Raw genomic sequence first — 49,341 nt, forward strand, 5'->3', positions numbered from 1 at the left:
AGCCGCGACATGGTTTCGCGGTCGTAGGTGAGCGCCATCTCCGCGCCGTTGTCCTGCTGATCGGAGTTCACGTCCGCCAGCTCCGGCAGGGCGGCCAGCGCCTTACGGATCTTCGGCTCCCACTCGCGCAGGGCGGCTAAATCATCTGAGAGCAACGTGTACTGATAGCTGGCGTTCGCCTGCCGCCCGCCGACGCGGATATCCTGAACGGCCATCAAAAACAGGTTTGCGCCCGGCTCTTTGGCGAGCTTCACACGCAGGCGGTCAATCACCTGCTGCGCCGTTTCGTTGCGCTCGCCGCGCGGCTTAAGGGTAATGAACATCATCCCGCTGTTAACGCGCGAGCCGCCGGTAAAGCCAGTGACGTTGTCTACAGCCGGATCCTCACGAATGATCTTCATAAAGTCCTGCAGCTTGCCGCGCATCGCCTGGAATGAAATGCTCTGGTCCGCCTGGATGCCGCCCATCAGCACGCCGGTGTCCTGCTCCGGGAAGAAGGTTTTCGGGATGGTGATGTACATCCAGACGTTGAGCCCAATGGTGGCAATCAGCACCAGGCCGACCAGCCGCGTGTGGTTCAGCACCCACTTCAGCGATTTGCCGTAGCCTTCCTGCATCGCCATCAGAAAACGACCAAAGCCTTTGCGACGCGGCTGCGAGTGAGGCTTGCTGCGCTTGAGCATCCAGCCGCACATCATCGGCGTCAGCGTCAGGGAAATCACCAGCGAAATCCCGATGGCGACCGAGAGCGTGACGGCAAACTCCCGCAGCAGCCTGCCCGGCAGCCCGCCCATCAGCAGCAGCGGCAGGAAGACCGCCACCAGCGACAGGCTCATGGAAAGTACCGTAAAGCCCACCTCGCGTGTGCCCTGCAGCGCGGCCTGCAGCGGTTTCACACCCGCTTCAAGGTGGCGGGAAATGTTCTCCAGCACCACGATGGCGTCATCCACCACGAAGCCCGTCGCAATCGTCAGCGCCATCAGCGACAGGTTGTTAAGGCTAAAGCCGCACAGGTACATGGCGGCAAAGGTCCCAATCAGCGACACCGGCACGGCCACCGCCGGGATCAGCGTCGCGCGGCCGGAGCGCAGGAACAGGAACACCACCAGGATCACCAGCGCGACGGAGATAATCAGCGTTTGCTCCACCTCTTCAAGCGAGGCGCGGATGGTCGGGGAGCGATCCTGGGCAATCTGCAGATCGATTGCTGCCGGGATGGTCTCCTGCAGCTCCGGGAGGCGGGCGCGAATGCTGTTCACCGTCTCAATAATGTTCGCCTCCGGCAGCTTGCGGATCATCAGCAGGATCGCCGGTTTAGCGTTGGTCATCCCGGCGTTGCGCACGTCCTGCACCGAGTCGGTGACGCTGGCGACGTCGCTCAGGCGTACCGCCGCGCCGTTGTTGTAGTGAATAATCAGCGGCTGGTATTCCGCGGCGGTTTCTAGCTCGTCGTTGGTCTGGATCTGCCAGCGGTGGCTGCCGTCCTCAATCGCCCCCTGCGGTTTACGCACGTTGGCGCTGCTGATGGCGGAGCGCACGTCGTCCAGCGACACGCCCTGGTTGAACAGCGCCTGCGGGTTCAGGCCCACGCGCACGGCGGGCAGAGAACTGCCGCCAACGCTCACGTCACCCACGCCGTTGATTTGTGAGATCGTCTGCGCCAGCTGGGTCGACGCAAAGTCGTAGAGCTGCCCCTGAGAATAGGTGTCAGAGGTCAGCGTCAGGATCATGATTGGCGCGTCGGACGGATTGGCCTTGCGGTAGGTCGGACGGCTCGGCATCCCGCTCGGCAGAAGGCTTTGCGCGGCGTTGATGGCCGCCTGCACGTCACGGGCGGCACCGTTAATATCCCGGTCGAAGCTGAATTCCAGAATGATGCGTGTGCTGCCCAGCGAGCTGCTGGAGGTCATCTCGTTGACCCCCGCAATCCGCCCAAGAGAACGCTCCAGCGGCGTGGCAACGGACGAGGCCATGGTCTCCGGTGACGCACCCGGCAGCGAGGCGCTGACCATGATCACCGGGAAATCCACCTGCGGCAGGGGGGCTACTGGCAGCAGCCGGAAGCCCAGCACGCCGCACAGGGTAATGGCGACGGAGAGTAAAATCGTCGCCACCGGACGGTAAATGAAGAGGGCGAAAAACTTCACTTACGCCTCCTCTTCACGTTTCGGGAAACGGCTTTTGGTCCACAGCGCCAGGCGGTCAAACAGCAGATAGATCACCGGCGTGGTGAAGAGCGTCAGCACCTGACTCACCAGCAGGCCCCCGACCATACCGATACCCAGCGGGCGGCGCAGCTCCGCGCCGACGCCGGTGCTGAGCATCAGCGGCAGCGCCCCCAGCAGGGCGGCCAGCGTGGTCATCAGGATCGGGCGGAAACGCAGCAGGCAGGCCTGGAAGATGGCATCGAGCGGCGACATGCCCTGCTCGCGCTCGGCGGCCAGCGCAAAGTCGATCATCATGATGGCGTTTTTCTTCACGATCCCGATAAGCAGGATGATGCCGATGATGGCAATAACGTCCAGCTCGCTGCCCGCCAGCATCAATGCCAGCAGCGCCCCCACGCCCGCCGTTGGCAGGGTAGAGAGGATGGTGATCGGGTGGATAAAGCTTTCGTACAGCACGCCAAGCACGATGTACATCGCCACGACCGCCGCGACGATCAGCCAGACGGTGTTGCCCAGCGCGGCCTGGAACGCCAGCGTGCTGCCCTGGAACTGGGTCTGAATGTCGGACGGGAAGCTGAGCGCTTTTTCAGCAGCCTGGATGGCTTCCACCGCCTCGCCCAGCGAGTAACCGTCCGGCACGTTGAAGGAAATGGTGGTGGACGGGAACTGGTCCAGGTGGTTAATCGACAGCGGGGTATAGCGCTCCTCCACCGTGGCGATGGCGCTCAGCGGCACAATGCCGCCGTCTTTGCTGATCAAGCGCACCGAGTCCAGCGCGGCCAGGCCGGGGGTGTGCTCGGTGTTGTGTTCCAGCACCACGCGGTACTGGTTCGCCTGGGTGTAGATGGTGGAGATCAGGCGCTGACCGAAGGCATTATACAGGGCGTTGTCCACGTCCGACATGGTGATGCCCAGACGGCTGGCGGTGTCGCGGTTAACGTTGACGTAGGCCGCCAGCCCCTTGTCCTGCCAGTCGCTGCTGACGTCGGCGAGCTGCGGCAGGGTGTTAAGTTTTTCAACCAGCTGCGGCACCCAGGTGCTGAGGGCGTCAAGCGACGTAGCCTGGAGCGTGAACTGATACTGTGTGCGGCTGACCTGGGTATCAATGGTCAAATCCTGAATCGGCTGCAGGTAAAGCTCAACGCCCGGCACGCGGGCCACGGCGCTTTGCAGGCGCTCGATGACGGCGTTCACGCGGTCGTCGCGCTCATCCAGCGGCTTGAGGTTGACCTGCAGACGCGCGCTGTTGAGCGACGGATTGGTGCCATCCACCCCCACGTAGGACGTCAGGCTCTCCACCGCCGGGTCTTTCATGATGATTTCAGACACCTGCTGCTGGCGCTGCGCCATGTTCGCGAAGGAGACCGACTGCGGAGCCTGAAGCGTGCCCTGAATAATGCCGTTATCCTGGATGGGGAAGAAACCTTTCGGAATAAAAATCCACAGCATTACGCTGAGCGCCAGCGTCCCCAGCGCCACGCCAAGCGTTGCCCACGGATGGTTCAGCACTTTCGCCAGCACGCGACCGTAGGCGGCAATAATTCGCTCGAACATCCGCTCGGAGGCGCGGGAGAAGCGGTTTTGCTTGCGCAGAGACTCGTGGCTCAGCATGCGGGCGCACATCATCGGCGTCAGGGTCAGCGACACCACGGCAGAGATCAGAATGGCGACCGCCAGCGTCACGGCAAACTCGCGGAACAGCCGCCCGACGATGTCGCCCATAAACAGTAGCGGGATCAGCACCGCAATCAGCGAGAAGGTCAACGAGATAATGGTAAAGCCGATTTCCCCTGCGCCCTTCAGCGCGGCGGCCAGCGGCTTTTCACCTTTCTCGATATAGCGCGAGATGTTCTCGATAACGACTATGGCGTCATCCACCACGAACCCGGTGGCGATGGTCAGCGCCATCAGTGTCAGGTTGTTAATCGAAAAGTCGAGGAACACCATCACCGCAAAGGTCCCGACCAGCGAGAGCGGCACGGCGACGGCGGGGATAATGGTTGCCGGAACGTTGCGCAGGAACAGGTAAATGATCATTACCACCAGCGCAATCGCCAGCATCAGCTCGAACTGGGTATCAGTGACCGACGCACGAATGTTGGTGGTGCGGTCGGAAAGGACTTTTACGCTGACCGATTTCGGCAGGCTTTCAATCAGCTGCGGCAGCATGGTGCGGATGCTGTCGGCGGTTTCGATGATGTTGGCGCCCGGCTGGCGCTGCACGTTCATCACGATCGCCTGCTGCTTGTTCGCCCACGCGCCGAGCCAGCTGTTTTCCGCGCCTTGTTCCACGGTGGCGACATCGCCCAGGCGGATCGGCGCGCCGTTCTGGTAGGCCACAATCAGCTGACGGTATTCGTCGGCGGACTGCATCTGGTCGTTTGCCGAGAGGGTGACCGCACGGGTCGGGCCGTCCAGCGAGCCTTTCGCCGAGTTGACGTTGGCACTGCTGATGGCGGTGCGGATGGTTTCGCTGGTCAGCCCCAGCGCGGCAATCGCCTGTGCGTTAAGCTTCACGCGCACGGCCGGGCGCTGGCCGCCCGCCAGCGTGACGAGGCCGACGCCGGAGACCTGAGAAATCTTCTGCGCCACGCGGGTTTCGACCATGTCTTCGACCTGGGTCATCGGCATGGCGGAGGAGGTGACGGCCAGCGTCATGATCGGCGGATCCGCCGGGTTCACCTTGCTGTAGACCGGCGGGTTAGGCAGGTCCGACGGCAGCAGGTTGGTGGCGGCGTTGATGGCGGCCTGCACTTCCTGCTCGGCGACGTCCAGCGACAGCGTTAGCTGGAACTGCAGCGTCACGACGGATGCCCCGCCGGAACTCTGGGAGGACATCTGTTTTAATCCGGACATCTGGCCAAACTGGCGCTCCAGCGGGGCGGTAATGGCGGACGTCACCACGTCCGGGCTGGCGCCAGGATAGAGAGTGACAACCTGAATCGTTGGATAATCCACCTCCGGCAGCGCCGACACGGGCAGGAAGCGGTAGCCAATGATCCCGGCCAGCAGGATCGCCACCATCAACAGCGTGGTGGCGACAGGGCGGAGGATAAACAGGCGTGACGGCCCACCTGTAGAGCTCGGGGGCATAACCTGCATCAGGAGGTCGCTCCCTGTTTTGCAGGTTCAACCACCTCAACTTTCGCGCCTTCGGTGAGACGGTCGATGCCGTCGGTGACCACGCGGTCGCCGGCGGAGAGCCCGGCGCTGATGACCACCGTCTGGCTGTCCTGAATCCCGGTTTTCACCAGATGCTTGCTCACTTTATTGTCGCTGTTCAGCACCCAGACAAAGCTTCCTTCGTTACCCATCTGCAGCGCTGCGGTAGGGATCACTACCGCGTTCTCTTCGGTAGCGACCAGCATTCGCGCGTTCACGAACTGGTTCGGGAAGAGGGCATCGTCCTGGTTGTTAAAGCGCGCCTTCAGCTTGATGGTGCCGGTGGTGGTATCGATCTGGTTGTCCAGACTGAGCAGGGAACCCTCGCTCAGCTTCTGCTTGTTGGTGCGGTCCCAGGCTTCCACCACCAGGCCTTTGCCGGCTTTTTGCGCCTGCATGACGGTTGCGATATCGCTTTCCGGCAGGGTAAAGACTAAATCAATCGGGTGGGTCTGGGTGATCACCACGATGCCCGTGGTGTCGCCGCTGGAGATCTGGTTACCGATATCGACCTGCTTCAGGCCCACGCGTCCGTCAATCGGCGCGGTGATGCGGCTCCAGTCCAGCTGCAGCTGCGCGCTGGCGACGGCGGCCTCGTCGGCTTTGATGGTGCCCTGCGTTTCGCTGACCAGCGACTGCTGGGTGTCCAGCTCCTGACGAGAAACGAGGTTGGTTTTCACCAGCTGCTGGTAGCGCGCCAGATCGCGACGGGCGTTGGCGAGGGTGGCTTTGTCTTTCGCGAGCTGCCCCTGCGCCTGAGCGAGGGCGACTTTAAACTGGCTCGGGTCGATTTCCGCCAGCAGATCGCCCGCTTTGACCTGCTGACCTTCCTGGAAGTGGATCGCGATGAGCTGACCGTCAACGCGGCTGCGCACCGTGGCGGTGTTGGCGGCGGTAATGGTTCCGAGTCCTGTCAGATAACGCGGAACGGCTTTGCTCACCGCCGTTGCCGCCTGAACCGGTGCCAGCGCGCCGCCGCGCATGCCGTGACGGCCGCCGCCAGCCGGGCGCTGGGCCTGGCTGCTGGCGCCAGCGGGAGCGGCGGAGTTCGCAGATTGACTGTGCCAGTACCAGGCGGCGGCAAGGACCACCACAATGATGCCAGTGGCGATTGCCCAGCGGGATTTGTTACTGCCTTTCATCGTTATACGTTCTCATCCTGAATACTTCGGGGAATGATACTAGTTTAGTCAGCTAACACAGCGGAAAAATGGAGGAAATATGGAAGACTGTCAGGAATGGTCTGAGTGTGGCGATCGTTTTAGCCGGGTAAGGCGAAGCCGCCACCCGGCACAACCGCATTAGCTAAACATCACCTGCGCCCAGCGCGCCAGCCCTGCGGTAACGGAGCCAAAGTCATCCCCACCGGCAATCGGAATGCCCGGCAGCTGTTCCGCCAGCGCTTTCTTGATCAGCGGCGAACGGGCGCTACCGCCGGTCAGGTAGATCATATCCGGCTTCTCTTTGCCGTTCTCCAGCGCCAGCTGGACCTGCTCCAGGATGCGCTGCAGCGGCTGAGCAAGCGCCGTTTCCAGCCCCTCCTGTGAAATCGCCGTGGCCAGATCGTCGCGGATAAACGGCAAGGAGACCGCATGTTCAGGACGGTCGGAAAGGGCGATTTTGCACTCCTCCGCAGTACGCACCACGCGGTAGCTCAGGCGCTGACGCCACACTTTATAGAGCAGGGCGACCTTCTCGGCATCCTGCGCGTCGCGCACCAGATCGTTGAGGAAGCGCCCGTTCGCGGTGCTGTAAAAATCACTCTGCGCCGGAACGTCGTTGATGGCAATCGCGTTCCACCACGGCAGGATCGGCAGGGCGATGCCTTTTTCCGTTTGACCGCCCATGCCCAGCAGCGGCATCAGGCTCTTAAAGGCCAGGGCGATATCCAGATCGTTGCCGCCTACGCGGCAGCCGCTGTGCCCGAGCAGGCTGTTTTCGCGGTCACGGCGGTGATGCCACTGCGGTCCCATTAGCAGAAGCGAGCAGTCCGTTGTACCGCCCCCGATGTCGACGACCAGCACGCGCTTCTCTTCCGTCAGCGTGGCTTCAAAATCCAGCCCCGCCGCAACCGGCTCGTACTGAAACACCACGTCGTGGAATCCCGCCCGGTGCGCCGCACGCTCAAGTATCCCCTGCGCCTGCTGGTTGGCTTCGTCACCGCCCAGCCCCTGGAAGTTGATCGGGCGGCCAATCACCGCCTGGGTGATAGTATCCGGCACCTGCGACTGCGCCTGATTGCGGATATGCAGCATCATGGCGCACACCAGATCTTCAAACATCGCCACCTGCTGCGGCTTCAGGCCGCTCGCGCCGAGGAAGGACTTTGGCGATTTAACGAAGTAGACCTCTTCCGGGTCTTCAATGTAATGCCCGAGCGAGGAAAGGCCAAACTGCACGCTGGAAGGGGTAACGTCGATGTCTTCCTCGCGGTTAAAGCTGACCGCCCGACGCAGCAACGCCTGGGTTTCCGCCGCGGTAGCCGGAACCTGATGGTGGCGGAACAGCCACTCGCTCACCGCTTCGCGCGTTGGCGCGCAGAGCATTGACGGCAGCAGCGTGCTCTCTTTTTCCATTTTCAGAAGCTGCGGTTGGCCGTTTTGCATGATCGCAACCGAGCAGTTTGCCGTACCGTAGTCAAATCCAATAAACACGATTAATCCCCATGCCGGTGAGAAGGGGCGAGACTTTAACGAAATGTCTGCATCGCGACAACAGGAATATGAAAGCAAGGCGAAACAAGGTCTTTCCGTTTATGCTGATAAAAATAAAAAAGGAGCAGCGATGTATACCCTGACGTGGCAACCCCCTTACGACTGGCAGTGGATGTTTGGCTTTCTCGGCGCGCGTGCGGTGACAGGCATTGAAACCGTCACGAGCGACTACTACGAGCGCAGCTTTGCCTGCGACGGCCATCAGGGGATATTTCGCGTGACGCCGGATATCGCTACCCATACGCTGATTGTGACGCTCAGCCCGAGGTTGGTTCCGGTTGCGCAGACGTGTCTTGAACGCATCGCGCGCCTGTTCGATCTCGCCTGTAACCCACAGCACATCGCAGATACGCTGGGGGATCTCGGCGCTGCCCGCCCCGGCTTGCGTCTGCCGGGGGCGATGGATGCGTACGAGCAGGGCGTCCGGGCCATTCTCGGGCAGTTGGTCAGCGTGGCGATGGCGGCGAAACTGGCTTCCCGCGTTGTCGCCCTGTGCGGTGAGCCGGTGAAGGATGCTCCGGGTTATGTCTGCTTTCCCTCCCCGCAAGCGCTGGCCGCTGCCGATCCGCTGGCGCTCAAGGCGCTCGGGATGCCGGTAAAACGCGCGGAGGCGCTGATTCATCTGGCGCAGTCGGTTGTTGACGGGACGTTTCCGCTGACGCCGCCCGAGGACGTTGAGGCGGGCATGAAGGCGCTACAGCAGCGGCCGGGCATCGGGCGCTGGACGGCAAATTACCTGGCCCTGAGAGGCTGGCAGGCGAAAGATGTGTTCCTGCCGGACGATTATCTGATTAAGCAACGCTTCGCCGGGATGACCCCCGCGCAGATCCGTCGTTACGCCGAGCGCTGGCAGCCGTGGCGCTCCTACGCGCTGCTGCACATCTGGTATACCGACGGCTGGACGCCGTCAGTTGATGGCGAAATAACTGGTGTTGAGCAGTAGATCCAGCGGCTGCGGCTCGGCGATGGTGTCGCCATAGATAAAATCAATGCCGATGCCGGAAAGCGTATCCATCATGATGGGCTGGTTGCAGGGGCCCGCGATGGTTTTCATCCCCAGACGCTGGGCGTGGCCCTGAACGATGGTCACCATCATCTCATCCATCAGATTACCATATACGTTGCTCACCACCTCGGCGTCGAGCATCAGATAATCGGCCATGTTCGGGCTCAGGTGGCTGAAGACGTTCATGTCGCGCCCTATCTGGCTGAAGATCACCCGGCAGCCCGCCTGGCGAAGCTTTTGCAGCCCTCGCTGCAGGTTCTCATCCGGATTACACACCACGTCGCTCGCGATAACCAGATGCAGCAGACGGCCCGGCATGGGGCTGTTATCGAGCAGGTCGAGGAGTTCATCGACCAGCGTTACGCTGGCTAAACCGGCGGCAGAAAGGGGCAGTGCTACCCCCATCCCTTTACGGGCGACCTGTGCGGCAGAGGTGCGGAAAAACTCACCAAAGATACGTCTGTCGAGGGCGTGCAGCAGTTCGGGCTCCGCCAGACCAGAACGGAAGGCGTGCTCCTCCTGGACTTCACCCTGGCTGGTCCACAGGCGTAGCGAAATCAGCCAGAAGTTACAGCTTTCCGGTATGCGCGGGGAGGCGACGCTGCGGGCTATCATCATCAGATGATTGTCTTTGATCATATGCCATTGTTCGTCCAGCGACATCATGCTGCGCGCGCTCCGATCCCGCTCCTGCTGCGGTTCGTACACCGTCACGATGCCGCGGCCGCTGTTTTTCGAGGCATAACAGGCAATATCCGCCTGCGACATCACTTCTGACGCCTGGTTATTATGCTCATCAATCAGCGTGATCCCTGCGCTGGCGCCAATCCGGTGCAGGCGACCTTCCCACATAAAGTGATAGTCATTGATGGTATGGATCAAACGCCCGGTGATATAGCGCGCGCTCTCAATATTGCAGTCCGGCAGCAGCAGCCCAAACTCGTCGCCGCCCAGGCGCGCCAGCACGTCGCTGGAGCGAAGCATGGTTAGCATCATGGAAGAGAGTTCCCGCAGCAGGGCATCTCCCGCCGCATGGCCTGCGCTATCATTGACGGCTTTGAAGCGGTCCAGATCGATAAAGACCAGCGCATGACGCTGACGCGTCTCGCGAACGGTTTGCAGAAGCCGTTTGAGATGGTTTTCGAAGCTGACCCGATTTGCCAGGTGGGTGAGGGCATCGTGCGACGCGCTGTAGCTTAGCTGACGCAGCATTTTGCGCGACTCGGTGACGTCCTGAATAACGATCACCGAGCCAATACTGTGCCCATCAAGGGTACTGAGTGGCGTAATGCTGTAGTGAATATCAAACGATCCGCCGGTGCGGCAGTTCAGCACTACGTCCTGGTCGATATCGGAGCGTGACATATCGCCGCTGTGAATATTCTCCATCAGCGGGCCCCGTTCCCCAAAGGTGATGTGTAACACCTTCAGGATCGGCTGGCCGATGGCCTCGGTCTGCAGCCAGCCGCTCATCTTCTCGGCGACCGGGTTCATAAAGGTGACGTTCATGTTGATATCGGTACAGAGCACCGCTTCGCCGATGGAGTCGAGCGTGATGTGCAGGCGCTCTTTTTCCTGAAACAGCGCTTCGTTAAGCTCCTTCACCTCGGTCATGTCCATATTGATGCCGAGCAAACGTTCGACTTCACCCTCTTTATTCAGCACCCGGTTGGCCAGGGAGCGTATATGGCGCACGCCTTCCTTCACGCGGATACGGAATTCAAGCTTAAACGGCAGACGAGAAACCAGTGAATCCCGCAGCACCTGCTCCGCATGGGCGCGATCCTCCGGCAATATTCTTTCGTGCCAGAGCTGCCAGGTGGGCTTGATGTGCGGCGGAATTTCATACAGCTCAAACATCCGCTTATCCCAGCTGATGATGTCTGGCTCCAGATCCCACTCCCAGATGCCGATGCCGCCCGCTTCGTTGGCCAGCGTAATGCGTTCCATCAGCCGTTTATTGACCCACTCGGTCTGCTTCAGATCGTTAATGTCTTCAATCTGGGCGATGAAATAGAGCGGCGAGCCATCGGCATGGCGCACGACGGAGACGGCCAGAAGCGCCCAGACGACCTCTCCGTTGCGCGTGTAATAGCGCTTTTCAAGGGTGTAGGTGTTGATCTCGCCGTTGACCAGCTGCTCCAGCTGTTCCAGGTCGGTATGCAAATCTTCCGGCCAGGTGAGCTGCTGGAAGGTGAGCGACTGTAGCTCGGTCTGGCTGTAACCGAGGAAATTGCACAGCGCCTTGTTAGCCTGAAGCCACTGGCCCTCCATGCTGACTAACGCCATACCGATGGCGGAATACTCCATTGCATTACGAAAGCGCTCTTCGCTCTCGGTGATGTGTTTGCGTTCGGCACGGAAGGCATACATCACCATGGTCATCACGTTAGCGGGGAGGAGGAGCATCAGGAACGGCAGCCACGGCGCGTTCATCATCGGCCCGGCATGTTGGGTGGTCAGCGCCGAAGGGTTATGGGCAATCATCAGTGAAACGACCATCACGGTAACCAGAAACACCATGAACGCTTCCATCCGCGGCAAGCGCACGGCGCTCCACATCAGCAGGACAATCACGCAGGTAAAGGGCCACGGCAGCCAGGTGATGGATGCCCAGCTGAGGGCCAGCGTTACGGCCATGGTAACCAGGGTTTCCAGCAGCAATCTCGGATCACGGTGGCGGAGCAGGTAATGGGATTTAAACAGCAGCCCCAGCGGCACCAGCGCCAGCGCGCCAATGGATTCAGATAGCACCCAGACGATGAAATTACGCAGCGGCTCAGGGCCGGGGATCAGAAGCGTCATCAGAATACCGCCCACCAGCGGCGGCACCAGCGCGCTGCCTATTGCCAGGCGGATCCAGTCGTTTAAATTTTGCAGCGGGTTGTACCACGGAAGCAGCTTGCGCAGTAACACGGCACCGATGATGGCCTCAATAACGTTTATTGCGGTGTAGGTGGGGTTTATCGACGCCCAGGAGAACAGCATCCACGAGGCCAGAATATTGCCAAATGAACAGGCCAGGGCTATCCCGGGCCACATTTTTCCTGCATGGCGGTAAAACGCCACCATCATAATGGCGGTAGGAAACCAGAGTGGCGCCAGCAGGGTACCGAAGCGGGTAAGCTCCAGCGAAAATAAGGTAAAGATAAAGGTGACCAGGCCCAGACAGACAAGTCGTAATAAAGGATGTGGGGTGGTAACCAAAACCCGCTGGTATTGTTTATTCATTACCGCTTTATCCAGAGACGCCATGCCGTCAGGAGAGAAGTGCGCACGAGTGAATTTGATAATTTGGTTTATGCTAGTACAAACAATTTACAATTCATATGGCGACTGCTCATAATTTGACATCATAGACTTATTAAATAGTTACTCGCTAAAAAATTCCTGTTAAACGCTGAAAAAACGGTCATTAAAATTTCTCTCAGGGAGCAATGCGCCACTTTTAAGCCTGTCTCGCAGAACCTGCGCATTCGACTGGTATCACGCCCGCGAAATCCCTATAATTGCCGCGTTTGACGCTCCGGCGTCGTCCTTCCTTAACATCCAGGTTATTCAGGTCGCTAAATTTATGACTGATAAGTCTCATCAGTGCGTCATTATAGGCATCGCCGGCGCATCGGCTTCAGGTAAAAGTCTAATTGCCAGTACGCTTTATCGCGAACTGCGTGAACAGGTAGGTGATGAGCATATCGGCGTCATTCCCGAAGACAGCTACTACAAAGATCAATCCCATCTGTCGATGGAAGAACGTGTAAAAACCAACTACGACCACCCGAATGCGATGGATCACAGTTTACTGTTCCAGCATTTAGAAGCGCTTAAGAGCGGCCAGGCGATCGAACTGCCCGTTTACAGTTACGTAGAACACACCCGTACCCAGGAAACGATCCGCATCGAGCCGAAGAAGGTCATTATCCTTGAAGGCATCCTGCTCCTGACCGATGCCCGCCTGCGTGAATCCATGAACTTCTCCATCTTCGTCGATACCCCGCTGGATATCTGCCTGATGCGCCGCATCAAGCGTGACGTTAACGAGCGCGGCCGTTCGATGGACTCCGTCATGGCGCAATACCAGAAAACGGTCCGTCCGATGTTCCTGCAGTTTATTGAACCATCCAAACAATACGCCGATATCATCGTGCCTCGCGGGGGCAAAAACCGCATTGCTATTGATATCTTAAAAGCGAAAATCAGCCAGTTTTTTGAATAAGCCGCGCGAATTGTGTACCGTTCAGAGATAACCTGGTTTTACCCTGAGCGTTCAACGGCTCAGGGTACGATGCATGAAAGGAGAAAGAACCATGCGTCTTTGCGATCGTGATATTGAAGCCTGGCTGGATGAAGGCCGCTTGTCTATTACCCCACGTCCCCCCGTGGAGCGCATCAATGGGGTGACCGTTGATGTACGGTTGGGGAATAAATTCCGCACCTTTAGCGGCCATACTGCGCCGTTCATCGACCTCAGCGGGCCGAAGGATGAAGTCAGCGCCGCGCTCGATCGCGTCATGAGTGATGAAATCATCATTGACGAAGGTGAAGCTTTTTATCTACACCCGGGTGAACTGGCGCTGGCGGTGACGTATGAATCCGTGACCCTGCCTGCGGATCTCGTCGGCTGGCTTGATGGCCGTTCTTCTCTGGCCCGCCTGGGGCTGATGGTTCACGTAACCGCGCACCGTATCGACCCAGGCTGGTCCGGCCGTATCGTGCTGGAGTTCTTCAACGCCGGTAAACTGCCGCTGGCGCTGCGCCCCGGAATGATGATCGGTGCATTAAGCTTTGAACCGCTCACAGGCCCGGCAGACAGGCCTTATAACCGCCGCCAGGACGCAAAATACCGCGACCAGCAGGGTGCGGTTGCCAGCCGTATTGATAAAGACTGATCGTTAGTCCATTGAGGATGCCATGAGAAGAGTTCTGACAACGCTGATGATTTTGCTGGTAGTGCTGGTTGCTGGCCTTTCGGCGTTGGTTCTGCTGGTTAACCCGAATGATTTCCGCGCTTACATGGTGCGGCAGGTCGAGGCACGCAGTGGTTACCAACTGAAGCTTGACGGGCCACTGCGCTGGCACGTCTGGCCGCAGCTCAGCATTCTCTCTGGCCGCATGTCGTTAACCGCGCCTGGCGCGGCACAGCCGCTGGTCTCTGCGGACAACATGCGTCTCGATGTGGCGCTGATCCCCCTCATCTCCCATCAGCTGCAGGTTAATCAGGTGATGCTGAAGGGCGCGGTCATTCAGCTTACCCCGCAGACCGAAGCCGTGCGCGACGCGAATGCGCCGGTTGCGCCGCGCGAGAATACCTTACCGGATGAACCGTCCGACACGGGCTGGTCCTTTGATATAGGCAAACTGAAAGTGGCCGATAGCGTGCTGGTGTTCCAGCATGAGGATCAGGAGCAGGTCACCGTTCGCAACATCAACCTGCAGATGGAACAGGATGAACACCATCTTGCGTCGCTGGAATTTAGCGGACGGGTAAACCGCGACCAGCGCGATCTGTCCCTCTCGTTGAATGCAAACGTGAATGCGTCGGACTACCCGCATCAGCTGACGGCCGACATCCAGCAGCTTAGCTGGCAGCTGACGGGAGCGGATCTCCCGACCCAGGGGATCGCCGGGCAGGGGACGCTGCAGGCCGTATGGCGCGAAGAGCAAAAACAGCTGGCGCTGGATAACCTTAATCTGCAGGCCAACGACAGCAGCCTGAAAGGGCAGGCGAGCGTCACGCTCGACGATAAGCCGAAGTGGGTGCTGAACCTGCAGTTTGACAAGCTCAACCTGGAGAACATCCTGCCACCGGTGCCGGCAAGCGCAACGGACAGCGATGCCGTGCAGACGGGGCAAAGCCAGTCACCGGTGTCGCGTCCGGTTATCTCGTCCAACCTTGAACAGCCTGACTATAACGTGCTGCGCGGCTTCACGGCGGATATTCTGCTGAAAGCCAACAGCGTGCGCTGGCGCGGTATTGATTTTACCGACGTGAGCGGCCAGATGTTCAACCACAACGGGTTGCTGGTAATTTCAGAACTGAGCGGCAAAATGGGGGTGGGTCACCTGTCACTTCCGGGTACGCTGGACGTGCGTAAGGACGTTGCCAGCGCTGAATTCCAGCCGCGTCTCGACAACGTTGAGATTGGCAGCATCCTCAAAGCCTTTAACTATCCGATATCCCTGACGGGTCAGCTGACGCTGGCGGGCGATTTCTCAGGCACCAAAATTGATGCCAACGCCTTCCGCCGTGAGTGGCAGGGCGAGGCGCATGTTGACCTGAAAGATTCGCGAATGGAAGGGCTCAACTTCCAGCAGCTGGTTCAGCAGGCGGTGGAGCGCAGCAGCGATGTTAAAGCCCAGGAAAACTACGACAGCGCAACTCGCCTCGACAGCTTCACCACTGACCTGACGCTGGATAACGGGGTGCTGACGCTGGCCGGGATGCAGGGAACTTCATCTATGCTGTCGTTAACCGGAGAAGGCTCGCTGGATCTCGTCAAAGAGACGGCGGACACGCGCTTTAACGTCCGGGTGCTTTCCGGCTGGCAGGGCGAAAGCAAGCTGATTGACTTCCTCAAAGAGACGCCGGTTCCGCTTAGCGTATACGGCAAATGGCAGGCGCTGAACTACAGCCTTCAGGTAGATCAGATCCTGCGTAAGCATCTGCAGGATGAAGCGAAGCGTCGGCTCAACAGCTGGGCGGATCGTAATAAAGATTCCCAGAACGGCAAGGATGTGAAGAAGCTGCTGGATAAGCTTTGACGGCGGTGCGGCCTGATGCCCTCACCCGGACCCTCTCCCACGGGAGAGGGAGCAAACACTAAAACGGCAACGGGGTTGCCGTTTTGGTTTACCTAAACCTCAAAATCCAGCTCTTCCTCATCCCGCAGTGGAATTAGCTGCACTTTCTGCACGCGATGGTTTTCAATCTGCAGGGTTTTAAGCAGATAGTCGCCCACCTGAACCTCTTCTCCCGGCTGCGGGATGCGCTGCAAATACTCCATCAGCAGACCGGCAATGGTGTGGTATTCCCGTTTTTCATCCAGCGGTAGCGGCACGAACTGCACAAGGTCTTCCAGCGGCATGTGGCCGTTGGCCGTCCACGAGCCGTCAGCGTTTTTCTGAATGTCGTGGCGGGCATCAATCTCATCCACCTCGTTTGGCAGATTACCGGCGATGGTTTCCATTACGTCGCTGAGCGTGACCAGCCCTTCCACCGAACCAAATTCATCCACCACAAACGCGAAGTGGGTGCGCGCGTTGCGGAACTGCTCCAGCGCGGAGAGCAGCGGAAGCGCTTCCGGGAAGACCAGCGGCTGGCGTACCAGCGCGCGCAGATTGAGCGGCTCGCCGTGCAGCTGCTGCTGGAGCAGGTCAATCACGTGTACCACCCCCAGCAGCTCCTCTTCCTCTTCACCGCCGGTGACCACCACGCGGGTGTGCTGGTTTTTATCCAGCAGGGCGCGGATCTGCTCTTCCGGTGCCGTGAGGTCAATATGCTCAATGTCATGCCGGGAGGTCATGATGCTGCTGACCGTGCGCTGATTCAGGTTAAGCACGCGCTCGATCATCAGCCGCTCCTGCGGGTTAAAGATCTGCCCGTCGCTGTGATCGGCCAGCAGGGCAGAGGATTCGGCGTCCAGCTCGGCATCCTCTTTCCTGCCGCTCAACAGGCGCATCACGGTGTCGGCCGTGCGCTGGCGCAGGGTCTGATTCGCGGAGAGAAACCGGCGGCGGTTAAATATCGCCAGCTGGTTGAGCGCTTCAATCATGACGGAGAAGCCAATGGCGGCGTACAGGTAGCCTTTCGGAATGTGGAAGCCGAAACCGTCGGCGACCAGGCTAAAGCCAATCATCAGCAGGAAGCTGAGACAGAGGATCACGATTGTCGGGTGGCTGTTCACAAAGCGGGTCAGTGCTTTGCTCGCCATCACCATCAGCGTGATGGCGATAATTACCGCGGCCATCATGACGGCGAGATGGTCCACCATCCCGACGGCGGTAATCACCGAATCCAGGGAGAAGACCGCATCGAGCACCACAATTTGCGCCACCACCGGCCAGAATCTCGCCCCGCGTCGCTGGGTCGGGTTCTCGCTGTCCTTGCCTTCGAGCCGCTCGTTAAGCTCCACCGTGGCTTTGAACAGCAGGAACAGCCCGCCGAAGAGCATGATCAGGTCGCGCGCGCTAAAGCTCAGGCCGCGAACGGAGAACAGAGGCTGAGTGAGTGTGACCATCCAGGAGATAGAGGCCAGCAGCAGTAAACGCATCACCATCGCCAGCAGCAGACCCGTCACGCGCGCGCGGTCGCGCTGGGAAGGGGGCAGTTTTTCAGCGAGGATGGCGATAAACACCAGATTATCGATACCGAGCACTAATTCGATGACGACCAGCGTCACCAGCCCGGCCCAGATTGATGGATCGGCAATCCATTCCATAGTAATAGCAATACCTTCTGTTATATGACGAATGTCACACTTCGATCATGGATAAAGCTGGGGGAAAATGCAATGTCGGGCTGAGATTTCTCTTAATACGATGCGTAAAAAAGAGAGCAGTCTCAGATGAGTGTAAATAAGCAAAATACGTATATTTTATTATTTTGAGTGCTTTTTAGGATATATCGCAGATAATGGTTTTTACTCTCTTTTTGTCAATATAAAGAAAATCCTAAAAGGTCAAAACTTTGCTCTTAATATTAATCTTAAAAACAGATATTAGGACAGTTGTCTCCTTGCCTGCTATTAGGTTAGCTGCAACAATTCTCCCAGCATCAAATGTTAAATCTTGTTGTTGCTATTATTGTTTTGGTCTTCGGAATGGTCATTCATTATCCGTTGTGTATTTCAAGCGGCTGATATATTTCCAGAAGACCTTACTCAAGAGGGTGTCTATCCATAACACATTGTTTAGTCAGTGGATTGGTAACTGAAAGCCAAGGGCGGTAGCGTGCCTGAAAGCGTGTGAATCAGCCTCGATTATTCTGTCAATAGCCAATGGATGAATAAGCTTTTTTTAGGACTGATGCCAGTTATATTTCTATTTGATTAACTGCATGCTGAAACCCAATACGTCTCAGGCTTATTTAAATTGCACAGGATAATTACTCTGCCAAAGTGATAAATAATCAATGATGAAATCCAAAATGAAATTGATGCCATTATTGGTGTCTGTGACCTTGATGAGTGGTTGCACGGTCTTTCCCGGCAGCAATATGTCAACAATGGGTAAGGATGTGATCAAGCAACAGGATGCCGATTTTGATCTCGACAAAATGGTGAATGTTTACCCACTTACGCCACGTCTGGTCGAACAATTACGTCCACGTCCGAATGTTGCCCAGCCGAATATGTCTCTGGACCAGGAAATTGCCTCCTATCAGTATCGCGTGGGGCCGGGCGACGTGATCAACGTGACCGTCTGGGACCACCCTGAACTGACCACGCCAGCGGGCCAGTACCGTAGCTCAAGCGACACCGGGAACTGGGTACAGTCAGATGGCACCATGTTCTATCCGTACATTGGTAAAGTACATGTCGCCGGGAAAACGCTTGCCGAGATCCGTAGTGATATTACCGGCCGCTTAGCGCAGTACATCGCCGACCCGCAGGTGGACGTTAATATCGCCGCATTCCGCTCGCAAAAAGCCTATATCTCCGGTCAGGTGAATAAATCCGGCCAGCAGGCCATCACCAACGTACCGCTCACCGTTCTGGACGCCATTAACGCCGCGGGCGGTTTAACCGACGGCGCCGACTGGCGCAACGTGGTGCTGACCCACAACGGCAAAGAGCAGCGCATTTCGCTGCAGGCGCTGATGCAAAACGGCGACCTGACCCAGAACCGCCTGCTCTATCCGGGCGATATTCTCTACGTACCGCGCAACGACGATCTGAAAGTCTTCGTGATGGGTGAAGTGAAGAAACAGAGCACCCTCAAAATGGACTTCAGCGGCATGACCCTGACCGAAGCGCTGGGCAATGCTGAAGGTATCGATCTGACCACCTCTAACGCGACCGGTATCTTCGTCATCCGTCCGCTGAAGGGTGAAGGCAGCGCGAAGGGCAAGATTGCCAACATCTACCAGCTGGATATGTCCGATGCGACGTCTCTGGTGATGGCGACGGAGTTCCGTCTCCAGCCATACGATGTGGTTTACGTCACCACCGCGCCGGTTGCCCGCTGGAACCGTCTGATCAACCAGTTGCTGCCAACCATCAGTGGCGTTCGCTACATGACGGATACGGCGCGCGACATTCATACCTGGTAATCCGCGATGTTTAACAAAATTCTGGTGGTATGCGTGGGGAACATTTGCCGTTCCCCCACGGCTGAACGGCTGTTGAAACAGTACCAGCCCGAGTTAACGGTCGAGTCCGCAGGGCTGGGCGCGCTGGTGGGCAAAGGTGCCGACGAGCGCGCCGCGAGCGTGGCCCGCGATCACAACCTCTCTCTTGACGGGCATATCGCCCGCCAGGTCACCGGCCGCATGTGCCGGGAGTATGACCTGATTCTGGCAATGGAAAAACGCCATATTCATGCGCTGTGCGATATCGCTCCGGAGATGCGCGGCAAGGTGATGCTGTTTGGTCACTGGGACAACGAACGCGAAATCCCCGATCCGTATCGCAAGAGCCATGAAGCCTTCGAGGCGGTTTACACCTTACTTGACCAGTCTGCCCAACAGTGGGCGCAGGCACTGAAAGCTCAGCAGGGATAACAATGACAGAAAAAACAAGACCTTCTGCCGCCCCGACTTCGGGCAGTGATGAAATTGATATTGGTCGCCTGGTCGGCACGGTTATCGAGGCAAAGTGGTGGGTGCTTGGCATTACTGCCGTGTTTGCCGCAGCGGCCGTCGTGTATACGCTGTTCGCCACACCTATCTACAGCGCCGACGCGCTGGTGCAGATCGAGCAGAATACCGGCAACTCGCTGGTGCAGGATATCGGCTCCGCGCTGGCGAACAAACCGCCAGCATCCGACGCTGAAATTCAGCTGATCCAGTCGCGTCTGGTGCTGGGTAAAACGGTTCACGACCTCGGACTCGACATCTCCGTCACCAAAAATACGTTCCCGATCTTCGGTGCCGGCTGGGACCGTCTGATGGGGCGCAGCAATGACACCGTAAAGGTCACTGACTTTGTGCTGCCGAAAGGGGCGGGGGATCAAACCTTTACCCTGACGGTGCTGGGCCCGAAACAGTATCAGCTGACCAGCGATGCGGGCTTTAGCGCACGCGGCGAAGTGGGGCAGATGCTGAACAAAGACGGCGTTAGCATGATGGTTAGCGCGATCCACGCCCAGGAGGGCGGTGAATTCACCGTCACCAAATTCTCCACGCTGGGGATGATCAACAATCTGCAGAACAACCTGACCGTCACCGAAAACGGTAAGGACACCGGCGTGCTGAGCATGACCTTTACCGGTGAAGATAAGGATCAAATTCGCGACATCCTGAACAGCATTACCCGCAACTACCTTGAGCAGAACGTCGAGCGCAAGTCGGCGGAAGCGGCGAAAAGCCTGGCGTTCCTCGCTAAACAGCTCCCGGAAGTGCGTGCCCGTCTGGATGATGCCGAGAACAAGCTGAATGCCTACCGTCAGGATAAAGACTCCGTCGACCTGCCGCTGGAGGCGAAATCGGTTCTCGACTCGATGGTAAATATTGATGCGCAACTCAACGAGCTGACCTTCAAAGAGGCAGAGATTTCCAAGCTATACACCAAACGCCACCCGGCCTACCGCACGCTGCTGGAGAAGCGCCGCACTCTCGAAGAAGAGAAGGCGAAGCTGAACGACCGCGTGACCGCGATGCCGAAAACGCAGCAGGAGATTGTGCGCCTGACCCGCGACGTGGAGTCCGGACAGCAGGTTTACATGCAGCTGCTGAACAAACAGCAGGAACTGAAAATCACCGAGGCCAGCACCGTGGGCGACGTGCGCATCGTCGACCCGGCCATTACCCAGCCTGGCGTGCTGAAGCCGAAGAAAGCGCTGATTATTCTCGGCAGCATCATTCTTGGCCTGATGCTCTCTATCGTTGGCGTCCTGCTGCGCTCGTTGTTCAACCGCGGTATCGAAAGCCCGCAGGCGCTGGAAGAGAGTGGTATCAACGTCTATGCCAGCATTCCGCTGTCTGAGTGGCAAAAATCCCGTGACAGCGTCAAGACCATCAAGGGCGTTAAGCGTTACAAACAGAGCCAGCTGCTGGCCGTGGGTAACCCAACCGACCTGGCGATTGAAGCGATCCGCAGCCTGCGTACCAGTCTGCACTTCGCCATGATGCAGGCTAAAAACAACGTCCTGATGTTAACCGGCGTCAGCCCGTCAATCGGTAAGACCTTTGTCTGTGCCAACCTGGCGGCCGTGGTGAGCCAGACCAACAAGCGCGTGCTGCTGATCGACTGCGATATGCGTAAGGGTTATACCCACGAACTGCTGGGCACCAACAACGTGAACGGTCTGTCGGAAATCCTGCTGGGTCAGGGAGAGATTAGCCAGAGCGCCAAGCCGACCTCGATTCCGAGATTCGACCTGATCCCGCGTGGTCAGGTGCCGCCGAACCCGTCTGAACTGCTGATGAGCGAACGCTTCACCCAGCTGATTGAGTGGGCGAGCAAAAACTATGACCTGGTGCTGATCGATACGCCGCCAATTCTGGCCGTGACCGATGCCGCCGTGGTTGGCCGTCATGCGGGTACCACGCTGATGGTGGCGCGCTATGCGGTGAATACCCTGAAGGAAGTGGAAACCAGCCTGAGCCGCTTCGAGCAGAACGGCATTGAGGTGAAAGGGGTCATCCTGAACTCCATCTTCCGTCGTGCGACCGGGTACCAGGATTACGGTTATTACGAGTACGAATACAAGTCTGACAGCAAATAACAAAACACCCCCCCTCACCCTAACCCTCTCCCCAGAGGGGAGAGGGAACTGTCCGGTGCCGCCTTTCACCCTCTCCCCTCAGGGGAGAGGGCCGGGGTGAGGGGTAGGAGGAAAAGATGACCACACAACGCCCTTTAGTTTCTATCTATATGCCGACATGGAACCGTCAGCAGCTGGCGATCCGCGCTATTAAGTCGGTCTTACGTCAGGATTACGATAACTGGGAACTGATCATCGTGGATGACTGTTCTTCCTCGTATGAACAGCTGCAAAAATTTGTCACCGAACTCAACGATCCGCGCGTGATGTATACCCATAACCCGATTAACTCCGGGGCGTGCGCGGTGCGTAATCAGGCGATTATGCAGGCCAAAGGGCAGTATCTGACCGGCATCGACGATGACGACGAATGGACGCCGAACCGCCTGTCCGTCTTCCTTTCGCATAAGGAGCAGCTGGTCACGCACGCTTTTCTGTATGCCAACGACTATGTTTGCCAGGGCGAGGTTTACTCGCAGCCCGCGAGCCTGCCGCTGTATCCGAAATCACCGTACTCTCGTCGCCTGTTCTACAAGCGCAACATTATCGGTAATCAGGTCTTTACCTGGGCGTGGCGCTTTAAAGAGTGCCTGTTCGATACCGAACTGAAGGCCGCGCAGGATTACGACATCTTCTTGCGGATGGTGGTGGAGTACGGCGAGCCGTGGAAAGTGGAAGAGGCCACGCAGATCCTGCACATCAACCACGGGGAGATGCAGATCACCTCCTCACCGAAGAAGTTTTCAGGCTACTTCCATTTTTACCGCAAGCACAAGGACAAGTTTGACCGTGCCAGCCGCAAGTATCAGCTCTTTACCCTGTATCAGATCCGCAATAAGCGCATGAACTGGCGCACCCTGCTGACGTTGCTGTCGGTGCGTAACGGCAAGCGTCTGGCTGACGGGCTTCGGGGGAAATAATGTTTCTGGAAGATTGCCGCGCAAACAGCTGGAGCCTGCGCCCGTGCTGCATGGTTCTGGCGTACCGCATCGCGCACTTTTGCTCGGTGTGGCGCAAGAAAAACGTACTGAACAATATCTGGGCGGCACCGATTCTGGTGCTGTACCGCATCATCACCGAATGCTTTTTTGGCTATGAAATCCAGGCCGCTGCCACCATTGGCCGCCGCTTTACCATCCACCACGGCTATGCGGTGGTGATCAACAAGTTCGTGGTTGCGGGAGATGATTTCACCATTCGCCACGGGGTGACGATCGGCAACCGCGGGCCGGACAGCCTGGCCTGCCCGGTGATCGGCAATAACGTCGAGCTGGGGGCGAACGTGGTGATGATTGGCGACATTACGATTGGTAACAACGTGACGATCGGGGCGGGCAGCGTGGTGCTGGACAGCATTCCGGATAACGCGCTGGTGGTGGGAGAGAAAGCCCGCGTGAAGGTGATTAAATGAACATTCTGCAATTTAACGTACGCCTCGCAGAAGGCGGAGCGGCAGGCGTGGCGCTGGATCTGCACCAGCGTGCCCTGCAAAAAGGACTTCAGTCCCGGTTTATTTACGGCTACGGCAAAGGCGGCAAGAAAAGCGTCAGCCATGATAACTTCCCGCAGGTGCACAAGCACACGCAGCGTCTGACCTCTGTTGCCAACATTGCGCTGTTCCGCCTGTTTAACCGCGATCTGTTTGGCAACCTGAACAGTCTTTATCGCACCGTGACCCGCACTACCGGCCCGGTTGTGCTGCATTTTCACGTGCTGCACAGCTACTGGCTGAATCTGGAAGAGGTGGTGGCGTTTTGTCAGAAGGTGCAGGCCCACAAGCCCGACACCCGCTTCGTCTGGACGCTGCACGATCACTGGAGCGTAACCGGACGCTGCGCGTTTACCGACGGCTGCGAAGGCTGGAAAGATAGCTGCCAGAAATGCCCGACGTTGAGCAACTATCCGCCGGTGAAGGTGGATCGCGCGCATCAGCTGGTAGACGGAAAGCGTCAGTTGTTCCGCGACATGCTTTCGCTCGGCTGCACGTTTATCTCCCCGAGCCAGCACGTGGCCGACGCCTTCAACAGCCTGTATGGGGCAGGGCGCTGTCAGATTATCAACAACGGTATCGACGTGGCGACGGAAGCCATCCTGGCCGAGCTGACGCCGGTGGCGGAAACCGCGGGCAAACCGAAAATTGCCATCGTTGCGCACGATCTGCGCTACGACGGCAAAACCAACCAGCAGCTGGTGCGCGACATGATGGCGCTCGGCGACAAAATTGAACTGCATACCTTTGGCAAATTCTCGCCGTTCGAAGGCGCTAACGTGGTGAATCACGGGTTTGAAACCGACAAGCGCAAGCTGATGAGTGCCCTGAATGGTATGGACGCGCTGGTGTTCAGCTCTCGCGTGGATAATTACCCGCTGATCCTCTGCGAGGCGCTCTCCATCGGCGTGCCGGTGATTGCCACCCACAGCGATGCAGCGCGCGAAGTGCTGGAAAAATCGGGCGGAAAAACCTTCGCCGGGCACGAGGTCCTGCCTCTGGTGCAGCTGCCGAAGGCGCAGATCGCCGAGGCTGTTTTTGGCACTGACCTGGAATCGTTCCGCAACCGCAGCCGCAAGGCCTACAGTGGACAACAGATGCTGGAGGAGTATGTCTCGTTCTATCAGAATCTGTAGTTATCTGCTGCTGCCGCTGATCTACCTGCTGGTCAACGTTAAAATTGCCCAGCTCGGCGAAAGCTTCCCGATAACCATCGTGACTTTTTTGCCCGTTCTGCTTCTGCTGTATGTCGATAAAATCAACCTGAAGAAGCTGATGATTGCCCTGGGGCTGGGCACGGGTCTGACGCTGTTTAACTACATCTTTGGCCAGTCGCTGGATGCCAGTAAATACGTCACTTCAACCATGCTGTTTGTTTATATCGTTATTATTATTGGCATGGTCTGGAGTATTCGCTTCAAAACTATTTCACCGCACAATTATCGGAAAATCCTCAGGTTCTTTTATATTGCCGTTGCGTTAATTGTTATGCTTGCCGCACTGGAAATGGCGCAGATTATTTTGACCGGTGGCAGCAGCCTGATGGAGATAATTTCGAAATATCTCATTTACAGTAACAGCTATGTACTGAACTTCATTAAGTTTGGTGGGAAGCGTACAACGGCGCTCTATTTTGAACCGGCGTTTTTCGCTCTGGCGTTAATCTCAATTTGGCTCAGCATCAAACAGTTTGGTATCAAAACGCCTAAGACCGATGCTATGATTCTTGCAGGAATCGTTCTGTCTGGATCGTTCTCAGGGGTAATGACATTTATCCTGTTTTACCTGCTGGAGTGGGCGTTCCAGTACCTGAACAAAGATGCGATTAAGAAAAAACTGCCGCTGGCGATAATCTCTCTGACGGTATTTTTAGTAGGCGTCATATTCGCGTTTCCGTACATTTCAGAACGTCTGGGTGATTTGGGAACGGAAGGGTCATCGTCCTATTATCGCATCATTGGTCCGCTGGTGATGGTGGGTTATTCCTTAACCCATATCGATGGTGTAGTAAGATTCGGCTCACTTTACGAATATGTTGCATCATTCGGAATCTTTAACGGTGCGGATGTCGGTAAAACCATAGACAATGGTCTGTATCTGTTAATTATTTATTTTTCATGGTTCGCCGTACTGTTGACGCTGTGGTATCTGTTTAAAGTTTTCAAAATGATGATCAACGCGTTTGGTGATAACCAGAACTTTCGCGTGCAGCTTTATCTTTTTACGCCGGTGTCGCTGTTTTTTACCGGGTCAATATTTAGCCCGGAATATGCTTTCTTGATTGTCTGTCCGTTTATTTTGCGTAAGGCGCTTAATATTACGAACGTATGACGAAATGAGGTGATTTATGTTTCTTAGCGTCATTACTGTCGCTTTTCGTAATTACGAAGGGGTGGTAAAAACCTGGCGCTCGCTGCGCAACCTGGCGCGCGATCCAAGCCTCACCTTTGAGTGGATCGTGGTCGACGGCGGCTCGAACGATGGCACGGCGGAGTTTCTGGAAAAACTCAACGGTGAGTTCAACTTACGCTACATCAGCGAGAAAGATAAAGGCATCTACGATGCGATGAACAAGGGCATTACTATGGCCCAGGGCCGTTATGCCATCTTCCTCAACTCCGGCGATATTTTCCACGACGACGTGGCGCTGTTTGCTCGTCAGCTGGCGCGCCAGAAAGAGGATGCCATGTATATTGGCGATGCGCTGCTCGACTTTGGCGACGGGCATAAAGTTTGCCGCAGCGCCAAGCCAGGCTGGTATATCTACCACAGCCTGCCGGCCAGCCATCAGGCCATTTTCTTCCCGGTAAACGGTCTGAAAAAACAGCCTTACGATTTGCAGTACAAGGTGTCATCCGATTATGCGCTGGCCGCCAGCCTGTATAAATCAGGTTACCCGTTCCGTCGAATTAAAGGGCTGGTATCTGAATTTTCGATGGGCGGCGTGTCAACGTCTAATAATCTGGAATTATGCCAGGATGCAAAAAAGGTGCAGCGTCAAATATTACGCGTGCCGGGATTCTGGGCGGAATTGTCTTATTTATTACGCCTGCGTACCACAGGTAAAACGAAAACCTTATATAACAAAGCCTGAATATAAGGAAACGCAATGCAGGATTTAAAAGGTTTCTCCGTGCCGAAAGGTTTTCGGGGCGGGAACGGTATTAAGGTACAGCTGTGGTGGGCGGTTCAGGCAACCTTATTTGCCTGGTCGCCGCAAATACTGTACCGCTGGCGAGCCTTTTTATTGCGCCTGTTTGGCGCAAAAATCGGAAAAAACGTAGTTATTCGACCTTCGGTAAAGATTACCTACCCCTGGAAATTAACCCTCGGGGATTACGCCTGGGTAGGGGATGACGCGGTGTTATATACCCTGGGCGAGATTACGATTGGCGCAAATTCGGTGGTTTCACAGAAGTGTTATTTGTGCACCGGCAGCCACGACTTTATGAGCCCGCATTTTGATATTACCGCTTCGCCTATTGTGATCGGTGAAAAGTGCTGGCTGGCAACGGATGTTTTTGTTGCACCAGGTATTTCTGTTGGCGATGGCACGGTAGTCGGTGCCCGCAGCAGCGTTTTTAAATCGCTACCGGCAAATAAAGTTTGCCGTGGCAACCCCGCAGTGGTGATACGCGAACGCGTTGAAACTGATTAAATTCATAAGTAGAGGAATATAAACATGTCTAAAGTCGCTCTCATCACCGGCGTTACCGGGCAGGATGGTTCTTACCTGGCAGAACTGCTGCTGGAGAAAGGGTATGAAGTGCACGGTATTAAACGTCGTGCCTCTTCATTCAACACCGAACGTGTGGATCACATTTATCAGGATCCTCACGCGGCAAACCCGAAATTCCACCTGCACTACGGCGACCTGACCGATACCTCCAACCTGACCCGTATCCTGCAGGAAGTACAGCCGGATGAAGTGTACAACCTGGGGGCGATGAGCCACGTTGCGGTCTCCTTCGAGTCCCCGGAATACACTGCTGACGTTGACGCCATGGGTACCCTGCGTCTGCTGGAGGCGATTCGCTTCCTCGGTCTTGAGAAGAAAACTCGCTTCTACCAGGCATCTACCTCCGAGCTGTACGGCCTGGTGCAGGAAATTCCACAGAAAGAGACCACGCCGTTCTACCCGCGCTCTCCGTATGCGGTAGCAAAACTGTACGCCTACTGGATCACCGTGAACTACCGTGAATCCTACGGCATGTACGCCTGTAACGGCATTCTGTTCAACCACGAATCCCCGCGCCGCGGCGAAACCTTCGTGACCCGTAAAATCACCCGCGCGATCGCCAACATTGCTCAGGGTCTGGAATCTTGCCTGCACCTCGGCAACATGGACTCCCTGCGTGACTGGGGCCATGCCAAAGACTACGTGAAAATGCAGTGGATGATGCTGCAGCAGGAACAGCCAGAAGACTTCGTTATCGCGACCGGCGTGCAGTACTCCGTGCGTCAGTTCGTTGAGATGGCTGCGGCGCAGCTGGGCATCAAACTGCGCTTCGAAGGCACGGGCGTGGAAGAGAAGGGTATCGTTGTGTCCGTGACCGGCCACGACGCGCCGGGCGTGAAGCCAGGCGACGTGATTGTCCAGGTTGACCCGCGTTACTTCCGTCCTGCTGAAGTAGAAACCCTGCTGGGCGACCCAACCAAAGCGCACGAGAAGCTGGGCTGGAAACCAGAAACCACTCTGCAGGAGATGGTATCCGAGATGGTGGCCAAAGATCTTGAAGCAGCGAAAAAACACTCCCTGCTCAAGTCTCATGGCTACGAGGTTGCCATCGCGCTGGAGTCCTGAGAATGACAAAACAACGTATTTTTGTCGCCGGTCATCGCGGAATGGTGGGTTCCGCGATTGTCCGCCAGCTGGAACAGCGCGGTGACGTAGAGGTGATTGTCCGCACCCGTGACGAGCTGAACCTGCTCGACAGCCGTGCGGTACAGGACTTCTTTGCGAACGAACGCATTGACCAGGTGTATCTGGCGGCGGCGAAGGTGGGCGGCATTGTCGCTAACAACACCTACCCGGCGGATTTCATCTACGAGAACATGATGATGGAGAGCAACATCATTCACGCGGCGCATCTGCACAACGTGAACAAGCTGCTGTTCCTCGGTTCATCCTGTATCTACCCGAAGATGGCGAAGCAGCCGATCGCCGAAAGCGAGCTGCTGCAGGGTACGCTGGAAGCGACTAACGAGCCCTACGCGATTGCAAAAATTGCCGGGATCAAGCTGTGCGAGTCCTACAACCGTCAGTACAACCGCGACTATCGCTCGGTGATGCCGACCAACCTGTACGGACCGCACGACAACTTCCACCCGAGCAATTCCCACGTGATCCCGGCGCTGCTGCGTCGCTTCCACGAGGCGACTGCCGAAAACGCCCCGGACGTGGTGGTGTGGGGCAGCGGAACGCCAATGCGCGAGTTCCTGCACGTGGACGACATGGCGGCTGCCAGCATTCACGTGATGGAGCTGGATCGCGAGGTGTGGCAGGAAAACACCGAGCCGATGCTGTCGCACATTAACGTGGGTACCGGCGTGGACTGCACCATCCGCGAGCTGGCGCAGACCATCGCGCAGGTGGTGGGCTACAAGGGCCGCGTGGTGTTTGACGCCACTAAACCGGACGGCACGCCGCGCAAGCTGCTGGACGTGACCCGTCTGCATCAGCTGGGCTGGTATCACGAGGTCTCACTGGAGCAGGGGCTGGCCAGCACCTACCAGTGGTTCCTGGAAAACCAGCACCGCTTCCGGGGGTAATGATGTTTTTAAGTCAGGAAGATTTTGCCACGGTAGTGCGTTCCACTCCGCTCATCTCGATTGATTTGATCGTGGAGAACGAACGCGGCGAGTTCTTGCTGGGGAAACGAACCAATCGTCCTGCACAGGGCTTCTGGTTCGTGCCCGGCGGGCGCGTGCAGAAGGATGAGACGCTGGTTGATGCGTTTGAGCGTCTCACTCTGGCGGAGCTGGGCCTGCAGCTGCCGATGGCAGCGGGCCAGTTTTACGGGGTCTGGCAGCACTTCTATGACGATAACTTTTCGGGCACCGGGTTCTCCACGCACTACATCGTGCTGGGGTTCCGCCTGAAGGTGAGTGAGGCAGACCTGCGTCTGCCTGATTCTCAGCATGACGATTACCGCTGGCTAACGCCAGAGGCGCTGCTGGCAAGCGACAACGTCCATGACAACAGTCGGGCGTACTTCCTCGCGGAACGTCAGGCCGAGGTGCCAGGACTATGAAAATCCTCGTCTACGGAATTAACTACTCGCCGGAATTAACCGGTATCGGGAAATACACCGGCGAGATGGTGGAGTGGATGGCGAGCCAGGGACATGACGTGCGGGTGATTACTGCCCCGCCGTACTACCCGGAGTGGAAGGTAGGCGAACGCTATTCCAGCTGGCGCTATCGCCGTGAAGAGGGGGCCGCGACCGTGTGGCGCTGCCCGCTCTACGTGCCGAAACAGCCCTCGACGCTGAAACGTTTAATTCATCTGGGCAGCTTTGCCCTCAGCAGTTTCTTCCCGCTGATGGCGCAGCGTCGCTGGAAGCCGGATCGCATTATCGGCGTGGTGCCGACGCTGTTCTGCACGCCGGGCATGCGCCTGCTGGGAAAACTCTCCGGCGCGCGCACCCTGCTGCACATTCAGGATTATGAAGTGGACGCTATGCTCGGTCTGGGTATGGCCGGGAAAGGCAAGGGCGGCAAGGTGGCGAAGCTCGCCAGCGCCTTTGAGCGCAGTGGCTTACACAACGTGGATTACGTCTCAACGATCTCTCGCTCGATGATGAATAAGGCGCAGGAGAAGGGCGTCCCGGCGGAGAAGGTGATCTTCTTCCCGAACTGGTCCGAAGTGGCGCGTTTTCGCGACGTGACGGAGCAAGAGGCTCAGGCGCTGCGCGCCCGGCTCGGTTTGCCTGAAGACCAAAAAATCATTCTTTACTCAGGCAACATCGGCGAAAAGCAGGGGCTGGAGAGCGTTATTGAAGCGGCCCAGCTGCTGATCGAACAGCCGTGGACGTTTGTGATTGTCGGACAGGGCGGGGGAAAAGCGCGGCTGGAAAAGATGGCCAGTGAACGCGGCCTGACCAACGTGAAGTTTTTCCCGCTGCAATCGTACGATGCGCTGCCCGCGCTGCTGAAAATGGCGGATTGCCATCTGGTAGTGCAAAAACGCGGCGCGGCGGATGCGGTGCTGCCGTCCAAGCTGACCAACATTCTGGCAGTGGGCGGTAACGCGGTGATTACGGCCGAAGCCGAAACTGAATTAGGCCAGCTGTGTGGCAGCTATCCGGGGATTGCCGTGTGCGTGGAGCCGGAATCGGTCCCGGCGCTGGTCACTGGCATTGAACAGGCACTCGCCATGCCAAAAGTGAACACGGTGGCACGTGAATATGCCGAACGCACGCTCGAGAAAGAGAACGTGCTGAGCCAATTTATTGCAGATATACGGGGATAAATCATGAGTCAAACCACTTTGTATCCGGTTGTGATGGCTGGTGGCTCTGGTAGCCGGTTGTGGCCGCTGTCCCGCGTGCTCTATCCAAAACAGTTCCTCTGCCTGAAAGGTGATCTCACCATGCTGCAGACGACGGTAAACCGTCTGCACGGCGTGGAGTGTGAAAGCCCGGTGGTGATTTGTAACGAACAGCACCGCTTTATCGTTGCCGAGCAGTTGCGCCAGCTGAACAAGCTCACGGAAAACATCATCCTGGAGCCTGCCGGACGTAATACCGCGCCCGCGATCGCCCTGGCGGCGCTGGCGGCAAAACGCAGCAGCCCTGACTGTGACCCGCTGATGCTGGTCCTGGCGGCAGATCACGTTATCCAGCAGGAAGACGCATTCCGCGACGCGGTGCGTGCCGCGATCCCTTACGCCGAGAGCGGCAAGCTGGTGACCTTCGGCATCGTGCCGGATCTGCCGGAAACCGGCTACGGTTACATCCGTCGCGGCAGCGTAACGCCGGGTGAGGGCGATAGCGTGGCGTTTGACGTGGCGCAGTTTGTCGAAAAACCGAATCTCGAAACCGCGCAGGCCTATGTCGCCAGCGGTGAATATTACTGGAACAGCGGGATGTTCCTGTTCCGCGCCGGACGCTATCTCGAAGAGCTGCGCAAATACCGCCCGGATATTCTGAACGCCTGCGAAAAAGCGATGGCGGTGGTAGACCCGGATCTCGACTTTATCCGCGTGGATGAAGAGGCGTTCCTCGCCTGCCCGGAAGAGTCTATCGACTACGCCGTTATGGAACGCACGGCTGACGCGGTGGTGGTACCGATGGATGCAGGCTGGAGCGACGTTGGCTCCTGGTCCTCCCTGTGGGAGATCAGCGCCCATACCCCGGAGGGTAACGTCCATCACGGCGATGTGATTAGCCACAAAACCGAAAACAGCTACGTTTACGCCGAGTCTGGCCTCGTCACCACCGTCGGGGTGAAGGATCTGGTGGTTGTCCAGACCAAAGACGCGGTGCTGATTGCCGACCGTAACGCCGTGCAGGACGTTAAAAAAGTGGTTGAGAAGATCAAGGCCGATGGCCGTCACGAACACCACATTCACCGTGAAGTGTACCGTCCGTGGGGCAAATATGACTCCATCGACGCGGGCGACCGCTATCAGGTGAAGCGCATCACCGTGAAGCCGGGCGAGGGGCTGTCGGTGCAGATGCACCATCACCGCGCTGAACACTGGGTGGTGGTGGCGGGTACGGCCAAAGTGACCATCGACGGCGAAGTGAAGCTGCTGGGTGAAAACGAGTCCATTTATATTCCGCTGGGCGCCACGCACTGTCTGGAAAACCCGGGAAAAATTCCTCTCGACTTAATTGAGGTGCGCTCCGGCTCGTATCTGGAAGAGGACGACATTGTGCGCTTCCAGGATCGCTACGGGCGAGTGTAGCACGCCGCATCATGCCCGGCGGCGCTGCGCCTGCCGGGCCTACGAATGACAAAAATAAATTTGGCCATTAAGTGGTCAGGGCCAACTGTTGCCTGAAAAAGGGGTCATCATGGAAAAATTAACCTGTTTTAAAGCCTACGATATTCGCGGCAAGCTGGGCGAAGAGCTGAACGAAGACATCGCGTGGCGCATCGGCCGCGCGTACGGCGAATATTTAAAACCTAAGACCATCGTGCTGGGCGGCGACGTGCGTCTGACCAGTGAATCCCTGAAGCTGGCGCTGGCAAAAGGGCTGCAGGACGCGGGCGTGGACGTGCTGGACATCGGCCTGTCCGGAACCGAAGAGATTTACTTTGCCACCTTCCACCTCGGCGTGGACGGCGGTATCGAAGTGACGGCCAGCCACAACCCGATGGACTACAACGGCATGAAGCTGGTGCGCAAGGGCGCGCGTCCGATTAGCGGCGACACCGGCCTGCGCGACGTGCAGCGCCTCGCGGAAGCTAACGACTTCCCGCCGGTGAACGACGCGAAGCGCGGCAGCTACAAGCAGATTAACCTGCAGAAAGAGTACATCGACCACCTGCTGGGCTACATCAACGTGGCGAACCTCAAGCCGCTCAAGCTGGTCATCAACTCCGGTAACGGCGCGGCCGGCCCGGTTGTCGATGCGCTGGAAGCCCGCTTTAAGGCGCTGAACGTGCCGGTGACCTTCGTCAAGGTACACAACACGCCGGACGGTAACTTCCCGAACGGTATTCCTAACCCGCTGCTGCCGGAGTGCCGCGACGACACCCGTAACGCGGTGATTGAGCACGGTGCCGATATGGGCATCGCCTTCGACGGCGACTTCGACCGCTGCTTCCTGTTCGATGAGAAAGGGCAGTTTATCGAAGGCTACTACATCGTTGGCCTGCTGGCGGAAGCGTTCCTGGAGAAAAACCCGGGCGCGAAGATCATTCACGATCCGCGTCTTTCCTGGAACACCGTCGACGTGGTGAAGGCCGCGGGCGGCGAGCCGGTGATGTCTAAAACCGGCCATGCCTTCATCAAAGAGCGCATGCGCGAAGAAGACGCCATCTACGGCGGCGAGATGAGCGCGCACCACTATTTCCGTGATTTTGCCTACTGCGACAGCGGGATGATCCCGTGGCTGCTGGTGACCGAACTCCTGTGCCTGAAGGGGCAGAGCCTGGGCGAGCTGGTGCGCGACCGCATGGCGGCCTTCCCGGCGAGCGGGGAGATCAACAGCAAGCTGGCGCAGCCGGCCGAGGCGATTGCCCGCGTAGAACAGCACTTTGCCATTCACGCGCTGGAGATTGACCGTACGGACGGCATCAGCATGGCGTTCCCGCAGTGGCGCTTTAACCTGCGTTCGTCCAACACCGAGCCGGTGGTGCGCCTGAACGTGGAATCCCGCGCTGATACGGCGCTGATGGAAGCCCGAACGAAGGACATTCTGGCGCTGTTGAATCAGTAACAATTGCCCCTCCCGGCGGGAGGGGGAACCGAATACAGGAACAACGATGACGAATCTAAAAAAACGCGAACGAGCGAGAACGAATGCATCGTTAATCTCTATGGTGCAGCGTTTTTCTGATATCACCATCATGGTCGGTGGATTGTGGGCGGTGTGTCGGATCAGCGGGCTGCCGTTCTTATATATGCATCTTCTGATGGCCCTGATTGCGCTGGTTGTGTTTCAGATGATCGGCGGAATGACCGATTTCTACCGCTCGTGGCGCGGCGTGAAAATGACCACCGAACTGATGCTGCTGCTGCAGAACTGGACCCTGAGCCTGATCTTCAGCGCCGGTCTGGTGGCGTTCAGCCATGATTTTGACAACCGCTTCGTGACCTATCTCTGCTGGTACCTGTTAACCAGCGTCGGCATGGTGGTGTGCCGTTCCCTGATCCGCTTTGGCGCGGGCTGGCTGCGTAACCGCGGCTATAACCGTCGCTTCGTGGCGGTGGCAGGCGATCTGCCGGTGGGGAGGGTGTTGCTCGACAGCTTCCGCAAAGAGCCGTGGTTAGGCTTTGAAGTGGTGGGGATTTATCACGACGCGAAGCCGGGTGGCGTGCCGTCTGACTGGGCGGGCAATTACGACCAGCTGATTGAAGACGCGAAAGCGGGCAAAATTCACAACGTTTATATTGCCATGCAGATGAAAGACGAAACCCGCATCAAGCAGCTGATGCGCGAGCTGGCGGACACGACCTGCTCGGTGATCCTGATCCCGGACGTGTTTACCTTCAACATTCTGCATTCCCGCATTGAGGAGGTGAACGGCGTGCCGGTGGTACCGCTGTACGACACGCCGCTGTCGGGGATTAACCGCGTGCTCAAGCGCGTGGAAGATATCGTACTCTCTTCGCTGATCTTACTGCTTATTTCCCCGGTGCTGTGCTGCATCGCTCTGGCGGTGAAGCTGAGCTCTCCCGGCCCGGTCATCTTCCGTCAGACCCGCTACGGCATGGACGGTAAGCCAATCATGGTGTGGAAATTCCGCTCCATGAAGGTCATGGAAAACGACAAGGTGGTGACCCAGGCGACGCAGAACGATCCGCGCGTCACCCGCGTGGGTAACTTCCTGCGCCGCACTTCGCTTGACGAGCTGCCGCAGTTCATCAACGTCTTTACCGGCGGCATGTCGATTGTTGGCCCGCGTCCGCACGCGGTGGCGCATAACGAGCAGTACCGTTCGCTGATTGAGGGCTACATGCTGCGCCATAAGGTGAAGCCGGGTATCACCGGCTGGGCGCAGATCAACGGCTGGCGCGGCGAGACCGACACGCTGGAAAAAATGGAAAAACGCATCGAGTTCGATCTGGAGTACATCCGCGAGTGGAGCCTCTGGTTCGATATCAAGATTGTTTTTCTGACCATCTTCAAAGGTTTCGTGAACAAAGCGGCGTACTAAGATGAGCTTACGTGAAAAAACCATCAGCGGCGCCAAGTGGTCAGCGATGACGACCATCGTCATCATTGGCCTCGGCCTGGTGCAGATGACGGTGCTGGCGCGCATTATCGATAACCACCAGTTCGGCCTGCTGACCGTCTCGCTGGTGATTATCGCGCTGGCCGACACGCTGTCTGACTTTGGTATCGCCAACTCCATTATCCAGCGCAAAGAGATCAGCCATCTTGAGCTGACCACGCTCTACTGGCTGAACGTGGGGCTGGGGATTTTCGTCTTTGTGCTGGTGTTCCTCCTGAGCGACACCATCGCCAGCGTGCTGCACAACCCAGACCTCGCTCCGCTGATGCGTACGTTGTCCTTTGCATTCGTGGTTATCCCGCACGGGCAGCAGTTCCGCGCGCTGATGCAGAAAGAGCTGGAGTTCAACAAGATCGGCATGATTGAAACCAGCGCCGTGCTGGCGGGCTTTACCTTTACCGTGGCGAGCGCCCATTTCTGGCCGCTGGCGATGACCGCCATCCTCGGTTACCTGGTTAACTCTGCCGTGCGTACGCTGCTGTTCGGCTACTTTGGCCGCAAGATTTACCGTCCGGGGCTGCACTTCTCTCTCGCGTCCGTCTCGTCCAACCTGCGCTTTGGCGCGTGGCTGACGGCGGACAGCATCATCAACTACGTGAACACCAACCTTTCGACGCTGGTGCTGGCACGTATTCTCGGCGCGAGCGTGGCGGGGGGCTACAACCTGGCCTATAACGTTGCGGTTGTTCCTCCTATGAAGTTGAACCCCATTATTACTCGCGTGCTGTTCCCGGCGTTCGCCAAGATTCAGGACGACACCGAGAAGCTGCGCGTCAACTTTTACAAGCTGCTTTCCGTGGTGGGGATTATCAACTTCCCGGTGCTGCTGGGGCTGATGGTGGTTTCCAGCAACTTCGTGCCGCTGGTGTTTGGCGAGAAGTGGAACGGCATTATCCCGATCCTGCAGCTGCTGTGCGTGGTGGGGCTGCTGCGCTCCGTGGGCAATCCGATTGGTTCTCTGCTGATGGCGAAGGCGCGCGTGGATATCAGCTTTAAATTCAACGTGTTCAAAACTTTCCTGTTTATTCCGGCGATCATCGTCGGCGGGCATATGGCGGGCGCCATCGGCGTCACGCTGGGCTTCCTGCTGGTGCAGATCGTCAATACCGTTCTGAGCTACTTCATCATGATCAAACCGGTGCTGGGCTCCAGCTACCGTCAGTACATCCTGAGCCTGTGGCTGCCGTTCTATCTCTCATTGCCGACCCTGGCGGTGAGCTACGGTCTGGGCATTATCCTCAGCGGGCATCTGCCGCTGGCCGCGCTGCTGGCGGTGCAGGTTGCCGCGGGCGCGCTGGCGTTTGGCGTGATGATTGTGCTGTCGCGCAACGCGCTGGTGGTAGAGATGAAGCGCCAGTTTTGCCGTAACGAAAAAATGAAAACGCTGCTTCGCGCAGGCTAGTTCTTTAAGAGGCCATTATGAAATTATTAATTCTTGGCAACCATACCTGCGGCAACCGTGGCGACAGCGCCATCCTGCGCGGTTTACTGGATGCAATAAACACCCTTAAGCCTGAGACTGAAGTGGACGTGATGAGCCGTTATCCGGTCAGCTCATCCTGGTTACTGAACCGCCCGGTGATGGGCGACCCGCTCTACAGCCAGATGAAACAGCACAACAACGCCGCGGGCGTGATGGGGCGCGTGAAGAAAGTGCTGCGCCGTCGCTACCAGCATCAGGTGCTGCTTTCCCGGGTGACCGATACCGGTAAACTGCGCAACATTGCTATCGCGCAGGGCTTTACCGATTTTGTTCGTCTGCTGTCCGGCTATGACGCCATTATTCAGGTCGGCGGCTCGTTCTTCGTCGATCTCTACGGCGTGCCGCAGTTTGAGCATGCGCTGTGCACGTTCATGGCGAAAAAGCCGCTGTTTATGATCGGCCACAGCGTCGGGCCGTTCCAGGATCCGCAGTTTAACCAGCTGGCAAATTATGTGTTTGGCCACTGCGACGCGCTGATCCTGCGCGAATCGGTCAGCCTCGACATGATGAAGCGTAGCGAAATTGACACCTCTAAAGTTGAACACGGCGTGGATACCGCCTGGCTGGTGGATCACCAGGACGATAACTTCCAGCCGAGCTACGCGGTGCAGCACTGGCTCGACGTGACGGCGAAACAAAAAACTGTCGCGATTACCCTGCGTGAACTCGCCCCGTTCGATAAGCGTCTTGGCACGACCCAGGCAGCCTATGAGAAAGCGTTCGCCGATGTAGTGAACCACGTACTGGACAGCGGTTATCAGGTGCTGGCGCTCTCAACCTGTACCGGTATCGACAGCTACAACAAAGATGACCGCATGGTGGCGCTGAACCTGCGCAACCTGGTGAACGACCCGTCCCGCTATCACGTGGTGATGGACGAGCTGAACGACCTGGAGATGGGCAAACTGCTCGCAGCCTGCGACCTGACGGTGGGTACCCGACTGCACTCGGCGATTATCTCCATGAACTTTGGCACGCCGGCCATCGCCATTAACTATGAGCACAAGTCCGCCGGGATTATGCAGCAGCTTGGCATGCCGGAGATGGCCGTGGATATTCGTCATCTGCTGGACGGATCGCTCGGTGCAATGGTGGGGGACACCCTGGGTCAACTGCCCGCGATCAATGAACGCCTGGCGGTGGCGGTGAAAGCCGAGCGCGAGAAGGGCATTGACATGGTGAAGTCGGTACTTGACCGCGTGCGGGAGGGGAAATGAAGGTTGGTTTCTTCTTACTGAAATTTCCGCTGTCGTCCGAAACGTTTGTTCTGAACCAAATTACCGCGTTTATCGATATGGGATATGACGTGGAGATCGTCGCCCTGCAAAAGGGCGACACCAAAAATACCCATGCGGCGTATACCCAGTATGGGCTGGAGGCTAAGACCCGCTGGCTGCAGGACGAACCGGCCGGGAAGCTGAGCAAGCTGCGCTACCGGGCCAGCCAGACGTTACGCGGGATCCACCGCGCGTCGACGTGGCGCGCGCTGAACGTTTCCCGCTATGGATCGGAATCTCGCAATTTAATTCTGTCGGCCATCTGCGGGCAAACGGCGCAGCCGTATCGTGCCGACGTGTTTATCGCCCACTTTGGACCGGCGGGGGTCACCGCCGCGAAACTGCGTGAGCTTGGCGTAATTGACGGCAAAATTGCGACCATCTTCCACGGTATCGACATTTCCAGCCGCGAGGTGCTGAACCACTACACGCCGGAGTATCAGGCGCTTTTCCGCCGCGGCGACATGATGCTGCCCATCAGCGACCTGTGGGCCGGTCGCCTGAAAAGCATGGGCTGTCCGGGGGAGAAAATTGCCGTGTCGCGTATGGGCGTCGATTTAACGCGCTTCACTCGCCGCCCGGTTAAGGTGCCGGGAAAACCGCTGCAGATCATCTCCGTAGCCCGTCTGACCGAGAAGAAAGGTCTGCACGTGGCCATCGAAGCCTGCCGACAGCTGAAGGCGCGCGGGGTGGCGTTCCACTATCGCATTCTCGGCATTGGCCCGTGGGAACGTCGTCTGCGCACGCTTATCGAACAGTATCAGCTGGACGATGTCGTCGAGATGCCGGGCTTCAAGCCGAGCCATGAGGTTAAAGCCATGCTCGATGAGGCGGACGTGTTCCTGCTGCCTTCGGTAACGGGCGCCGATGGCGATATGGAAGGCATTCCGGTGGCGCTGATGGAGGCGATGGCCGTTGGGATCCCGGTGGTATCGACGCTGCACAGTGGGATCCCGGAGCTGATCAAATCTGATCATTCCGGCTGGCTGGTGCCGGAGAATAACGCGATGGCTCTTGCGGATCGATTGGCTGCTTTCAGCGACATCGACCAGCAGGCGCTGGAGCCTGTGCTCCAGAATGCCCGACAAAAAGTTGAAACCGATTTTAACCAGCAGGTAATCAATCGCCAGTTAGCGAGCCTGCTGCAAACGCTGTAACGCCGAGGTTGTATGCTGAAAAAGATTACCCGACGCACCTTTGTCACTTCTCTGTCCGTGCTGGCGGCCTCGCCGCTGCTGTCGTTCCGCATGGCGCGGGCGGCAAGCGGAAAGACGGTCTCCATTAATCAGTACAATAACAACGACTGGATCGCCGCTTTTAAGCAGGCGTTTAAGGATGGTGACACCGTCGTTGTCCCGGCCGGACTTACCTGCGAAAACATCAATACGGGCATTTTCATTCCCGACGGTAAAACGCTGCTGATCCGCGGAGCGTTAACCGGCAACGGACGTGGGCGTTTTGTGCTGCAGGAAGGCTGCAAAGTGATCGGTGAAGGCGGCGGGCGCACGGAGAACATCACGCTCGACGTTCGCGGCTCTGACTGCGCGATCAAAGGGCTGGCAATGAGCGGATTTGGGCCGGTGACGCAGATCTACATTGGTGGCAAGAAACCGCGCGTGATGCGCAATCTGGTGATTGATAACATCAGCGTGAGCCAGGCTAACTATGCCATCCTGCGCCAGGGCTTCCATAATCAGGTCGATGGCGCCCGGATCACCAACAGCAAATTTAGCCATCTGCAGGGCGATGCGATCGAGTGGAACGTTGCCATCAATGACCGCAATATCCTCATCTCCGATCATGTGATCGATAACATCAACTGCACCAACGGCAAGATCAACTGGGGCATCGGCATCGGCCTCGCCGGCAGCACCTACGATAACGACTACCCCGAAAAGCAAACCGTGAAGAACTTCGTGGTGGCAAATATCACCGGCAGCAACTGTCGCCAGCTGGTGCACGTTGAGAACGGGAAACACTTTGTTATACGTAATATAAAGGCCAAAAATATTACCCCCGATTTCAGTAAAAAGGCGGGTATAGACAACGCAACGGTCGCCATTTATGGCTGCGATAATTTCATTATTGATAATGTCGACATGGTCAATAGTGCCGGAATGTTAATCGGCTATGGCGTAATTAAAGGCGATTATTTGTCCATCCCGCAGAACTTCAAGCTCAACAATATTCACCTCGATAATCGCCAGCTTGCGTATAAGCTGCGCGGAATTCAAATTTCATCCGGTAATGCGACCTCCTTTGTAGCGATCACCAACGTGGAGATGAAGCGGGCGACGCTTGAGCTGCATAATAAGCCGCAGCATCTTTTCTTACGTAATATCAACGTGATGCAGGAGGCAGCTATTGGCCCCGCGCTGAAGATCAACTTCGACCTGCGTAAAGATGTGCGGGGTAAATTTATGGCCAAAGACGAAACCTTGCTGTCGCTGGCGAACATCAAAGCGGTGAATGAGAAGGGGCAGAGTTCAGTGGATATTGACCGGGTGGATCAGCAGGTAGTGAATGTGGAAAGGCTGAATTTTGCGCTTCCGCACAGATAATCGACAACTTTCTTTTTTGAGACTATTCCTGGCACAGAAGTGTGATCTATTCAGATTACAACTACAGAAATTTGTGGGGCTAAGGCGTAACATTGTCAGAGGATTACGGCAAATCATGCTGGCGAAAACAGGTTTAAGAGCTATAATTCGTCAACCATTTTAAGGTGGAAGAAATAATGATTAATTTGAAAGCAGTCATTCCGGTAGCAGGCCTGGGCATGCATATGCTGCCAGCCACTAAAGCCATCCCTAAAGAGATGCTGCCGATTGTCGACAAACCGATGATTCAATATATCGTCGACGAGATTGTTGCTGCAGGGATCAAAGAAATCGTCCTGGTTACCCATTCGTCCAAGAATGCGGTTGAGAACCACTTCGACACCTCTTACGAACTTGAAGCACTGCTTGAGCAGCGCGTCAAACGCCAGTTGCTGGCAGAAGTGCAGTCTATCTGTCCGCCAGGCGTAACCATTATGAACGTGCGTCAGGCACAGCCGCTGGGTCTGGGTCACTCGATTTTGTGTGCCCGCCCGGTAGTGGGTGATAACCCATTCATCGTTGTTCTTCCGGACATCATCATCGATACCGCTTCAGCCGATCCGCTGCGTTACAACCTGGCGGCAATGGTGGCGCGTTTCAATGAAACCGGCCGTAGCCAGGTGCTGGCGAAACGCATGAAGGGCGATCTCTCCGAGTACTCCGTTATCCAGACAAAAGAAGCGCTGGAGACGGAAGGGCAGGTGAGCCGCATCGTTGAGTTCATCGAAAAACCCGATCAGCCGCAGACGCTGGATTCGGATCTGATGGCGGTTGGCCGTTATGTTCTGAATGCCGATATCTGGGCGGAGCTGGAAAAAACTGAGCCAGGCGCCTGGGATCGTATCCAGTTGACCGATGCAATTGCAGCACTGGCGAAAAAACAGTCCGTTGACGCGATGCTGATGACAGGTGACAGCTACGACTGCGGTAAGAAGCTGGGATACATGCAGGCGTTTGTGAACTATGGGCTGCGCAACCTGAAGGAAGGGGCGAAGTTCAGAAGCCGGATTGAGAAGCTGTTGGCTAACGACTGATATTCCTTCCGCGTCCAGAACAAACGGCAGTTATCATTTTTGGTGTTGAGACATAACCAAAATGATAACTGCCGTTTTTTTGTTATTAATTTTAATGATTACATAGGGTTATCTGATTCAAATCTCAGCAGCTTTGTAGCGATTTGTGCTTGTTTCTCTGGTCGTTTAGGACGACAATTAACGCCAGTTTTTGTCTGTAACCAGACAAGCAAAATCATTAATCAAACATCGCTCAGTGCACTGGTAGCTGTTAAGCCAGGGGCGGTAGCGTGCTCAATTTCTGAAACCATTATTAAACACTCAGGTTTCAGAACCCCAGTATCCAGACATATACACTAGACGGAACAGATAACGTGAAAATTCTTGTGACGGGCGGGGCTGGTTTTATCGGCTCAGCGGTTGTGCGACATATTATTAAAAATACACAGGACGATGTCGTCAATGTAGATAAGCTCACCTATGCCGGAAATCTGGAGTCGCTAACAGAAGTTAGTGATAGCAACCGATATGCCTTTGAGCATGCCGATATTTGCGACAAAGACGCCATGGATCGGATCTTTGCAAATCATAAGCCTGATGCGGTAATGCATCTGGCTGCTGAAAGCCACGTTGACCGTTCTATTACGGGCCCGGCAGCGTTTATCGAAACCAATATCGTCGGCACTTATGTGCTTCTGGAAGCCGCCCGTGCGTACTGGTCCACGCTTGATGAGCAGGCGAAGAAAGCGTTTCGTTTCCATCACATCTCTACCGACGAAGTGTATGGAGATTTGCCGCATCCTGATGAGCATCCTGCATCAACTGAGCTGCCACTCTTTACTGAAACTACCGCGTATGCGCCCAGCAGTCCGTATTCAGCGTCAAAAGCCTCCAGCGATCATCTCGTTCGTGCCTGGATGCGTACCTACGGTTTCCCGACCATCGTCACCAACTGTTCAAATAACTATGGCCCTTACCATTTCCCGGAAAAACTGATTCCGTTGGTTATCCTGAATGCATTGGACGGCAAAGCGCTGCCTATTTACGGCAAGGGCGATCAAATCCGCGACTGGCTCTATGTTGAAGACCATGCGCGTGCACTTTATACCGTGGTCACCCAAGGGAAACCGGGGGAGACGTACAACATTGGTGGACATAACGAAAAGCAAAACCTGGATGTGGTGCATACGATTTGCGATCTGCTGGATGAGATTGTGCCTAAAGAGGGGTCGTATCGCGATCAGATTACCTATGTTGCTGACCGTCCGGGCCATGACCGCCGCTATGCGATTGATGCTGAGAAAATTGGACTTGAGCTTGGCTGGAAGCCTGCGGAAACATTTGAAAGTGGGATTCGTAAAACAGTTGAATGGTATTTGGCAAACACGACATGGGTAGAAAACGTTAAAAGCGGGAATTATAAGACCTGGATTGTACAAAATTATCAAAATCGTTAAGGGCTGTCCGCCTCGATATTTATATGGTTAATTAGCTGATAGGGGACGACAATGAAAATTTTAGTGACTGGGGGAACTGGATTTCTCGGTACTGCTTTAGTCAAAACGTTAAGATCAGCAGGTCACCAGGTAATTTTCACTACGCGTCGAGAAGAAAATATTGAACAGGGAATGTATAATCTTGGCGATATTTCGGCTCAAACGAATTGGACTACGCTTTTACAAGGTTGTGATACTGTCATTCATACCGCAGGAAGAGCTCATATCCTTAAAGATGATGCTGAAGATGCGCTGACAGAATTTCGTCGTGTCAACCATGATGCGACAATGAAATTAGCTAACGACGCTGCAAACTGTGGCGTAAAACATTTCATCTTCGTCAGTTCAATTGGAGTAAATGGTAATTCCACATCGGGAATCCCTTTCAGTGAATCGACACCTGCCAGACCAACGTCAGATTATGCTATTTCCAAGCTGGAAGCCGAGGAAAGCCTTCTCAAGGCATTTTCAGGTAGTAATATGGCAATAACAATCGTTCGTCCGGCTTTAATCTGTGGTCCAAATGCTCCGGGTAATATTCAACGCTTATTAAAGTTAGTGTCTAAAAACCTGCCTCTGCCTTTTAAGTCAGTAAAAAATAAGCGCGCCCTTGTTTCACTAGACAATGTTGTGAGCTTTATAAGTGAATGTACAACAAATGAAAAGTCAAAAAATGAACTTTATCTTTTGGCTGACCAGGAGCATCCTTCAACTGAAGAAATGATTACGGCATTTTCTACCGGGATGGGCATGACAGCGCGGATTGTTTATTTCCCTCGGGCATTACTTAAAATTTTTCTTTCAGCAATGAGGAAAAAAAGTATATATGACCAACTGTATGGCGATCTGGAAGTCGACTCAACGAAATCAAGGGAACAGCTTCAATGGACTCCACCCGTTACGTTGCAGGAAACGATGGTAAAAACAGCGAAGAATTTTATTGAAGGTAAAAAATAATGTTGTATCTGGGGATTGTCGTTTTTGCATTCTTTATCTCATGCGCGATGACCTGGGGTTTAAGGTTGTACGCCATCAAGAATAATGTGATTGATCAGCCAAACCAAAGAAGCTCACATAGTGTGCCGACGCCGCGCGGTGGAGGGGTTGCTATAGTATTAACATTATTAGCTGCATTACTATGGTTGGTACTGACAAAACATATCTCTTATGAGACATTTTTAGGCTTCTTCGTGCCGGGCTTATTGATTGCGGTTATCGGTTTTCTCGATGATCATGGACACATTGCTGCGCGCTGGCGTTTGCTGATGCATTTCTTAGCAGCAGCAATAGGTCTCTATTTCTTAGGAACGTTTCCGGATATTGATATATTTGGCTATGTCGTATCTTTGTCATGGTTTGGAATAATCATAGGAAGCGTCTATCTTGTGTGGATGTTGAATCTATATAACTTTATGGATGGCATTAATGGTCTTGCAAGCTCTCAAGCCATTACTTTTTCTCTGTGCAGTGTCGTTATAATAACGCTTAGCCAAAACCCTGGTTCTCCTGATGCGATGACGATGATTGCACTGGCTCTCGCTGGGGCTGCCGCAGGATTCATTGTGTGGAACTTCCCTGTGGCAAGGATCTTCATGGGGGATGCTGGAAGTGGTTTTTTAGGTATTACTATTGGCCTGATGATTCTTTATTTTGCAAAGCTAGATTCACATGTCTTGTTCGCTGAACTTTGTCTGCTTGGTATTTTTATTGTGGATGCAACTACTACCTTGCTTAGAAGATTACTGGCTGGTAAAAAAGTTTATGAAGCACATGCAAGCCATTGCTATCAAATTCTTGCCCGCAAATATAAGAGCCATGTTCCGGTAACATTGGCGGCGATTGCAATAAATATTGTGTGGTTGTTCCCAATTGCATACTTAATCATTTCTGCAAAAATTGATGGAATTGTTGGCATCATCATCGCGTGGCTACCATTGATATTTATCGCTTTCAAATGTGGGGCTGGAGTCAAAGACAAAGAGAATGCATAAATGAATGATCTGATCATTATAGGAGCTGGAGGGCATGGACGTACGCTGTACGAAACTGCTAGACTTTTGGGATATGAAAATATTGTATTCCTCGATGATAATGAATCGTGCTTAAATACTTCAGAGATTCATGTTATTGGGAAAACATCAGATCTTAATCTCTATGCGGACACTGCCAAACATATTGCTATAGGCATTGGCAATAATAAGCTAAGAGAAGTATTCCACCATCAGCTTCAAAGTTTAAGTATTACTCCTACAACGCTGGTACACCCCTTTGCATTTGTGAGTCCGTCCGCTACCTTGGGGAGCGGGAGCGTAGTTTTAGCCGGTGCAGTTATTGGCGCAAACTCAACCTTAGGAGCAGGTACGATAGTTAATAGTCATTCGACGGTGGATCATGATTCGACTCTTGGTGATTTTGCCCACTTAGGGGTTGGCGTGCATCTTGCCGGTGGTGCGAATATTGGGAGATCGGCTTTTCTGCAAGCGGGAACAGTGGGTGGATATAGTGCAACAGTGGATGAGCATGCCATATGCCCTCCCGGTACTATTTTATAAATTAATAGCAAGCTTTAACGAGGCGACTAGTTTTTAGTATGCTAACTTATTTAATTTCTTTGCCAAGACCAATAAAACGGATTATTACACTCTCCATTGATGTTGTTTTGTTAACGTGTGCATTTTGGTTTGCATTTTGGGTTCGTATTGATTCTATGACACCGTTAACTAGCGTATCCCACTGGTTACTGCTCACATCAATAATAGTAATTACTCTTGCCATCTTTGTAAAACTTGGACTTTATAGAGCTGTAATACGTTACATAACCGCGAAAATACTGCTTGTTGTTTCTCTTGGAATGCTAATTTCGTCGTTACTCCTGATTATTGCCGCTTTTTACACAAACCTCTATCTTCCAAGAACCATCCCCTTTATTTATTTCTCGTTCGGGGTATTGCTTGTGGCGGGCTCGCGCCTTGGAATGAGAATGCTAGTTAATCGTGGCTTAAAATTGGGAACCCGCGTCATCATATATGGGGCCGGAGCTTCAGGACGACAGTTACTTCCCGCGTTGAGTCAGATGGATGAATACTATCCCGTTGCGTTTGTTGACGACAATCGCTCATTACAGGGGCAGGTGATCCATGGTGTAAGTGTGTTTTCGCCAGAAAAATTGGCATGGCTAATCGAGAAGTATGAGGCTAAGAAAATTCTGCTGGCGATGCCAAGTGCGAGCCGTGCGAGAAAAAATGAGGTGATTTCTACCCTCGAAGGACTACCTTGTGAGGTGCTTTCGATTCCGGGAATGGTTGACTTGGTTGAAGGAAAAGCGAGAATCGATGCTTTACGTAAAGTAGTAATTACCGATCTGTTAGGTCGCGACCCTGTTTCACCGATCCCTGAATTAGTCTCAAAGAATATTCTTGATAAAACGGTCATGGTCACTGGCGCAGGAGGATCTATTGGTTCTGAACTATGCCGACAAATAATCAAAAATAAACCTTCACAACTAATTCTTTTCGAGTTATCAGAATACTCACTTTATTCTATCGATTCTGAGCTAAGAAATTTAATTCTGACACAATCCTTGAATACTAAGATTTACCCAATTTTAGGTAACGTTCAGGATATGGAACATCTTGAAAGGCTAATCAAGGCATTTAACGTTGAGACTATATACCATGCGGCAGCCTATAAGCATGTTCCGCTAGTTGAATTCAATGTTATTGACGGTGTCCGTAACAATATCTTTGGAACTTTGTGCTGCGCTCAAGCTGCCGAAAATTGTGGCGTCGAAAGTTTTGTTCTTATCTCTACAGATAAAGCTGTGCGGCCAACAAACACAATGGGTGCGACAAAGCGTATGGCGGAGCTGATTCTGCAGGCCCTGGCATCAGAATCGAGTAAAACCTGCTTCAGCATGGTCCGGTTCGGGAATGTGTTAGGTTCGTCCGGTTCGGTTGTGCCCCTATTTGAAAAACAAATCGCTGCTGGTGGTCCGGTAACATTAACGCACCCTGATATCACCCGTTATTTCATGACCATTCCTGAAGCAGCGCAGCTTGTGATCCAGGCTGGAGCAATGGGTAGTGGGGGAGATGTTTTTGTGCTGGATATGGGCGACCCGGTTAAAATTATTGATCTCGCCCACCGCATGATTGCCTTGCAGGGACTTTCCGTCCGCGATGATAAAAATCCTTATGGTGATATTGCTATCAAAACGACGGGACTGCGGCCTGGTGAGAAGCTTTATGAAGAGCTTTTAATAGGCGATAACGTCTCTATAACACAACATCCACGAATTAAAACGGCTAATGAAGTCATGCTTCCGTGGAGTGAAATGAAAAATATTCTTGCAGAATTGGATATCTCATGTCGCAACTTTGATTATGAACGGGTGCGCAAAATATTGCTAAATGCACCTACTGCATTTAATCCTACTGATGACATCTGTGACTTACTCTGGAAAGAAAACAACAGTTAAGTATTTTAAGTCAGTACCAAAATCTGAAATTAACTCACAAAGTAGATGGGAAAGAGATTCTTTCCCACCGAAGGATTTATAATGAACGTAATTCAAACACCTTTAAAAGATTGTGTGATCATTGAGCCTAAGGTTTTTGGTGATTCTCGCGGTTTTTTTCTTGAAGCTTGGCATAAAGAAAAATATGAAGATGCAGGAATTAAAGGTACTTTTGTACAGGATAATCGCTCACGTTCGAGTCGAAATGTTCTACGTGGACTGCATTTCCAGAAAACGAAGCCTCAGGGTAAATTAGTTAGCGTAATCAGCGGTGAAGTTTATGATGTTGCAGTGGATCTTCGCCAAGATTCTGATACATTTGGCCAATATGTTGGTGTACTTCTTTCAGGCGAGAAGAATAACCAGTTGTACGTTCCTCCTGGGTTTGCCCATGGATTCTGCGTATTAAGCGATTATGCCGATTTCCACTATAAGTGTACTGATTTTTACGATCCAAAGGATGAAGGTGGGATTATCTGGAATGATCCGGATATTGCCATTGACTGGCCGATAACATCACCACTCCTCTCTGAAAAAGACATCAAATTAATTACACTCGCTGAGTATAAGAAAACGTTATGAAAGCACATTATACAGTGATCGGTGGACGTGGTTTCATTGGTAGTGAAATCGTGGAAAACCTTCTGGCTAAGGGCGAAAAAGTTGAAGTCCCGCCACGCGATGATGAGACTCTTTTTGATAGAGATCTGGGCATTGTCATCTATGCTGCTGGCAATGGTGATTGTGCAAACACACCATTTGATGTATATAAATCAAACACCGAGTTGCTGGCATCAATTTTGGAATGCGCTGAGTTCTCGAAATTAATCTATATTTCATCAACGCGCGTATATATGGAACAAGATAGCGCGTCGGAAAATGATAATCTTACGGTATGCAGCAGCGATAACCGAAGACTTTTTAACCTTACTAAACTGGTAAGTGAAGAATTATGCCTTAAAAGCAGTCGAGATACGATTATTGTCAGACCTAGTAACGTTTATGGTTTGGCGTTAAAAAGTAAGTTATTCCTGCCAAGCATAATAAGAAATGCAATTTCGAATAAACATATTGATATGTATGTTGCGCCTGCATATGCAAAAGATTATGTTTCAGTTACGGATGTTGCAGAAATGATTTACCTCATCAGCCGTAAGAATGAACATCAGATCTATAACATTGCTTCTGGTGTAAATACCAAAGCATCTGATATTGCAGATTTAATTGCAAGTAAAACTGGCTGTACGATCAAATGGCATGAAGGTTTCAAAGGTGAGTATTTCCCTCCTACGGATAATACCAGAACTATAAATGAGTTCGGCCATGTCTATAAAAATGTATTGTCTGATATAGAAATAATGATCGATAACTTTAAAAAGAATATGACAGATGTCTAATTTTTTCTTATCAGCCATTAAAAAAAATGTGGCGGATGAAGATAAAAGAAAAGTCTTTGTGAACTTTTTTTATCTTAGCCTCGAGAGAATCACTCAACTCGTTATCATTATTATTATTAACGATTATTGATAAATCATTATAATTTTGGTGATTTCAGTAGCTGGCAATATTCTCTCGTTATT

The 49,341-nt window shown here is 54.9% G+C and carries 38 protein-coding genes and 1 pseudogene; 33 read left to right on the forward strand and 6 right to left on the reverse strand.

Features of this window, described 5'->3' with window-relative positions:
- The 4 genes from IM295_RS06360 to yegD form a co-directional block, all read right to left on the reverse strand.
- A partial coding sequence (locus IM295_RS06360) for an efflux RND transporter permease subunit (protein ID WP_370551800.1) occupies nucleotides 1-2,147 on the reverse strand: 2,147 nt, incomplete at its 3' end.
- Nucleotides 2,148-5,270 carry an MdtB/MuxB family multidrug efflux RND transporter permease subunit gene (locus IM295_RS06365; RefSeq protein WP_193066409.1) on the reverse strand — a complete coding sequence of 1,041 codons (3,123 nt, stop codon included), beginning with the start codon at nucleotides 5,268-5,270 and terminating at the stop codon, nucleotides 2,148-2,150. It lies immediately after the preceding gene.
- The gene (locus tag IM295_RS06370; protein ID WP_193066410.1) at nucleotides 5,270-6,472 is read right to left on the reverse strand and encodes an MdtA/MuxA family multidrug efflux RND transporter periplasmic adaptor subunit; all 1,203 of its coding nucleotides are present in this window, start codon (nucleotides 6,470-6,472) and stop codon (nucleotides 5,270-5,272) included. The genes IM295_RS06365 and IM295_RS06370 overlap by 1 nt, the downstream gene beginning before the upstream one ends.
- Nucleotides 6,473-6,631: 159 nt before the next feature.
- Nucleotides 6,632-7,984 carry a molecular chaperone gene (gene yegD, locus IM295_RS06375; protein WP_193066411.1) on the reverse strand — a complete coding sequence of 451 codons (1,353 nt, stop codon included), beginning with the start codon at nucleotides 7,982-7,984 and terminating at the stop codon, nucleotides 6,632-6,634.
- A gap of 130 nt (nucleotides 7,985-8,114) precedes the next feature.
- Between yegD and alkA the strand changes: the two genes are divergently transcribed.
- Nucleotides 8,115-8,987 carry a DNA-3-methyladenine glycosylase 2 gene (gene alkA, locus IM295_RS06380; protein ID WP_193066412.1) on the forward strand — a complete coding sequence of 291 codons (873 nt, stop codon included), beginning with the start codon at nucleotides 8,115-8,117 and terminating at the stop codon, nucleotides 8,985-8,987.
- On the opposite strand, the gene IM295_RS06385 is transcribed toward alkA, so the two are convergent.
- Nucleotides 8,952-12,281 carry a diguanylate cyclase gene (locus IM295_RS06385; protein ID WP_126300509.1) on the reverse strand — a complete coding sequence of 1,110 codons (3,330 nt, stop codon included), beginning with the start codon at nucleotides 12,279-12,281 and terminating at the stop codon, nucleotides 8,952-8,954. The genes alkA and IM295_RS06385 overlap by 36 nt on opposite strands.
- 343 nt (nucleotides 12,282-12,624) lie before the next feature.
- Between IM295_RS06385 and udk the strand changes: the two genes are divergently transcribed.
- The 3 genes from udk to asmA all read left to right on the forward strand — a co-directional run bounded on the left by udk (nucleotide 12,625) and on the right by asmA (nucleotide 15,812).
- The gene (gene udk, locus IM295_RS06390; RefSeq protein WP_008500855.1) at nucleotides 12,625-13,266 is read left to right on the forward strand and encodes a uridine kinase; all 642 of its coding nucleotides are present in this window, start codon (nucleotides 12,625-12,627) and stop codon (nucleotides 13,264-13,266) included.
- Between the two features lie 91 nt (nucleotides 13,267-13,357).
- On the forward strand, nucleotides 13,358-13,939 hold the full coding sequence (dcd, locus tag IM295_RS06395; protein WP_028013805.1) for a dCTP deaminase: 582 nt from the start codon (nucleotides 13,358-13,360) through the stop codon (nucleotides 13,937-13,939).
- Between the two features lie 22 nt (nucleotides 13,940-13,961).
- Complete coding sequence (gene asmA / locus IM295_RS06400; RefSeq protein ID WP_045260421.1) at nucleotides 13,962-15,812, forward strand: outer membrane assembly protein AsmA; 1,851 nt, start codon at nucleotides 13,962-13,964, stop codon at nucleotides 15,810-15,812.
- Nucleotides 15,813-15,904: 92 nt separating this feature from the next.
- On the opposite strand, the gene IM295_RS06405 is transcribed toward asmA, so the two are convergent.
- Entirely contained in the window at nucleotides 15,905-17,488 is a 1,584-nt protein-coding gene (locus IM295_RS06405; RefSeq protein ID WP_045260420.1) for a TerC family protein, read from the reverse strand.
- Nucleotides 17,489-18,180: 692 nt separating this feature from the next.
- Between IM295_RS06405 and IM295_RS06410 the strand changes: the two genes are divergently transcribed.
- The 29 genes and pseudogenes from IM295_RS06410 to IM295_RS06550 all read left to right on the forward strand — a co-directional run.
- Complete coding sequence (locus IM295_RS06410; RefSeq protein WP_014170829.1) at nucleotides 18,181-19,320, forward strand: polysaccharide export protein; 1,140 nt, start codon at nucleotides 18,181-18,183, stop codon at nucleotides 19,318-19,320.
- 6 nt (nucleotides 19,321-19,326) lie between these two features.
- Entirely contained in the window at nucleotides 19,327-19,770 is a 444-nt protein-coding gene (wzb, locus tag IM295_RS06415; protein WP_041909108.1) for a low molecular weight protein-tyrosine-phosphatase Wzb, read from the forward strand.
- A gap of 2 nt (nucleotides 19,771-19,772) precedes the next feature.
- Nucleotides 19,773-21,935 carry a tyrosine-protein kinase Wzc gene (wzc, locus tag IM295_RS06420; RefSeq protein WP_045260419.1) on the forward strand — a complete coding sequence of 721 codons (2,163 nt, stop codon included), beginning with the start codon at nucleotides 19,773-19,775 and terminating at the stop codon, nucleotides 21,933-21,935.
- A 116-nt stretch (nucleotides 21,936-22,051) separates the two neighbouring features.
- On the forward strand, nucleotides 22,052-22,894 hold the full coding sequence (wcaA, locus tag IM295_RS06425; protein WP_028013800.1) for a colanic acid biosynthesis glycosyltransferase WcaA: 843 nt from the start codon (nucleotides 22,052-22,054) through the stop codon (nucleotides 22,892-22,894).
- Nucleotides 22,894-23,385, forward strand: a complete 492-nt coding sequence (wcaB, locus tag IM295_RS06430; RefSeq protein ID WP_045260418.1) for a colanic acid biosynthesis acetyltransferase WcaB — start codon at nucleotides 22,894-22,896, stop codon at nucleotides 23,383-23,385. Before wcaA ends, wcaB begins: the two co-directional genes overlap by 1 nt.
- Nucleotides 23,382-24,599 (forward strand): colanic acid biosynthesis glycosyltransferase WcaC, encoded by a 1,218-nt coding sequence (gene wcaC, locus IM295_RS06435; protein WP_193066413.1) that lies wholly within the window; start codon nucleotides 23,382-23,384, stop codon nucleotides 24,597-24,599. Before wcaB ends, wcaC begins: the two co-directional genes overlap by 4 nt.
- On the forward strand, nucleotides 24,574-25,794 hold the full coding sequence (gene wcaD, locus IM295_RS06440) for a colanic acid polymerase WcaD (protein ID WP_014884505.1): 1,221 nt from the start codon (nucleotides 24,574-24,576) through the stop codon (nucleotides 25,792-25,794). The genes wcaC and wcaD overlap by 26 nt, the downstream gene beginning before the upstream one ends.
- Nucleotides 25,795-25,810: 16 nt before the next feature.
- On the forward strand, nucleotides 25,811-26,557 hold the full coding sequence (wcaE, locus tag IM295_RS06445) for a colanic acid biosynthesis glycosyltransferase WcaE (protein WP_028013796.1): 747 nt from the start codon (nucleotides 25,811-25,813) through the stop codon (nucleotides 26,555-26,557).
- Nucleotides 26,558-26,572: 15 nt separating this feature from the next.
- Nucleotides 26,573-27,121, forward strand: coding sequence for a colanic acid biosynthesis acetyltransferase WcaF (gene wcaF / locus IM295_RS06450; RefSeq protein WP_045260414.1), 549 nt, complete (start codon nucleotides 26,573-26,575; stop codon nucleotides 27,119-27,121).
- A 24-nt stretch (nucleotides 27,122-27,145) separates the two neighbouring features.
- Entirely contained in the window at nucleotides 27,146-28,267 is a 1,122-nt protein-coding gene (gmd, locus tag IM295_RS06455) for a GDP-mannose 4,6-dehydratase (RefSeq protein ID WP_003863514.1), read from the forward strand.
- A 2-nt stretch (nucleotides 28,268-28,269) separates the two neighbouring features.
- The gene (locus tag IM295_RS06460) at nucleotides 28,270-29,235 is read left to right on the forward strand and encodes a GDP-L-fucose synthase (RefSeq protein WP_193066414.1); all 966 of its coding nucleotides are present in this window, start codon (nucleotides 28,270-28,272) and stop codon (nucleotides 29,233-29,235) included.
- A gap of 2 nt (nucleotides 29,236-29,237) precedes the next feature.
- On the forward strand, nucleotides 29,238-29,717 hold the full coding sequence (locus tag IM295_RS06465; protein ID WP_074135958.1) for a GDP-mannose mannosyl hydrolase: 480 nt from the start codon (nucleotides 29,238-29,240) through the stop codon (nucleotides 29,715-29,717).
- Nucleotides 29,714-30,937 (forward strand): colanic acid biosynthesis fucosyltransferase WcaI, encoded by a 1,224-nt coding sequence (wcaI, locus tag IM295_RS06470; protein WP_045260413.1) that lies wholly within the window; start codon nucleotides 29,714-29,716, stop codon nucleotides 30,935-30,937. The genes IM295_RS06465 and wcaI overlap by 4 nt, the downstream gene beginning before the upstream one ends.
- Before the next feature lie 3 nt (nucleotides 30,938-30,940).
- Nucleotides 30,941-32,377 carry a mannose-1-phosphate guanyltransferase gene (gene cpsB, locus IM295_RS06475; RefSeq protein WP_028013792.1) on the forward strand — a complete coding sequence of 479 codons (1,437 nt, stop codon included), beginning with the start codon at nucleotides 30,941-30,943 and terminating at the stop codon, nucleotides 32,375-32,377.
- 109 nt (nucleotides 32,378-32,486) lie between these two features.
- Nucleotides 32,487-33,857, forward strand: a complete 1,371-nt coding sequence (gene cpsG / locus IM295_RS06480) for a colanic acid biosynthesis phosphomannomutase CpsG (RefSeq protein WP_041909126.1) — start codon at nucleotides 32,487-32,489, stop codon at nucleotides 33,855-33,857.
- A gap of 46 nt (nucleotides 33,858-33,903) precedes the next feature.
- Nucleotides 33,904-35,298, forward strand: coding sequence for an undecaprenyl-phosphate glucose phosphotransferase (gene wcaJ, locus IM295_RS06485; RefSeq protein ID WP_028013790.1), 1,395 nt, complete (start codon nucleotides 33,904-33,906; stop codon nucleotides 35,296-35,298).
- Between the two features lies 1 nt (nucleotide 35,299).
- Nucleotides 35,300-36,778 (forward strand): colanic acid undecaprenyl disphosphate flippase WzxC, encoded by a 1,479-nt coding sequence (wzxC, locus tag IM295_RS06490; RefSeq protein ID WP_193066415.1) that lies wholly within the window; start codon nucleotides 35,300-35,302, stop codon nucleotides 36,776-36,778.
- A 17-nt stretch (nucleotides 36,779-36,795) separates the two neighbouring features.
- Nucleotides 36,796-38,076: a colanic acid biosynthesis pyruvyl transferase WcaK gene (gene wcaK, locus IM295_RS06495; protein WP_193066416.1), complete on the forward strand. Its 1,281-nt coding sequence runs from the start codon at nucleotides 36,796-36,798 to the stop codon at nucleotides 38,074-38,076.
- Entirely contained in the window at nucleotides 38,073-39,293 is a 1,221-nt protein-coding gene (gene wcaL, locus IM295_RS06500) for a colanic acid biosynthesis glycosyltransferase WcaL (RefSeq protein WP_193066417.1), read from the forward strand. The genes wcaK and wcaL overlap by 4 nt, the downstream gene beginning before the upstream one ends.
- Before the next feature lie 12 nt (nucleotides 39,294-39,305).
- Nucleotides 39,306-40,697 carry a colanic acid biosynthesis protein WcaM gene (gene wcaM / locus IM295_RS06505; RefSeq protein ID WP_193066418.1) on the forward strand — a complete coding sequence of 464 codons (1,392 nt, stop codon included), beginning with the start codon at nucleotides 39,306-39,308 and terminating at the stop codon, nucleotides 40,695-40,697.
- Nucleotides 40,698-40,873: 176 nt separating this feature from the next.
- Nucleotides 40,874-41,770 carry a GalU regulator GalF gene (galF, locus tag IM295_RS06510; RefSeq protein WP_041909139.1) on the forward strand — a complete coding sequence of 299 codons (897 nt, stop codon included), beginning with the start codon at nucleotides 40,874-40,876 and terminating at the stop codon, nucleotides 41,768-41,770.
- 353 nt (nucleotides 41,771-42,123) lie between these two features.
- Complete coding sequence (gene rfbB, locus IM295_RS06515; RefSeq protein WP_049137379.1) at nucleotides 42,124-43,206, forward strand: dTDP-glucose 4,6-dehydratase; 1,083 nt, start codon at nucleotides 42,124-42,126, stop codon at nucleotides 43,204-43,206.
- Between the two features lie 51 nt (nucleotides 43,207-43,257).
- Complete coding sequence (locus IM295_RS06520) at nucleotides 43,258-44,202, forward strand: NAD-dependent epimerase/dehydratase family protein (RefSeq protein WP_047367926.1); 945 nt, start codon at nucleotides 43,258-43,260, stop codon at nucleotides 44,200-44,202.
- The gene (locus tag IM295_RS06525) at nucleotides 44,202-45,236 is read left to right on the forward strand and encodes a glycosyltransferase family 4 protein (RefSeq protein ID WP_193066419.1); all 1,035 of its coding nucleotides are present in this window, start codon (nucleotides 44,202-44,204) and stop codon (nucleotides 45,234-45,236) included. The genes IM295_RS06520 and IM295_RS06525 overlap by 1 nt, the downstream gene beginning before the upstream one ends.
- On the forward strand, nucleotides 45,237-45,797 hold the full coding sequence (locus tag IM295_RS06530; RefSeq protein WP_063849690.1) for a sugar O-acyltransferase: 561 nt from the start codon (nucleotides 45,237-45,239) through the stop codon (nucleotides 45,795-45,797).
- A gap of 38 nt (nucleotides 45,798-45,835) precedes the next feature.
- Nucleotides 45,836-47,722: a nucleoside-diphosphate sugar epimerase/dehydratase gene (locus IM295_RS06535; protein WP_047363176.1), complete on the forward strand. Its 1,887-nt coding sequence runs from the start codon at nucleotides 45,836-45,838 to the stop codon at nucleotides 47,720-47,722.
- Nucleotides 47,723-47,803: 81 nt separating this feature from the next.
- The gene (gene rfbC / locus IM295_RS06540) at nucleotides 47,804-48,343 is read left to right on the forward strand and encodes a dTDP-4-dehydrorhamnose 3,5-epimerase (protein WP_028013780.1); all 540 of its coding nucleotides are present in this window, start codon (nucleotides 47,804-47,806) and stop codon (nucleotides 48,341-48,343) included.
- Nucleotides 48,340-49,158, forward strand: coding sequence for an NAD(P)-dependent oxidoreductase (locus tag IM295_RS06545; protein WP_193066420.1), 819 nt, complete (start codon nucleotides 48,340-48,342; stop codon nucleotides 49,156-49,158). Before rfbC ends, IM295_RS06545 begins: the two co-directional genes overlap by 4 nt.
- Nucleotides 49,151-49,341 (forward strand): annotated as a pseudogene (locus tag IM295_RS06550) (O-antigen flippase); the annotation flags it as partial. The gene IM295_RS06545 and the pseudogene IM295_RS06550, both read left to right, overlap by 8 nt.

It is taken from the genome of Enterobacter cloacae complex sp. P14RS (assembly GCF_014895895.1).
GTDB classification, from domain to species: Bacteria; Pseudomonadota; Gammaproteobacteria; order Enterobacterales; family Enterobacteriaceae; genus Enterobacter; species Enterobacter bugandensis.

Coding starts and splice junctions, on each gene's coding strand:
- wcaM (WP_193066418.1), top strand. CDS start 39,306: ATGCTGAAAAAGATTACCCGACGCACCTTTGTCACTTCTCTGTCCGTG.
- wcaJ (WP_028013790.1), top strand. CDS start 33,904: ATGACGAATCTAAAAAAACGCGAACGAGCGAGAACGAATGCATCGTTA.
- wcaF (WP_045260414.1), top strand. CDS start 26,573: ATGCAGGATTTAAAAGGTTTCTCCGTGCCGAAAGGTTTTCGGGGCGGG.
- udk (WP_008500855.1), top strand. CDS start 12,625: ATGACTGATAAGTCTCATCAGTGCGTCATTATAGGCATCGCCGGCGCA.
- wcaE (WP_028013796.1), top strand. CDS start 25,811: ATGTTTCTTAGCGTCATTACTGTCGCTTTTCGTAATTACGAAGGGGTG.
- IM295_RS06405 (WP_045260420.1), bottom strand. CDS start 17,488: ATGGAATGGATTGCCGATCCATCAATCTGGGCCGGGCTGGTGACGCTG.
- IM295_RS06365 (WP_193066409.1), bottom strand. CDS start 5,270: ATGCAGGTTATGCCCCCGAGCTCTACAGGTGGGCCGTCACGCCTGTTT.
- wzb (WP_041909108.1), top strand. CDS start 19,327: ATGTTTAACAAAATTCTGGTGGTATGCGTGGGGAACATTTGCCGTTCC.
- wcaC (WP_193066413.1), top strand. CDS start 23,382: ATGAACATTCTGCAATTTAACGTACGCCTCGCAGAAGGCGGAGCGGCA.
- IM295_RS06520 (WP_047367926.1), top strand. CDS start 43,258: ATGAAAATTTTAGTGACTGGGGGAACTGGATTTCTCGGTACTGCTTTA.
- IM295_RS06370 (WP_193066410.1), bottom strand. CDS start 6,472: ATGAAAGGCAGTAACAAATCCCGCTGGGCAATCGCCACTGGCATCATT.
- galF (WP_041909139.1), top strand. CDS start 40,874: ATGATTAATTTGAAAGCAGTCATTCCGGTAGCAGGCCTGGGCATGCAT.
- wcaA (WP_028013800.1), top strand. CDS start 22,052: ATGACCACACAACGCCCTTTAGTTTCTATCTATATGCCGACATGGAAC.
- wzc (WP_045260419.1), top strand. CDS start 19,773: ATGACAGAAAAAACAAGACCTTCTGCCGCCCCGACTTCGGGCAGTGAT.
- cpsG (WP_041909126.1), top strand. CDS start 32,487: ATGGAAAAATTAACCTGTTTTAAAGCCTACGATATTCGCGGCAAGCTG.
- wcaI (WP_045260413.1), top strand. CDS start 29,714: ATGAAAATCCTCGTCTACGGAATTAACTACTCGCCGGAATTAACCGGT.
- alkA (WP_193066412.1), top strand. CDS start 8,115: ATGTATACCCTGACGTGGCAACCCCCTTACGACTGGCAGTGGATGTTT.
- IM295_RS06465 (WP_074135958.1), top strand. CDS start 29,238: ATGTTTTTAAGTCAGGAAGATTTTGCCACGGTAGTGCGTTCCACTCCG.
- wcaB (WP_045260418.1), top strand. CDS start 22,894: ATGTTTCTGGAAGATTGCCGCGCAAACAGCTGGAGCCTGCGCCCGTGC.
- IM295_RS06385 (WP_126300509.1), bottom strand. CDS start 12,281: ATGAATAAACAATACCAGCGGGTTTTGGTTACCACCCCACATCCTTTA.
- IM295_RS06460 (WP_193066414.1), top strand. CDS start 28,270: ATGACAAAACAACGTATTTTTGTCGCCGGTCATCGCGGAATGGTGGGT.
- cpsB (WP_028013792.1), top strand. CDS start 30,941: ATGAGTCAAACCACTTTGTATCCGGTTGTGATGGCTGGTGGCTCTGGT.
- wcaK (WP_193066416.1), top strand. CDS start 36,796: ATGAAATTATTAATTCTTGGCAACCATACCTGCGGCAACCGTGGCGAC.
- wzxC (WP_193066415.1), top strand. CDS start 35,300: ATGAGCTTACGTGAAAAAACCATCAGCGGCGCCAAGTGGTCAGCGATG.
- wcaL (WP_193066417.1), top strand. CDS start 38,073: ATGAAGGTTGGTTTCTTCTTACTGAAATTTCCGCTGTCGTCCGAAACG.
- IM295_RS06535 (WP_047363176.1), top strand. CDS start 45,836: ATGCTAACTTATTTAATTTCTTTGCCAAGACCAATAAAACGGATTATT.
- IM295_RS06545 (WP_193066420.1), top strand. CDS start 48,340: ATGAAAGCACATTATACAGTGATCGGTGGACGTGGTTTCATTGGTAGT.
- IM295_RS06525 (WP_193066419.1), top strand. CDS start 44,202: ATGTTGTATCTGGGGATTGTCGTTTTTGCATTCTTTATCTCATGCGCG.
- rfbC (WP_028013780.1), top strand. CDS start 47,804: ATGAACGTAATTCAAACACCTTTAAAAGATTGTGTGATCATTGAGCCT.
- IM295_RS06530 (WP_063849690.1), top strand. CDS start 45,237: ATGAATGATCTGATCATTATAGGAGCTGGAGGGCATGGACGTACGCTG.
- gmd (WP_003863514.1), top strand. CDS start 27,146: ATGTCTAAAGTCGCTCTCATCACCGGCGTTACCGGGCAGGATGGTTCT.
- asmA (WP_045260421.1), top strand. CDS start 13,962: ATGAGAAGAGTTCTGACAACGCTGATGATTTTGCTGGTAGTGCTGGTT.
- IM295_RS06410 (WP_014170829.1), top strand. CDS start 18,181: ATGATGAAATCCAAAATGAAATTGATGCCATTATTGGTGTCTGTGACC.
- dcd (WP_028013805.1), top strand. CDS start 13,358: ATGCGTCTTTGCGATCGTGATATTGAAGCCTGGCTGGATGAAGGCCGC.
- wcaD (WP_014884505.1), top strand. CDS start 24,574: ATGTCTCGTTCTATCAGAATCTGTAGTTATCTGCTGCTGCCGCTGATC.